The 46,431-nt window shown below is 63.8% G+C and carries 55 protein-coding genes, 1 tRNA gene and 1 pseudogene (1 of these 57 only partly in view); 39 read left to right on the top strand and 18 right to left on the bottom strand.

Annotated elements, in window-relative coordinates; genetic code table 11:
• From H0241_RS21980 to hrcA, 3 genes are all read right to left on the bottom strand, one after another.
• Positions 1-518: the 5' portion of a PQQ-dependent sugar dehydrogenase gene (locus H0241_RS21980; protein ID WP_181059936.1), read on the bottom strand. Its footprint begins 826 nt before the window's first position; only the first 518 of its 1,344 coding nucleotides appear in the window; its start codon is at positions 516-518; its stop codon lies off the left edge, out of view.
• Positions 519-624: 106 nt separating this feature from the next.
• A complete protein-coding gene (locus tag H0241_RS21985) occupies positions 625-825 on the bottom strand; it encodes a hypothetical protein (protein WP_181059937.1) in 201 nt (66 codons plus the stop codon).
• 36 nt (positions 826-861) lie between these two features.
• Positions 862-1,947 carry a heat-inducible transcriptional repressor HrcA gene (hrcA, locus tag H0241_RS21990; RefSeq protein WP_181059938.1) on the bottom strand — a complete coding sequence of 362 codons (1,086 nt, stop codon included), beginning with the start codon at positions 1,945-1,947 and terminating at the stop codon, positions 862-864.
• Between the two features lie 219 nt (positions 1,948-2,166).
• Here hrcA and rph point away from each other — a divergent pair, with 219 nt between their 5' ends.
• The 8 genes and pseudogenes from rph (at position 2,167) to H0241_RS22035 (ending at position 7,604) form a co-directional block, all read left to right on the top strand.
• A complete protein-coding gene (gene rph, locus H0241_RS21995) occupies positions 2,167-2,883 on the top strand; it encodes a ribonuclease PH (protein ID WP_023672052.1) in 717 nt (238 codons plus the stop codon).
• Between the two features lie 193 nt (positions 2,884-3,076).
• Positions 3,077-3,487, top strand: coding sequence for a VOC family protein (locus tag H0241_RS22000; RefSeq protein ID WP_181059939.1), 411 nt, complete (start codon positions 3,077-3,079; stop codon positions 3,485-3,487).
• Positions 3,487-4,134 (top strand): RdgB/HAM1 family non-canonical purine NTP pyrophosphatase, encoded by a 648-nt coding sequence (gene rdgB, locus H0241_RS22005; RefSeq protein ID WP_181059940.1) that lies wholly within the window; start codon positions 3,487-3,489, stop codon positions 4,132-4,134. Before H0241_RS22000 ends, rdgB begins: the two co-directional genes overlap by 1 nt.
• Before the next feature lies 1 nt (position 4,135).
• Positions 4,136-5,293: a radical SAM family heme chaperone HemW gene (hemW, locus tag H0241_RS22010; protein WP_181059941.1), complete on the top strand. Its 1,158-nt coding sequence runs from the start codon at positions 4,136-4,138 to the stop codon at positions 5,291-5,293.
• A 62-nt stretch (positions 5,294-5,355) separates the two neighbouring features.
• Complete coding sequence (locus tag H0241_RS22015; protein WP_181059942.1) at positions 5,356-5,679, top strand: low molecular weight protein tyrosine phosphatase family protein; 324 nt, start codon at positions 5,356-5,358, stop codon at positions 5,677-5,679.
• A 60-nt stretch (positions 5,680-5,739) separates the two neighbouring features.
• Positions 5,740-5,853 (top strand): annotated as a pseudogene (locus H0241_RS36460) (EamA family transporter); the annotation flags it as partial.
• A 472-nt stretch (positions 5,854-6,325) separates the two neighbouring features.
• Positions 6,326-7,234 (top strand): 16S rRNA (cytidine(1402)-2'-O)-methyltransferase, encoded by a 909-nt coding sequence (rsmI, locus tag H0241_RS22030; protein WP_181059944.1) that lies wholly within the window; start codon positions 6,326-6,328, stop codon positions 7,232-7,234.
• Complete coding sequence (locus H0241_RS22035) at positions 7,227-7,604, top strand: YraN family protein (protein WP_181059945.1); 378 nt, start codon at positions 7,227-7,229, stop codon at positions 7,602-7,604. Before rsmI ends, H0241_RS22035 begins: the two co-directional genes overlap by 8 nt.
• 229 nt (positions 7,605-7,833) lie before the next feature.
• Here H0241_RS22035 and H0241_RS22040 read toward each other — a convergent pair whose 3' ends face one another.
• Positions 7,834-8,640 carry an undecaprenyl-diphosphate phosphatase gene (locus tag H0241_RS22040; protein WP_181059946.1) on the bottom strand — a complete coding sequence of 269 codons (807 nt, stop codon included), beginning with the start codon at positions 8,638-8,640 and terminating at the stop codon, positions 7,834-7,836.
• A gap of 168 nt (positions 8,641-8,808) precedes the next feature.
• Between H0241_RS22040 and H0241_RS22045 the strand changes: the two genes are divergently transcribed.
• From H0241_RS22045 to H0241_RS22085, 9 genes are all read left to right on the top strand, one after another.
• Positions 8,809-9,501 (top strand): glutathione S-transferase family protein, encoded by a 693-nt coding sequence (locus H0241_RS22045; RefSeq protein WP_181059947.1) that lies wholly within the window; start codon positions 8,809-8,811, stop codon positions 9,499-9,501.
• On the top strand, positions 9,482-10,636 hold the full coding sequence (queG, locus tag H0241_RS22050) for a tRNA epoxyqueuosine(34) reductase QueG (RefSeq protein WP_181059948.1): 1,155 nt from the start codon (positions 9,482-9,484) through the stop codon (positions 10,634-10,636). The genes H0241_RS22045 and queG overlap by 20 nt, the downstream gene beginning before the upstream one ends.
• On the top strand, positions 10,633-11,535 hold the full coding sequence (locus tag H0241_RS22055) for an SDR family oxidoreductase (protein ID WP_181059949.1): 903 nt from the start codon (positions 10,633-10,635) through the stop codon (positions 11,533-11,535). Before queG ends, H0241_RS22055 begins: the two co-directional genes overlap by 4 nt.
• A 67-nt stretch (positions 11,536-11,602) precedes the next feature.
• Positions 11,603-12,700: a penicillin-insensitive murein endopeptidase gene (gene mepA, locus H0241_RS22060; protein WP_181059950.1), complete on the top strand. Its 1,098-nt coding sequence runs from the start codon at positions 11,603-11,605 to the stop codon at positions 12,698-12,700.
• A 90-nt stretch (positions 12,701-12,790) separates the two neighbouring features.
• Positions 12,791-13,810, top strand: a complete 1,020-nt coding sequence (locus tag H0241_RS22065; RefSeq protein ID WP_181059951.1) for a glucokinase — start codon at positions 12,791-12,793, stop codon at positions 13,808-13,810.
• 156 nt (positions 13,811-13,966) lie between these two features.
• Entirely contained in the window at positions 13,967-15,826 is a 1,860-nt protein-coding gene (locus H0241_RS22070) for an ABC transporter ATP-binding protein (RefSeq protein ID WP_181059952.1), read from the top strand.
• Complete coding sequence (gene dapB, locus H0241_RS22075) at positions 15,823-16,644, top strand: 4-hydroxy-tetrahydrodipicolinate reductase (protein ID WP_181059953.1); 822 nt, start codon at positions 15,823-15,825, stop codon at positions 16,642-16,644. The genes H0241_RS22070 and dapB overlap by 4 nt, the downstream gene beginning before the upstream one ends.
• A gap of 27 nt (positions 16,645-16,671) precedes the next feature.
• Complete coding sequence (locus H0241_RS22080; protein ID WP_181059954.1) at positions 16,672-17,292, top strand: 2,3-bisphosphoglycerate-dependent phosphoglycerate mutase; 621 nt, start codon at positions 16,672-16,674, stop codon at positions 17,290-17,292.
• A 130-nt stretch (positions 17,293-17,422) separates the two neighbouring features.
• Positions 17,423-17,507, top strand: a tRNA-Leu gene (locus H0241_RS22085).
• 132 nt (positions 17,508-17,639) lie between these two features.
• Here H0241_RS22085 and H0241_RS22090 read toward each other — a convergent pair.
• Positions 17,640-18,383, bottom strand: coding sequence for a cation transporter (locus H0241_RS22090; RefSeq protein ID WP_181059955.1), 744 nt, complete (start codon positions 18,381-18,383; stop codon positions 17,640-17,642).
• A gap of 64 nt (positions 18,384-18,447) precedes the next feature.
• Between H0241_RS22090 and H0241_RS22095 the strand changes: the two genes are divergently transcribed.
• The 8 genes from H0241_RS22095 (at position 18,448) to H0241_RS22130 (ending at position 24,049) form a co-directional block, all read left to right on the top strand.
• Positions 18,448-18,873, top strand: a complete 426-nt coding sequence (locus tag H0241_RS22095) for a MerR family transcriptional regulator (RefSeq protein ID WP_181059956.1) — start codon at positions 18,448-18,450, stop codon at positions 18,871-18,873.
• A 303-nt stretch (positions 18,874-19,176) separates the two neighbouring features.
• Complete coding sequence (locus tag H0241_RS22100) at positions 19,177-19,509, top strand: ArsR/SmtB family transcription factor (RefSeq protein ID WP_181059957.1); 333 nt, start codon at positions 19,177-19,179, stop codon at positions 19,507-19,509.
• A gap of 26 nt (positions 19,510-19,535) precedes the next feature.
• The gene (locus H0241_RS22105) at positions 19,536-20,045 is read left to right on the top strand and encodes an arsenate reductase ArsC (protein ID WP_181059958.1); all 510 of its coding nucleotides are present in this window, start codon (positions 19,536-19,538) and stop codon (positions 20,043-20,045) included.
• Positions 20,046-20,050: 5 nt separating this feature from the next.
• Positions 20,051-20,740, top strand: coding sequence for an aquaporin (locus H0241_RS22110; protein ID WP_181059959.1), 690 nt, complete (start codon positions 20,051-20,053; stop codon positions 20,738-20,740).
• On the top strand, positions 20,737-21,159 hold the full coding sequence (gene arsC / locus H0241_RS22115) for an arsenate reductase (glutaredoxin) (RefSeq protein ID WP_181059960.1): 423 nt from the start codon (positions 20,737-20,739) through the stop codon (positions 21,157-21,159). Before H0241_RS22110 ends, arsC begins: the two co-directional genes overlap by 4 nt.
• A gap of 166 nt (positions 21,160-21,325) precedes the next feature.
• A complete protein-coding gene (locus tag H0241_RS22120; RefSeq protein ID WP_181059961.1) occupies positions 21,326-22,225 on the top strand; it encodes a DMT family transporter in 900 nt (299 codons plus the stop codon).
• 58 nt (positions 22,226-22,283) lie between these two features.
• Positions 22,284-22,604: an ArsR/SmtB family transcription factor gene (locus H0241_RS22125; RefSeq protein ID WP_181059962.1), complete on the top strand. Its 321-nt coding sequence runs from the start codon at positions 22,284-22,286 to the stop codon at positions 22,602-22,604.
• Between the two features lie 50 nt (positions 22,605-22,654).
• Entirely contained in the window at positions 22,655-24,049 is a 1,395-nt protein-coding gene (locus H0241_RS22130) for an NAD(P)/FAD-dependent oxidoreductase (RefSeq protein WP_181059963.1), read from the top strand.
• 87 nt (positions 24,050-24,136) lie between these two features.
• Here the strand turns inward: H0241_RS22130 and H0241_RS22135 are convergent, their stop codons facing one another.
• Positions 24,137-24,655, bottom strand: a complete 519-nt coding sequence (locus H0241_RS22135) for a GNAT family N-acetyltransferase (protein WP_181059964.1) — start codon at positions 24,653-24,655, stop codon at positions 24,137-24,139.
• A 162-nt stretch (positions 24,656-24,817) separates the two neighbouring features.
• Between H0241_RS22135 and H0241_RS22140 the strand changes: the two genes are divergently transcribed.
• Entirely contained in the window at positions 24,818-25,957 is a 1,140-nt protein-coding gene (locus H0241_RS22140) for an MFS transporter (RefSeq protein ID WP_181059997.1), read from the top strand.
• Positions 25,958-26,041: 84 nt separating this feature from the next.
• On the opposite strand, the gene H0241_RS22145 is transcribed toward H0241_RS22140, so the two are convergent.
• On the bottom strand, positions 26,042-26,524 hold the full coding sequence (locus H0241_RS22145; RefSeq protein ID WP_181059965.1) for a DUF2127 domain-containing protein: 483 nt from the start codon (positions 26,522-26,524) through the stop codon (positions 26,042-26,044).
• A 39-nt stretch (positions 26,525-26,563) separates the two neighbouring features.
• Between H0241_RS22145 and H0241_RS22150 the strand changes: the two genes are divergently transcribed.
• Complete coding sequence (locus H0241_RS22150; protein ID WP_181059966.1) at positions 26,564-27,106, top strand: phosphatase PAP2 family protein; 543 nt, start codon at positions 26,564-26,566, stop codon at positions 27,104-27,106.
• A 317-nt stretch (positions 27,107-27,423) separates the two neighbouring features.
• Here the strand turns inward: H0241_RS22150 and H0241_RS22155 are convergent, their stop codons facing one another.
• Complete coding sequence (locus H0241_RS22155; protein WP_181059967.1) at positions 27,424-27,654, bottom strand: hypothetical protein; 231 nt, start codon at positions 27,652-27,654, stop codon at positions 27,424-27,426.
• A gap of 265 nt (positions 27,655-27,919) precedes the next feature.
• On the opposite strand from H0241_RS22155, the gene H0241_RS22160 reads away from it, so the two are divergent.
• Together H0241_RS22160 and H0241_RS22165 are read left to right on the top strand one after the other, a co-directional pair.
• Positions 27,920-29,587, top strand: coding sequence for an FAD-dependent oxidoreductase (locus H0241_RS22160; protein WP_181059968.1), 1,668 nt, complete (start codon positions 27,920-27,922; stop codon positions 29,585-29,587).
• Positions 29,584-29,892 (top strand): UBP-type zinc finger domain-containing protein, encoded by a 309-nt coding sequence (locus tag H0241_RS22165; RefSeq protein WP_181059969.1) that lies wholly within the window; start codon positions 29,584-29,586, stop codon positions 29,890-29,892. The genes H0241_RS22160 and H0241_RS22165 overlap by 4 nt, the downstream gene beginning before the upstream one ends.
• Before the next feature lie 30 nt (positions 29,893-29,922).
• Here the strand turns inward: H0241_RS22165 and H0241_RS22170 are convergent, their stop codons facing one another.
• The 4 genes from H0241_RS22170 to H0241_RS22185 all read right to left on the bottom strand — a co-directional run bounded on the left by H0241_RS22170 (position 29,923) and on the right by H0241_RS22185 (position 33,378).
• Positions 29,923-30,114: a hypothetical protein gene (locus tag H0241_RS22170; RefSeq protein WP_181060000.1), complete on the bottom strand. Its 192-nt coding sequence runs from the start codon at positions 30,112-30,114 to the stop codon at positions 29,923-29,925.
• 216 nt (positions 30,115-30,330) lie between these two features.
• Positions 30,331-32,583, bottom strand: coding sequence for a bifunctional organomercurial lyase/mercury(II) reductase MerBA (merBA, locus tag H0241_RS22175; RefSeq protein WP_181059970.1), 2,253 nt, complete (start codon positions 32,581-32,583; stop codon positions 30,331-30,333).
• A 71-nt stretch (positions 32,584-32,654) separates the two neighbouring features.
• Positions 32,655-32,945, bottom strand: coding sequence for a heavy-metal-associated domain-containing protein (locus tag H0241_RS22180; RefSeq protein WP_328824784.1), 291 nt, complete (start codon positions 32,943-32,945; stop codon positions 32,655-32,657).
• Positions 32,946-32,961: 16 nt separating this feature from the next.
• Positions 32,962-33,378: a mercuric transporter MerT family protein gene (locus H0241_RS22185; protein ID WP_181059971.1), complete on the bottom strand. Its 417-nt coding sequence runs from the start codon at positions 33,376-33,378 to the stop codon at positions 32,962-32,964.
• Between the two features lie 83 nt (positions 33,379-33,461).
• Here H0241_RS22185 and H0241_RS22190 point away from each other — a divergent pair, with 83 nt between their 5' ends.
• The 4 genes from H0241_RS22190 to H0241_RS22205 all read left to right on the top strand — a co-directional run bounded on the left by H0241_RS22190 (position 33,462) and on the right by H0241_RS22205 (position 35,278).
• Positions 33,462-33,890, top strand: a complete 429-nt coding sequence (locus tag H0241_RS22190) for a MerR family transcriptional regulator (protein ID WP_181059972.1) — start codon at positions 33,462-33,464, stop codon at positions 33,888-33,890.
• 234 nt (positions 33,891-34,124) lie between these two features.
• Entirely contained in the window at positions 34,125-34,322 is a 198-nt protein-coding gene (locus H0241_RS22195) for a VOC family protein (protein ID WP_181059973.1), read from the top strand.
• Positions 34,323-34,434: 112 nt separating this feature from the next.
• A complete protein-coding gene (locus tag H0241_RS22200) occupies positions 34,435-34,731 on the top strand; it encodes a type II toxin-antitoxin system TacA family antitoxin (RefSeq protein WP_181059974.1) in 297 nt (98 codons plus the stop codon).
• Between the two features lie 43 nt (positions 34,732-34,774).
• A complete protein-coding gene (locus tag H0241_RS22205; protein WP_181059999.1) occupies positions 34,775-35,278 on the top strand; it encodes a GNAT family N-acetyltransferase in 504 nt (167 codons plus the stop codon).
• 43 nt (positions 35,279-35,321) lie between these two features.
• On the opposite strand, the gene H0241_RS22210 is transcribed toward H0241_RS22205, so the two are convergent.
• Both H0241_RS22210 and H0241_RS22215 read right to left on the bottom strand, forming a co-directional pair.
• Positions 35,322-36,500 carry a trans-sulfuration enzyme family protein gene (locus tag H0241_RS22210; RefSeq protein ID WP_181059975.1) on the bottom strand — a complete coding sequence of 393 codons (1,179 nt, stop codon included), beginning with the start codon at positions 36,498-36,500 and terminating at the stop codon, positions 35,322-35,324.
• The gene (locus H0241_RS22215; protein WP_181059976.1) at positions 36,497-37,930 is read right to left on the bottom strand and encodes a pyridoxal-phosphate dependent enzyme; all 1,434 of its coding nucleotides are present in this window, start codon (positions 37,928-37,930) and stop codon (positions 36,497-36,499) included. Before H0241_RS22215 ends, H0241_RS22210 begins: the two co-directional genes overlap by 4 nt.
• Positions 37,931-38,395: 465 nt before the next feature.
• Here H0241_RS22215 and H0241_RS22220 point away from each other — a divergent pair, with 465 nt between their 5' ends.
• Together H0241_RS22220 and H0241_RS22225 are read left to right on the top strand one after the other, a co-directional pair.
• Positions 38,396-38,728, top strand: coding sequence for a hypothetical protein (locus tag H0241_RS22220; protein ID WP_181059977.1), 333 nt, complete (start codon positions 38,396-38,398; stop codon positions 38,726-38,728).
• Positions 38,725-39,369 (top strand): cysteine hydrolase, encoded by a 645-nt coding sequence (locus H0241_RS22225; RefSeq protein ID WP_181059978.1) that lies wholly within the window; start codon positions 38,725-38,727, stop codon positions 39,367-39,369. The genes H0241_RS22220 and H0241_RS22225 overlap by 4 nt, the downstream gene beginning before the upstream one ends.
• An 8-nt stretch (positions 39,370-39,377) precedes the next feature.
• Here H0241_RS22225 and H0241_RS22230 read toward each other — a convergent pair whose 3' ends face one another.
• From H0241_RS22230 to H0241_RS22245, 4 genes are all read right to left on the bottom strand, one after another.
• A complete protein-coding gene (locus H0241_RS22230) occupies positions 39,378-39,731 on the bottom strand; it encodes a winged helix-turn-helix transcriptional regulator (protein WP_181059979.1) in 354 nt (117 codons plus the stop codon).
• A 341-nt stretch (positions 39,732-40,072) separates the two neighbouring features.
• Complete coding sequence (locus H0241_RS22235) at positions 40,073-41,425, bottom strand: FAD/NAD(P)-binding protein (RefSeq protein WP_181059980.1); 1,353 nt, start codon at positions 41,423-41,425, stop codon at positions 40,073-40,075.
• Positions 41,426-41,441: 16 nt separating this feature from the next.
• Complete coding sequence (locus tag H0241_RS22240) at positions 41,442-41,912, bottom strand: RrF2 family transcriptional regulator (protein ID WP_181059981.1); 471 nt, start codon at positions 41,910-41,912, stop codon at positions 41,442-41,444.
• A 413-nt stretch (positions 41,913-42,325) separates the two neighbouring features.
• Positions 42,326-42,928: a histidine phosphatase family protein gene (locus H0241_RS22245; RefSeq protein ID WP_181059982.1), complete on the bottom strand. Its 603-nt coding sequence runs from the start codon at positions 42,926-42,928 to the stop codon at positions 42,326-42,328.
• Positions 42,929-43,262: 334 nt separating this feature from the next.
• Between H0241_RS22245 and tauA the strand changes: the two genes are divergently transcribed.
• The 4 genes from tauA (at position 43,263) to H0241_RS22265 (ending at position 46,357) form a co-directional block, all read left to right on the top strand.
• Positions 43,263-44,276: a taurine ABC transporter substrate-binding protein gene (tauA, locus tag H0241_RS22250; protein WP_181059983.1), complete on the top strand. Its 1,014-nt coding sequence runs from the start codon at positions 43,263-43,265 to the stop codon at positions 44,274-44,276.
• Positions 44,277-44,465: 189 nt separating this feature from the next.
• Positions 44,466-45,257, top strand: coding sequence for a taurine ABC transporter ATP-binding protein (locus H0241_RS22255; protein ID WP_181059984.1), 792 nt, complete (start codon positions 44,466-44,468; stop codon positions 45,255-45,257).
• Complete coding sequence (locus tag H0241_RS22260; protein ID WP_181059985.1) at positions 45,254-46,114, top strand: ABC transporter permease subunit; 861 nt, start codon at positions 45,254-45,256, stop codon at positions 46,112-46,114. Before H0241_RS22255 ends, H0241_RS22260 begins: the two co-directional genes overlap by 4 nt.
• 60 nt (positions 46,115-46,174) lie before the next feature.
• Positions 46,175-46,357, top strand: a complete 183-nt coding sequence (locus H0241_RS22265) for a hypothetical protein (RefSeq protein ID WP_181059986.1) — start codon at positions 46,175-46,177, stop codon at positions 46,355-46,357.
• Positions 46,358-46,431: the final 74 nt, after the last annotated feature.

Consider the following 46,431-nt stretch of genomic DNA (forward strand, 5'->3'; position numbering starts at 1 on the left):
TTCAGGTCGCCGTCGCGATAGGCGAAGCGGACCACGCTGTCGTTGTTGGCGACATAGATCCATTGCGGCTTGTCGCCCGGCGGGTAGAACGCGATCCCATAGGGCTGGTTGAGATCGCCGGCGAAAATGCCGTCCTCGGCGGGCTTGGCGCTGTCCTTGGCCAGTCGATAGACGCGGATCTGGTTGGCATCGCTGTCGGCGACGAACAGATCGCCGTTCGGCGCCACGCGCACGACGCGCGGATTGGCGATGCCGGACGCGATCAATTCGGCCGTGAAGCCTGGCGGTAGAACGGGCTTGGCGCTTTCGGGCCGATCGCCGAGGCCGGCGCCGTTGGATGCGGATTCGGTGAGATAGGGCTTTTGCAGATCATCCGGCTTGATCAGCCGGCGCACGCCCGGTCTGTCGGCGTTCCAATCGCCGAAGGCGGCTTTGCCGGTCAGTAACGGCTGGTCCTGCGCAAAGGCACTGGTGGCCAGAAGCAGGGCAAGGCCCGCCAAGCCGGCAATCCGGATCATGTTGTTCTCCTCGAATTCACGCCGGTCGGCGCGTCATGCACAGAGGAGATATTGTGCGTGTGCCGCAAAAGAGAAGCGTACGGGCACAGATTCAAGGTAGAACCGCTTAACTTTCCTCTTCGACGTCCAAATCGTCATCGAGACGCTTTTCCAGCTTCACGAGATCGTCCGGCAGCGGCAGGCCCATGGCGCGCATTTCGCGGAGTTTTTCGCGCAGCTGCTCCTGGATTTCGTGCTCGTCCTCGGGCTGGTTGACCATTTCCTCGAGCAGCATACTGATCTGGGCCTTGAACGATTCAAGCGCCATTCTGCGCCCTCCTTTGCGGTGATCCCGGCTTTGGAATTATCTCAGCATCCGGGTGATCAATTGGGCAGTGTAGTCGACCATCGGCACGATGCGGGCATAATTCAGCCTGGTCGGGCCGATGACGCCGAGCGCGCCGACGACGCGGGCGTCCTTGTCGCGGTAGGGCGCCACCACCAGCGACGAGCCGGAAAGCGAAAACAGCTTGTTTTCCGAGCCGATGAAGATGCGCACGCCGGGGCCGTCCTCGGCGAGATCGAGCAGCTGGATCAGCCCGTCCTGCGTCTCCAGATCCTCGAACAGGTGCCGCAGCAGTTCGATATCGGCCTGGGCGGTGACGTTTTCGAGCAGGTTGGCGCGGCCGCGCACGATAAGGCGCGCCGGCAGGCCGCTGTCGGCGCCGGCCCACACCGCCAGACCTTTCTCGACCAGATCCTGCGACAGCGTGTCGAGGGCGGCCCTGGTCTCGTCCTTGATGCGGGCGATCTCGATGCGCGCCTCGGCCAGCGTGCGGCCGCGGATATGGGCGTTGAGGAAGTTGGAGGCTTCGTGCAGCTGCGAGACGGTGATGCCGGCCGGCAGGTCGACGACGCGGTTCTCTACATCGCCGTTCTGCGACACCATCACGGCCAGCGCCTTGGTCGGCTCGAGCTGGATGAACTCGATGTGCTTCAGCGCCACCTCGTTCTTGGTGGCGAGCACCAGGCCGGCGCCGCGCGACATGCCTGACAACATCTGGCTGGCCTCGGTCAGCATGTGTTCCAGCGTCGCGCCCGAGCCGGAGGCGCGCACCTGCGCCTCGATGACGCGGCGCTCCTCGTCGGAGAGATCGCCGAGCTCCATGAAGGCATCGACGAAGAAGCGCAGGCCGGTCTGCGTCGGCAGGCGCCCGGCGGAGATATGCGGGGCATAGATCAGGCCGAGATGCTCGAGGTCGCTCATCACATTGCGGATGGTGGCCGGCGACAGCGACGACGGCAGGATGCGCGACAGGCTGCGCGACCCCACAGGCTCGCCGTCCTTCAGATAGGAATCGACGATGCGCCGAAAAATGTCGCGCGAGCGCATGTCGAGCGACTGCAGCGCGGGCGCCAGCATACTGGGTTCGGTGACTGCCTTGGTCATTCGAGCCAAAAACCTCCGCCACAAGGATATAGACTTCCATCGCCCCCGCGCAACCCGGCGTCGCTCTTGCGATCGCCAGGTGCCGCTCTTGCGGTCACTGGTGCCGTGTTTGCGGTCACTGTGCCGCGCATGCACTCCGGGCCATTTTCCTTTGCGCCATGGCCTGCATGCGTCTACAAGCCGCCGACGCAACCGCAAAAAGAACAGAAAGAGGCCTCGATGCGCCCTTCCAAACGCCAAGCCGACGAAATGCGCGCCATCTCCTTCGAGCGCGGCGTGTCGAAGCACGCCGAAGGCTCATGCCTGGTGAAATTCGGCGACACGCATGTCCTTTGCACGGCGAGCCTGGAGGAAAAGGTGCCGGGCTGGATGCGCAATTCCGGCAAGGGCTGGGTGACGGCCGAATACGGCATGCTGCCGCGCTCGACCGGCGAACGCATGCGCCGCGAAGCCTCGGCCGGCAAGCAAGGTGGCCGCACGCTGGAAATCCAGCGCCTGATCGGCCGCAGCTTGCGCGCCGTTGTCGACCTGCAGGCGCTGGGCGAACAGCAGATCACCGTCGACTGCGACGTCATCCAGGCCGATGGCGGCACCCGCACGGCCTCGATCACCGGCGGCTGGGTGGCGCTCTACGACTGCCTGCGCTGGATGGAAGCACGGCAGATGGCCAGCGTTGCCAAGGTGCTGAAGGATCATGTCGCGGCGATTTCCTGCGGCATCCATGACGGCCAGCCGGTCATCGACCTCGACTATATCGAGGATTCGTCCGCCGGCACCGACGCCAATTTCGTCATGACCGGCAAGGGCGGCATCGTCGAAATCCAGGGCACCGCCGAGGGCGAGCCGTTTTCGGAAGGGCAGTTCGCGGAGCTGATGGGCCTGGCCAAGAAGGGCATCCAGAGGCTGGTGAGTTTGCAGCAGATGGCTGTGGCCTGATTGAATTTACTGCGATGACGTCGGCGCGATACACCCCCCTCTGCCCTGCCGGGCATCTCCCCCTCAAGGGGGGAGATTGGATGTCATCTCGGCCTTCGCCAATCTCCAACGTTGCAGAATGGGCGGCCGCGACGAAGCTGCTAATCTCCCCCCTTGAGGGGGAGATGTCCGGCAGGACAGAGGGGGGGGCCTCGTGACGCCCTCTGCTATCCTTGAGTCGGCCCTCTACGTCACAGACCTCGCGGCCGCCGAAGCCTTCTACCGGGACGCCCTCGGCCTCGACCTCCTCGGCAAGGTCGACGGCCGCCATCTCTTCTTCCGCTGCGGACCCGGCGTGCTGCTGATCTTCAACGCCGAGGCGACCAAGGTGCCGCCGTCGCCGGATGCGCGGCTGAAGGTGCCGCCGCACGGCACGGTCGGCGAGGGCCATCTCTGCTTTGCCGCGAGTGCGGATGACCTCCCGCGCTGGAAGGCACAGCTTGAGGCGAAGAACATCGCTGTCGAAAGCGAATTCGAATGGCCGCAGGGCGGACGCTCGATCTACATACGCGACCCCTCGGGCAATTCGATCGAATTCGCCGAGCCACGGATCTGGGGCCTTTGATGCATTCTCTCGATGGAAAGAAGATCGTCGTCGCCAGCCACAATGCGGGCAAGCTACGCGAATTCGCCGATTTGATGGGTCCGTTCGGCTTCGAGGCGAAGTCGGCCAAGGAATACGGCCTGCAGGAGCCGGACGAGACCGGCACCACTTTCGAGGAAAACGCCTACATCAAGGCCTTTGCCGCGGCCCAAGCGACCGGCCTGCCGGCGCTGTCGGACGATTCCGGCCTGTGTGTCGATGCGCTCGACGGCGCGCCCGGCGTCTATACCGCCAACTGGGCCGAAACCCCGGAAGGCGCTCGCGATTTCGGCATGGCCATGCAGCGCACCGAAGTGGCCTTGCAGGAAGTCGGCGCCGCCCAACCTCAGCAGCGCAAGGGTCGCTTCGTCGCCGTCATTTGCCTGGCCTTCCCCGATGGCGAGGCCGAATATTATCGCGGCGAGGCCGAGGGAACGCTGGTGTGGCCGCCGCGCGGCGAGCTCGGCTTCGGCTACGACCCGGTGTTCCTGCCAGACGGTTTCGACAAGACTTTTGGCGAGATGAGCGCCGAGGAAAAGCATGGCTGGAAGCCCGGCCAGGCAATCGCGCTGTCGCACCGCGCCCGCGCTTTCCAGAAATTCGCCCGCGCCAGACTTGGTTCGGCCTGAGATGTTGGCCGACCGCACCCCTGGCTTCGGCGTCTACATCCATTGGCCGTTCTGCGTGGCCAAATGCCCGTATTGCGACTTCAACAGCCATGTCCGCCACCAGCCGGTCGACCAAGAACGCTTTGCCCGCGCCTTCGAGACCGAGCTGAAGACGATGCGCGAGCGCACCGGGCCACGCGAGGTGACCAGCATCTTTCTCGGCGGCGGCACACCGTCGCTGATGCAGCCGCAGACGGTGGCGGCGGTGCTGGACGCCGTGGCGAAGAACTGGACGGTGCCCGATGGCATCGAGGTGACGCTCGAAGCCAACCCGTCCTCGGTCGAGGCCGAGCGTTTTCGCGGTTATCGCGCCGCCGGTGTCAACCGGGTGTCGCTCGGCGTGCAGGCGCTGAACGACAAGGATTTGCGCTTTCTCGGCCGGCTGCACAATGTCGACGAGGCGCTGCATGCGATCGGGCTCGCCCGCGAAATCTTTCCGCGCCTCTCCTTCGACCTGATCTACGCCCGTCCCGGCCAGACGCTGGACGCATGGCAGGCGGAGCTTGAACAGGCGATCGGTCACGCCGCCGACCATCTGTCGCTCTACCAGCTGACCATCGAGGAAGGCACGCCGTTCTATCAGCTGCACGCGGCGCACAAATTCACCATTCCCGACAATGACCAGGCGGCCGATCTCTATGCGCTGACGCAGGAGGTCACCGCAGCGCATGGTCTGCCGGCCTACGAGATCTCCAACCATGCCAGGCCGGGCGCCGAGAGCCGGCATAATCTGACCTATTGGCGCTATGGCGAATATGTCGGCGTCGGGCCGGGCGCGCATGGCCGCTTCATCGAGAACGGCCATCGCACGGTCACCATCGCCGAGCGAATGCCGGAGACCTGGGCCAATCTGGTCGAGGCCAAGGGCCATGGCGTCACCGGCGGCGAGGTTTTGACGCGCTCGGAAGAGGCCGACGAGTTCCTGCTGATGGGGCTGCGGCTGGCCGAAGGCATCGACCTTTCCCGCTACGAGGCGTTTTCCGGGCGCGGCCTGTCGAGCGCGCGACTGACCGTGCTGCAAGACGAGGGGCTGGTGGCGCCGATCGGTAATGCCAGGCTGCGCGCCACGCCGGCCGGCATGATCGTGCTCGACGCCGTGGTCGCGGATTTGGCGAGATAGCTAAGCATGATCCCGAAAAGTGGAAGCCGGTTTTCGGATAAGATCATGCTCGAGCAAAAGTCTTGAAGAATGTGCTGTTCGTCTGCAGCCAGAACCGCTTGCGCAGCCCGACCGCCGAGCAGGTGTTTTCCAAACGCAGGGATATCGAGGTGGCCTCGGCCGGCACCAACCACGATGCCGACACGCCGTTGACGCATGAGCTGGTGACGTGGGCCGATATCATATTCGTCATGGAAAAGGCGCACCGCGCCAAGCTGCAGAAGAAATTCAAGGCAAGCCTGAAGAAGGCGCGGGTGATCTGCCTCGACATCCCGGATGATTACGAATTCATGGATCCGGTGCTGGTGCGAGTGCTGGAAGTGAACGTGTCGCGATATCTGGGCTGAGAGGCGCCGCGAATGGGTGCCCCGCCTTCGAGGATTGTTCTCGCCAATTGCGAAAGGTCAGGCGTCGTGCTTGTGGCGGTGTTTGGCGCGATCTTTCTCGGCGAGCGGCTGACCGGCGTGAACCGGCTTGGCATCGGCCTTGTCGCGGCGGACGCTGTGCTGGTCGTTCATCGGATGTGGCGGAGCGCCCTCGCGAGCGCTTTTGGTTTCAAGACGGGTGATGAAGATATCGAAGCGGTTGGGCATCGTCCGGTCAGTGCTCCGTCGTGCTTTCGGTGTCGATCTCGATTTCGGTGCGGGCCTCGGCGAGCACACGGCGCAGAAGCCGCTTTCCAGCTTCCCTGCGGATAGCCTCGTCCCGGGCTTCAGCGGATTGGCTTTGTCGCGCGGCGCGGCAAAGCGCTTGTGGCCGGCATAATAGGGCTCGAAAACGTCCTGCAGTTTCAGGCTTTCCATCCTGTCCTCCTCCTCAAGAGACTCAGGCATTCAATCCGCTGGCCACGGTTTCGTTCCCTACTATGGCAAAGACATGGCGGCCGGATTACATCCGCGTGAGATTTGGGGACGTGAGGTTCGGGCCCGGACGCCAGGCGTTTTGCAACCACGCCTGCGCCGTGCCAAACAGGGCTGAACGGAGATGTGAGCGGTGACCGGCGAAAAACGCAGCTATGTGATCGGCCAGACCGAGATGCCTGCGCGGCCGCTCGAGCCGGCGCTGTATCTGGTGGCGACGCCGATCGGCAATCTCTCCGACATCACGCTGCGCGCGCTGGAAACGTTGGCCGCCGCCGACATCGTCGCCTGCGAGGACACCCGCGTCTCGCGCGTGCTGCTCGACCGCTACGGCATCCGCCGCCGCACCACCGCCTATCACGAACACAATGCCGGCGAGGCCGGGCCGAAGCTGATCGCAGCGCTCGAAGCCGGGCAGAGTGTGGCGCTGATTTCGGACGCCGGCACGCCGCTGATCTCCGATCCCGGCTACCGGCTGGTCGGTGAGGCGCAGGAGCGCGGCCTGCGCGTGGTGCCGATCCCCGGACCGTCGGCGCCGCTGGCGGCGCTGACGGCGTCCGGCCTGCCGTCCGACGCCTTCCTGTTCGCCGGATTTTTGCCGGTGAAATCAGGGCAGCGGCTGACCAAGCTGGAGACGTTCAGGGCGGTTCCCGCAACGCTGATCTTCTTCGAATCGCCGCGCCGGCTGGCCGAGACGCTGGTCGCCATGGTCGAGAAGCTGGGCGGTGAGCGGAAAGCCGCCGTCGGCCGCGAGTTGACCAAGACCTTTGAGGAAATGCGCACCGGAACGTTGCAGGGGCTGGCCGATCACTATGCGGCGGCCGACACGCCGAAGGGCGAGATCGTCATCTGCGTCGGGCCGGCCCAGGCCAGAGCGGACGAACCCGCCGACATCGACCGACTGCTTTTGTCGCTGGCCGCCGAAATGCCGGCGTCGAAGGCGGCGGCGGAAGCGGCGAAAATGACTGGCGGGCAGAAACAAGCCCTCTACCGACGGTTGCTTGAACTCAGGGATGCCGTTGGAGAAGGCGAAGGTGGCTGAGCGCCCAAGCGCCAGCCGCCAAAAGGCCTATCGGCGCGGCCATCGCGGCGAATGGCTGGCGGCAGCGGCGCTGATGCTGAAGGGCTATCGGATACTCGCGCGCCGCCATCGCACACGCTTCGGCGAGATCGACCTCATCGCCAGGCGCGGGGATCTGGTGCTGTTCGTCGAGGTCAAGGCGCGGCGCACGCTGATGGAGGCCATGGAGGCGATCGGTCATGAATCGGAGCGGCGCATCGAGGGCGCGGCCGACCTCTGGCTGTCGCGGCAGCCGGATTACGGAAAACTGTCGATGCGTTTCGACATGGTGGCGGTGCTGCCCTGGCGCTGGCCGGTGCATGTCGAGAATGCATTTTATGGGAGAAATTAGCGGGATCGCTGAGCGATCCCGGCGAGACGACAGCGGGACAGCGCCCCCCTCTGGCCTGCCGGCCATCTCCCCCACTTGGGGGGAGATCAGCTGTCGCCTCGGCTTTCGTCAATCACCGACGTTGCAGGAAAAGCGCCGCCAGCCGGGCCGCTAATCTCCCCCCTCGTGGGGGAGATGTCCGGCAGGACAGAGGGGGGCGCGAAGGAACTCGACGAACCGAGTAGGGGGCTCACCCCCAAACCATCAACGCCACCAGCCCGACGCCACCCACCACCAGGCGCCACCAGCCGAACAGCGAGTAGCCGTTGCGCGAGACGTAATCGAGCAGGAGGCGGACGACGAACAGCGCGGTGACGAAGGCGGCGACGAAGCCGATGGCGATGATCGGCAGGTCGGCGGTGGTCAGCACGTTGCGGTTCTTGAACAGGTCGAAGGCGAAGGCGCCGACCATGGTCGGGATGGCGAGGAAGAAGGAGAATTCCGCCGCCGCGCGCTTGTCGACGCCCAGAAGCAGCGCACCGACGATGGTCGAACCGGAGCGCGACGTGCCGGGGATCAACGACAGGCACTGGAACAGGCCGATCTGCAGATAGAGCCGGGTCGGGAAGCGCTCGACGTCGCGGTAGACCGGCTGCAGCTTCATGCGGTCGACGACCAGCAGCACGACGCCGCCGATGATCAGCATGATGCAGATCAGCCTTGGCGATTCGAACAGCACCGTCTTGATGAAATCATGCGCCAGCGCGCCGATGACGGCCGCCGGCAGGAAGGCGATCAGGATGCCGAGGACGAAATGCCGCGTCAGCCGGTCGTGCGGCAGATCGAGCAGCATCTGCCACAAGCGGCGGAAATAGACGCTGAGGATCGCCAGGATGGCGCCGAGCTGGATCAGGATCTCGAAGGCCTTGCCGGTGGAATGGAAGCCAAGAAAATGGCCGGCGAGCAGGATATGGCCGGTGGAGGACACCGGGATGAACTCTGTCAGCCCCTCGAGCAGGCCGAGCAGCAGGGCTTCGACAATGGTGTGGCTATCCATGGCAACCTCGGCATTCAAGTGACGGAAGGAAGCGGCTTGCAAATGGCTTGCTTGTCACGGCGTGGAAGTCCCCCTATAGGTCGCAACACCGTGACGGCCGCATGACGGGCCGCCAAGACTTACCGGTGCGCCCTGCGATTCGCCAGTGCGCTGAATTATCGCGGAACCATGCTGACGCTTTTCCATCACCCGATGTTCGCCACTTGCCGCTTCGTTCGCCTCGCCTTCGGCGAGTATGGCGAGGAGCTGGCGCTGATCGAGGAAAAGCCGTGGACGCGGCGCAAGGAGTTTCTGGCGCTGAACCCGGCCGGCACCTTGCCGATCCTGCTCGCCGAGGGCGACGTGCCGATCGTCGGCGCCATGGTCATTGCCGAATATCTCGACGAGACGCGCGGTGTCTTGAAGCGCGACAAGAGGCTGTTTGCCGAAGACCCGATGCAGCGCGCCGAAATCCGCCGGCTGACCGACTGGTATCTCAACAAGGCCGAAGGCGAAGTGACCAGGCATCTGGTGCGCGAGCGCGTGCTGAAGCCGGTGATGCCGGAAACGGCGGGCGGCGGTTCGCCCGATTCGGCGGCGATCCGCGCGGCGCGCGCCAACATCCGCCAGCATATGAAATACACCAATTGGCTGGCCGGCACCCGCCACTGGCTGGCCGGCAGCAAGGTGACCTATGCCGACCTCGCGGCGGCGGCGGCGCTGTCGGTGCTGGATTATCTCGGCGAGATCGACTGGCGCGAGCATGCCGCCGCGCGCGAGTGGTACACGCGGGTGAAGTCCAGGCCCTCGTTTAGGCCGCTGCTCTCCGACCGGGTGCGCGGCCTGTCGCCGGTATCGCATTATGCGGACCTCGACTTCTAAAAGCCAAACCTTGCGCGCGCTGGTCGACGCCGAGGCGCGGCGCGCCGGCTTCGATGCTGTCGCCGTCACCACACCCGATGCCATCCCGCTGGCGCCGGCCAGATTGGCCGAATTCGTCGCCGACGGGTTTCACGGCTCGATGGCCTGGATTGCCGAAACGCTCGAACGCCGCAGCGAACCCTCGACGCTGTGGCCGGACGTGCACTCGATCATCGTGCTGGCGATGAATTACGGACCGGACCACGATCCGCGTGCGCTGCAGGCAAGGCGCGATCGCGGCGCGATCTCGGTCTATGCGCAAAACCGCGACTATCACGAGGTGATGAAAGGCCGGCTGAAGGAGATCGCCGGCAAGATCGTGGCGCGGGCCGGCGGCGACGTGAAGGTTTTTGTCGATACGGCGCCGGTGATGGAAAAGCCGCTGGCTGAGGCCGCCGGGCTCGGCTGGCAAGGCAAGCACACCAATCTGGTCAGCCGCGAGCACGGCTCCTGGCTGTTTCTCGGCACCATCTTCACCACGGCGGAACTGACGCCGGACAAAGCGGACGAGGACCATTGCGGCTCCTGCCGCGCCTGTCTCGATGCCTGCCCGACCGATGCCTTTCCGGCGCCCTACCGGCTTGATGCCAGGCGCTGCATCTCCTATCTCACCATCGAGAGCAAGGGGCCGATCCCGCGCGAATTCCGCGAAAAGATCGGCAACCGCATCTATGGCTGCGACGATTGCCTCGCCGCCTGCCCGTGGAACAAGTTCGCACGCGCCGCCTCGGAGGCGAAGCTTGCAGCCCGCGCGGATTTGCGCGAGCCGCCGTTGGCCGAGCTGTTGCAACTGGACGACGCGGCGTTCCGGTCTTTCTTCTCGGGCTCGCCGATCAAGCGCATCGGCCGCGACCGTTTTGTCCGCAACGTGCTGACCGCCGCCGGCAATTCCGGTGATTTCTCGCTGGCTGGCCCGGTTCGCGCCTTGCTGAGCGATCCGTCGCCGCTGGTGCGCGGCGCGGCGGTGTGGGCGCTGGCGCGGCTGGTGCCGGAAGCTGAATTCAGCGAACGGGCCGCGATTTGCTTGAAAACCGAAATCGACGCGACGGTGCGCGACGAATGGCTGTCCGCATTGCCTATCGAGGCACATGCATGAACGAAAAGCAGATTTTCATCTTCGGCGCCGGCTATTCGGGCAAAGCGTTTGCCCGAGCGAACACAGATGCCGTGCCGATTTTCGGCACCACGCGCTCGGCCGAGAAATTCGAAGCGCTGCGCCAGGCAGGCATCGCGCCGCTGCTGTTCGACGGCGCGCTGACGGGCGAAATCGGCGATGCGCTGGAGAAAACCACCCACCTCGTTATCTCGGTGGCCCCGGAGGAAGCCGGTGACCCCGTGCGGAATGCGGCGCGCCAGGCGATTGCGGCGATGCCGGCGCTTGAATGGATCGGCTATCTCTCGACCGTTGGTGTCTACGGCAATTATGATGGTGCCTGGGTCGACGAGACGGCCGCATGCCGGCCCGTGTCGAAGCGCTCGGCCATGCGGGTGGCGGCCGAACAGGACTGGCTGGAGCTTGGCCGCGAGATCGGCAAGCCGGTGGCGATCCTGCGGCTTTCCGGGATTTACGGGCCAGGCCGCAACGCGCTGGTCAATCTGGAAAACGGCACCGCAAGGCGGCTGGTCAAGCCCGACCAGGTGTTCAACCGCATCCATTGCGACGATATCGCCGGCGCGCTCTGGCATCTCATTGGCGGCAATACAGGCGGCATTTTCAACGTTACCGATGACGAACCGGCGCCACCGCAGGATGTCGTCACTTATGCCGCTTCGCTGATGGGCGTTGAGCCCCCGCCCGAAATTCCTTTCGAGACCGCCCAACTTTCGCCCATGGCGCGGTCCTTCTATGGCGAGAACAAGCGCGTCGCCAACAAAGCGATCAAGGCGGCCGGATATCGTTTCCGCTTTCCGGATTACCGCAGGGCATTCGACCGGATGTGGGCCGACGGCAGCTGGCGTGACGGCGAGCCGCGCAGCCCGATGAAGGGTGGATAATCGAAACGCGGCGCCAAGCGTGGTATGATTCGGTGGGACCAGCGGCCTGCTGCAGAGAGGGGGGCTCATGACGATTTCAATGCGATCCTTGCCCGGCAGACGACCGTTCCTGACGGCGGCGCTGGCGATCGTGGCGCTGGCCGGACTGGCCGCGGGCGCAATCACGGCCGAGCCGCGGGCAAAAGACCTGTTCGGCGCCAAGAAGCTGCCGGCGGTGGCGGCGGCGCAGTCCTTCGGCTTCTATTCCAAGGGCTGCTTCACCGGCGGCGTCGCGCTGCCCATGGATGGCATGAACTGGGAGGTGATGCGTCCGTCGCGCAACCGGCGCTGGGGCCATCCGACGATGATCGCGCTGATCGAGAAACTGTCGCGCGATGCGGCGGCCGACGGCTGGCCGGGGCTTTTGATCGGCGATATCTCGCAGCCACGCGGCGGGCCGATGCTGACCGGCCATGCCTCGCACCAGATCGGCCTCGATGCCGACATCTGGCTGACGCCGATGCCCGACCGCAAGCTTACGACCCAGGAGCGCGAAAACGTCAGCGCCACGCTGATGGTCGACGACAAGACGCATCTGGTGAAGGACCGGCTGTGGAAGCCTATGCACACGCAACTGTTGAAGCGGGCGGCGAGCTACCCGGAAGTCGAGCGCATCCTGGTCAATCCCGGCATAAAGAAGAAACTGTGCGACACCGTCACCGGCGACCGGACCTGGCTGCGCAAGATCCGGCCGTTCTGGGGCCATGACTATCATTTCCATATCCGCATCGGCTGCCAGCCGGGCTCGCCGAACTGCAAGGGACAGGAAGCGACGCCTGACGATGACGGCTGCGGCAAGCCGCTGGCCTGGTGGTTCACCGAGGAGCCGTGGCGGCCCAACAAGAACCCGGACGCGCCCAAGGCGCGCGACCTGATGACGATGGCGAACCTGCCGAAACAATGCCGGTTCGTGCTCGACCAGCCCGACGCCGACTCGGCAGAAGCCGTCACCTATCGCGGCGGCGGCGTGCCGATCGCTGCCAGGGCGCCGGAACCCGACGCGCCTTTGCCGCCCGTCACCGGCAACGCGGCCGGACTGCCAAACGCAGTCAACGCCTTCACCGCCACGCCGGAGATCGGCATTCCCCTGCCGAGGCGACGACCGCCGGCAAACGTCGGACAGTAAAGGCGAACTGACGCTTCCCCTTTCCCGGGTCATGCGCTAGTCAATCGATTGAAACGGGCGCAACGTCGCCACAAAGGGGACGACCAAGGCATGTCAGGCGACGACGACGCAGCGTTGCGGTTTCCAGTGTTGATCGGCGACATCGGCGGCACCAACGCGCGCTTTTCGATCGTGCTCGACGCGAATTCGGACGGCGGCGAGCCGCATATCGTGCAGACGGCCAATTTCAACACCATCGACGAGGCGATCCAGGCGGCGGTGCTCGACCGGTCGTCCATCCGGCCGAATTCGGCGGTGCTGGCGATCGCCGGGCCGGTCGATGGCGACGAGATTCCGCTCACCAATTGTCCCTGGGTGGTGAAGCCGAAGCAGATGTTTTCCAACCTGGGCCTGAGCGATATCGTCGTGCTCAACGATTTCGAGGCGCAGGCGCTGGCCGTTGTTGCGCTCGGCGAAGAGCATATGGAAAAGATCGGCGGCGGCACGCCGGAGGAGAATGCCGGCCGCGTCGTGCTTGGCCCCGGCACCGGACTCGGCGTTGCCGGGCTGGTCCATGCCCTCAACCATTGGATACCGGTGCCAGGCGAAGGCGGCCATATGGACATCGGCCCGCGAACGCCGCGCGATTTCGAGGTTTTCCCACATATCGAAAAGCTCGAAGGCCGCATTTCGGGCGAACAGATCCTGTGCGGGCGCGGCCTGGTCAATGTCTACCGTGCCGTGGCCAAGGCCGACGGCAAGCCGGCGCCGTTCACCACGCCGGCCGAAATCACCGGGGCGGCGTTGGCCAAGACCGATACGGTCGCCGAGGAAGCGCTGGCGCTGTTCGTCACCTGTCTTGGCCGCACCGCCGGGGACCTGGCGCTGGTGTTCATGAGCCGCGGCGGCGTGTTTTTGACCGGCGGCATTGCGCAAAAGATCGTGCCGGCGCTGAAGGAGGGCAATTTCCGCGCTGCCTTCGAGGACAAGGCGCCGCACAGCGCGCTGATGGCCTCGATGCCGGTCTATGTCATCACCCACCCGCTAGCGGCCCTTTCCGGCCTTGCCGCCTATGCCCGCAACCCCTCGCTGTTCGGCGTCCAGACCGAGGGGCGGCGCTGGCGGGCGTGATCGGCACCCGCAAAAGTGGCGACCAACTCCAAATCGTGAACTGAGCCGCGACGAAGTTTCGCCGCCTTGGCCATAGGCAAGCCACGGCCGGAGCGCTAAGAGGGGGGCCGAATTCCAGCCCGCTTACGATGCGGAAACCGACGAAGCGCAGCCGATTTGACACTCCAAAGTCCAAACAAAGCGAAGGCCACACCGAGCGAAGTCACGGCGGTCCTTCGTCGCATCCTCGCTGAAAATGGCGATGAGTATCGCTGGACCTATGTCGTTGCCATCATCTGCCTGCTGCTGGTTTCGGGCACGACGGCCTTCACGGCCTGGATCATGGCGCCGATCGTCGACGAGATATTCTACGAGCGGCGTGGCGATGCGATCGTTTGGATCTGCGCCGGCTTCATGGCAGCCTACGTGGTGCGCGGCTTTGCGGGTTACGGCCAGGCGGTGGCGCTGGCCAGGATAGGCAACAATCTGGTGGCGCGCTACCAGAAGCGCATCTTCGATCATCTGATGAAGCTTGGCGTCGATTTCTTCAATGACACGCGCTCGGGCCGGCTGGCCGCACAGGTCAACGAGAATGTCGGCGGCATTCGTGACCTGTTGTCCCTGACATTGACGTCGATCTCCCGCGACGCGGTAACCCTGATCGCCCTTCTCGGCGTCATGATATACCAGGATCCGGTGCTGTCGCTGAGCTCGCTGCTGATCGGGCCGCCGCTGATCTGGGCCGTCGTGTACCTCACCCGTCGCGTGCGTCGGATCACGCGCGAATCCGTGCTGATCAATTCTCGGCTGACCGGAGCCATCCAGGAAGCCACGCAAGGTATCGCCATCGTCAAGGCCTTCACCATGGAGGATGCGCTCGCCGCTCACATCGGCGCCATGGCCGACACGGCCGAGCAGCGCAACAACAAGATTGCCCGCGTCTCGGAGCGGCTGTCGCCGATTTCCGACATGCTCGCCGGCCTCGCCGTCACCGCCGTCATCGCCTATTCCGGTTACCGGGCGATCGTTCTCGGGCAGCCGCCCGGCTCGGTGCTGTCATTCATCACCGCGCTGATCCTTGCCTACGATCCAGCCAGGAAGCTGGCGCGAACGCAGATTGGCATGGAGCGCGCGCTGGTCAATGCGCGCATGATCTACGAGCTGCTCGACCGCGAACCGAAGCAAAGCGACGCGCCGGGCGCCGCCGAGGCGCATTTCACCACCGGCGCGGTACGCTTCGACAACGTGTCCTTCCGCTATGTCGAGGAAGTGCCGGTGCTGCAGGATCTGAGCTTTACCGCCGCCGCCGGCAAGATGACCGCAATCGTCGGCGCCTCGGGCGCCGGCAAGACGACGTTGGTGGCGCTGCTGCAGCGTTTCTACGACGTGGAGTCCGGCACGATCGATATCGACGGCCAGGACATTTCCAAGGTCACCAAACACTCGCTGCGAAGCTCGATCGCCTATGTCTCGCAGTCACCCTATCTGTTCGAAGGCACCATCCGCGACAACATCCGCTATGGCCGGCTTTCGGCCACCGACGCCGAGATCGAACAGGCGGCACACCAAGCCGCGGCCGACGACTTCATTCGCCAGCAGCCGCAGGGCTATGACACGCCGGTCGGCGAAAGCGGCGCGACGTTGTCGGGCGGCCAGCGCCAGCGCGTCTCGATCGCTCGCGCCATCGTGCGTAATGCGCCGATCCTGTTGCTCGACGAAGCAACCTCGGCGCTCGACAACGAAGCCGAGGCCCGGGTCCAGGAAGCGCTCACCCAAATCATGGCCGGCCGCACCACCATCGTCATCGCGCACCGTCTGTCGACCGTGGTCAATGCCGACCACATCATCGTCATGGAGCAGGGCCGGCTGGTCGAGGAAGGCACGCATGCGTCGCTGATGGCCGATCCGCACAGTGTCTATGCCCGCTTCCACCGGGTGCAGGGCAAGAAGGGGCTGGGGCTTGTCGACGACGCCAAGCCAATCCAAACTCCGCTGCCGCGTTCGCGTGGAAAGAAGGTGGTTGGGAGGACCGTATGAGCGAAACCGGCGATATGGGCCTGGTGGTGGTGGGGGCGGCCGGCCGCATGGGCCAGACGCTGATCCGCGCCATCCATTCGATCCCCGGCGCGCGCGTAGTCGGCGCGGTCGAGCGGACCGGATCGCCCTATCTCGGCAAGGATGCGGGCGAACTTGCCGGCATCGGCATCATCAATGTGACGATCGGCGACGACCCGCTGCCGGTGTTCGCCAAGGCCGACGGCGTGCTCGATTTCACCGTGCCGGCGGCGACTGTGGAATTCGCCGGCTATGCCGCGCAGGCGCGCATTGCCCATATCATCGGCACCACCGGTTGTTCGGCGGAAGACAACGCCAGGATCGAGGCCGCGGCGCGCCATGCGACGATCGTCAAATCCGGCAATATGAGCCTCGGCGTCAATTTGCTGGCGGTGCTGGTGGAACAGGCGGCGCGGGCGCTCGACGCCGACGATTTCGACATCGAGATCCTCGAAATGCACCACAAGCACAAGGTCGACGCGCCGTCGGGCACCGCACTTCTGCTCGGCGAAGCGGCGGCGGCGGGACGCGGCATTTCGCTTGCCGGCAACGATGTGCGGTCACGCGACGGCCATACGGGCGTGCGCAAGCCCGGTACGATCGGCTTTGCCTCGCTACGCGGCGGCTCGGTGGTCGGCGACCACAGCGTCATCCTGGCCGGAACCGGCGAGCGCATCACGCTTTCCCATCATGCCGAGGACCGCGCGATCTTCGCCCGCGGTGCGGTCAAGGCGGCACTCTGGGCGCGCGCGAAGAAGCCTGGACTGTATTCGATGCGGGACGTGCTGGGCTTAGCCTGAGATATCCATAATTTTGAAGGAGCAAACATGTCGGGAACACTCGTGCTCGTGCGCCACGGCCAGAGCGAATGGAACCTGAAGAACCTGTTCACCGGCTGGCGCGATGTCGACCTGACCGAACTGGGCCACAACGAGGCCAAGGAAGCCGGCCAGAAGCTCAAGGCGCGCGGGCTGAAATTCGACATCGCCTTCACCTCGGCGCTGATCCGGGCGCAAAAGACCTGCCAGCACATTCTCGACGCCGTCGGCCAGAGCGACCTGAAGACGATCCGCGACCAGGCGTTGAACGAGCGCGACTATGGCGACCTCTCCGGCCTCAACAAGGATGACGCGCGCAAGAAGTGGGGCGAGGACCAGGTGCACATCTGGCGCCGCTCCTACGACGTGCCGCCGCCCGGCGGCGAAAGCCTGAAGGACACCGGCGCCCGCGTCTGGCCCTACTATCTCCACGACATGCAGTCGCATGTCCTGAGGGGCGGCACCGTGCTCGTCGCCGCGCACGGCAATTCGCTGCGCGCTCTGATCATGGCGCTGGACGGCAAGAGCGGCGAGGAGATCGTCAAGCTCGAACTCGGCACCGGCGTGCCGGTGATCTACAAGCTCAACGCCGATTCCACCGTGGCGTCGAAGGACGTGCTGGAAAACTGAGCCGGCGCCCCAAAGCGGGCGTTTCTTGATTGAGCATGATCTTTTCCGAAAACCGGTTCCCACTTTTCGGGATCATGCTCTAAAAGCGCGTTGACACCCGTCGCTTGCCCGCTTACATGAGCCCGCACCAGCCCAGATGGCGGAATTGGTAGACGCGCACGGTTCAGGTCCGTGTTCCGCAAGGAGTGGAGGTTCGAGTCCTCTTCTGGGCACCACCCTTCGCTCTTCGAGCTTCGGGTGGCAGGCCACCCGAAGTCGTTAGACGAAGGAGTGTCCTCCGAAGCCTTGGCGAAGGAGGACTGGTGATGGTTTCTCAGAAAAAAGCCCGGTTCGTCCGGGCTTTTTTGTTATTCCGCGGCAGCAAGCTGTCGGCCCAGGCTGTACTCAACCCAGGCCTGCCGCAGGATCTGGACGGATGAGGTCAGGAATATTCCAGCCATCAGCGCGGCGACGACCAGATCCGGCCAGGCGGTGGATGTGCCCCAAACCCCTATTGCGGCAGCCATCACCACGACATTGCCAATGGCGTCGTTGCGCGAGCAAAGCCAGACCGAGCGGACATTTGCATCCCCGTCCTTATAGGGGCGCAGCAGCAGCACGGAGCCGAGGTTTGCCGCCAGCGCCATGAAGCCGATGACCCCCATGACCTCCGCGCTTGGGACATCGTGGATCAAGGTCTGGTAGACCGTCGAGCCGAACACAAACAGCGCCATGACGAACAGCGACAGCCCCTTGAACAGGGCCGCGGTCGCGCGTGTTTGCAGGGTTGCACCGATCACGGCGAGGCTCAGGCCGTAGGTGACGGTGTCGGCCAGGAAGTCCAGGGCATCGGCCTTGAGGGCCTGCGATCCGGCGAGCTGTCCAGCGACCATCTCGGTAAGGAACATCGCCCCGTTGATCGCAATGACAGCCCAAAGCACGCGTTTGTAACGAACGTCCATGCCATCGAAGACGGCCACACCACCAGAGCAGCACGAGGCATTCGGCGCGCCATGACTTGCCGTCTCCGCCTTGTCGATCCTGGCCGGCAGCACCAGAGGCGGCGGGCCTGCACAGGCCGTTGTTTCGTGAGCGCAGCAATCTTTCGCCATTGAAAATCTCCATGTTTGCGGCCACCCTAGGTCCTCTAGCCACTAGAGGTTCAAGAGGTTTTTCATGGATTTCTCAATCGGCGAACTTTCGCGGCGAACGGCGGTGAAAGTCGCCACCATCCGCTACTATGAGCAGATCGGCCTGCTGCCGGCGCCACCGCGTACCGAAGGACAGCAAAGACGCTACGCCAAGGGCGCCGTTTCGAGACTGGCTTTCATCAGGCACTCCCGCGAGCTGGGCTTCGAGGTCGACGCCATCCGGGCGCTGCTGTCGCTTCAAGACAACCCGGACCAATCCTGTGCGACAGCTGATGCGATCGCCAAGGCCCGGCTGGCAGAAGTCGAGAGCAGGATCGCGAGCCTGAACGCCCTGCGACTGGAACTGACACGCATGGTCGATGAGTGCGCTTGCGGGCGAGTGGCGGAATGCCGGGTCATCGAGACTTTGGCGGACAGGAGCCATGGGCATGGCCGTTTGGCTCAGGGATGAGCGGTCCAACACGCTTGGCTCGGCTTCGCGGCCTGCCGTATGCTAGTCGCAGCATGGCTCTTCTGGGCACCAAATTCCCGTCTCGAGCCGCTTAGCGTGGTTGAGACGCCTGACAAAAAAGCCCGGTTCGTCCGGGCTTTTTCGTTGCTTTGGTGATCCAGCTTGCAGGCGCATCTCTTGCCGTCGCAGATGTAGTCTGTGCTCGCCAAGCGCTGTCCAGCCAGCCATCGATCCGGTTTCCTGAATGTCATCTAGATGTCATACGCCTTGGCTATACGGCGATACATCTGGATTTATGGATACGTGGACAAACAGACCGCCCTTCTCGCGCTTGCGGCGCTCGGCCAAGATACAAGGCTGGAGGTTTTCCGGCTGCTGGTTCGGGCCGGCGCTGAAGGCGTGCCCGCCGGCGAAGTCGCATCGCGCTTAAGCATCGTCCAGAACACCATGTCGGCGCATCTGAAAATACTCGGCCATGCCGGGCTGGTCCGCGCCGAGCGCGAGGGGCGCACCATTCGCTATGTCGCCGACATGACCGGATTTCGCGACTTGCTCGCTTACCTCATGGAGGATTGCTGCAACGGTGCGCCGGAGCTTTGCCAGCCGGTAATCCAGGCGGTGACTTGCAAGTGTTAAGCCGGTAAATGCCAGGGGAGGAAGCAATGGGCGATCAGACTTACAACGTATTGTTTCTGTGCACCGGTAATTCGGCGCGGTCGATCCTCGCGGAGGCGATCCTGAACCGTGTCGGCGCCGGCAGGTTCAAGGCCTTTTCTGCCGGTTCCCATCCCAAGGGTGCGGTCCATCCCTATACGTTGCAGCTTCTAAAGACCGTCAACCACGATATCTCCTTTGCCCGTTCGAAGGACTGGGCGGAATTTGCGGTGCCGGGCGCACCTGAGATGAATTTCGTTTTCACTGTCTGCGACAACGCAGCCAATGAATCCTGTCCCGTATGGCCCGGTCAGCCGATCACGGCGCATTGGGGGGTGCCCGATCCCGCAGCCGTCGAGGGCACGGATGCTGAAAAGCACCTGGCATTCGCCGATGCCTACCGCATGCTCAATAACAGGATTTCAATCTTCGTAAGCCTGCCGATGAATACACTCGACAAGCTTGCCTTGCAGAAGCGCCTGGATGAGATCGGTCGCAATCACCCCAATGCAGGCTGAACAGCATGGCCACTGATTTGTCACGACGCCTTGTCGCCGAAGCGCTCGGCACCGCCATGCTGGTTACCGCCGTTATCGGTTCGGGCATCATGGCCGATCGCTTGACCGACGACGTGGCGCTTTCGCTCCTCGGCAATACGATCCCGACCGGCGCTATGCTGGTGGTGCTGATCACCATTCTTGGGCCGATTTCCGGGGCGCATTTCAATCCAGCGGTGACGCTGGTGTTCGCGCTTCGACGTGAGATCGAAGCCAGCACAGGGTTGGCTTACGTCTTCGCCCAAATTCTGGGTGGCCTTGCCGGAACGTTCCTGGCGCATGCGATGTTCGAACTGCCGATCCTGCAGGTCTCCGAAACCGTACGAACCGGAAGCGGCCAATGGATCGCAGAGTTGGTGGCCGCCTTCGGCCTGGTGTTCACCATCCTTGCTGGCTTGCGCTTTCGCAGTGACGCAATTCCCTGGCTGGTCGGGCTCTACATCACCGGCGCTTACTGGTTCACAGCCTCGACTTCGTTTGCCAATCCGGCCGTCGCCATTGCGCGCGCGTTTTCCAACACGTTCGCCGGGATCCGGCCGCTCGATGTCCCGGCCTTCATCGTCGCCGAACTGCTGGGCGCGCTGCTCGCCATGGCACTGGCCGGCTGGCTACTTTCCGAATCGAAACCCGTGCCAGAGATGAAAGCTGCCGAATGACCATCACCATCTATCACAACCCCGATTGCGGTACCTCGCGCAACACGCTGGCCATCATCCGCCAATCCGGCGAGGAGCCGGAGGTGATCGAGTATCTGAAGACGCCTCCGTCGCGCGAAAAGCTGATCGAACTGATCGCGGCAATGGGGATGAGGCCGCGCGACTTGTTGCGCGAAAAGGGCACGCCATATGCCGAACTTAATCTCGGCGATCCCAAATGGAGCGACGACGAGATCCTCGATTTCATGCTGGCGCATCCGATCCTGATCAACCGACCAATAGTGGTGACGCCACTCGGCGTGCTTTTGGCGCGGCCGTCGGAAGCGGTGCTGGACATCTTGCCCAATCCCGATATCGGCCCCTTCACCAAGGAAGACGGTGAAGTCGTCGTCGATGCTGACGGCAAGCGCGTTGCGTGATCAGAACTGCCGGTTGAAAGCGCGGAGGAGGTCGCCAAGCAGTCAAATCAGCGGTCGATTTGAGACGAGTGGCTGGCGCAAACGGGACGGCGACTGCACCAGAGCAGGCAGACAATCAGCATCCTGAAATGCGACAGTATCAACATGCCAGCGGCGGGATCGACGAATGAGACCACGCGACGCTCTCATTGCGACCATGCCTCCGGTCTTGTGGGCAATCGCCTATACGATGGCGAAGCCGGCTATGGACCGCTTTCCGCCACTGTTTCTCATGAGCATTGTCTATGCCGTCACGGCATTGGCATTGTATCGGCCGTGGCAGCCGCGGCAAACACCGCTATGGGCTGTGATCGCCGCAGCGACACTCGGCGCCAGCTTGCAAAGCGCGCTTATTTTCAGCGGGATCTCCCGCGTCCCTGCCACCATGGCGATTCTCACTGTTCAATCCCAAGTGCCGTTTGCGGTTCTCGCTGCTTGGCTCGTCGGCCAGGAACAGACAAGTGGTCGCCGTTTGGCCGGTGTCATAATTGCCTTGGCAGGCGTGGCGCTGGTCGTCGGGCTGCCTAACTCCGTCGGAGAATCCAGTGGCCTCCTGCTGATCGTGCTCGGCACGCTCTGCTGGGGTGTCGCCCAAGCAATCATCCGTACCAAGTCCCAGGATTCGGGCGCGCGCCTGATGGGCATGATGGCGGCAATTGCCGCCCCGCAACTGCTGATCATGTCGCTTGTTCTGGAGAGCGGGCAGCAGGCGGCTATGCTCCAGGCCACGCTATCTCAATGGGGTGCGGTGGCGGTCTTGGCGCTGGGAGGTTTCGTCGCCGCATATTCGATCTGGTATGGCCTGCTTCGCCGGCACCGCGTTGATCAAATTGCCCCGTTCATCCTCTTGATGCCGATTTTCGGCATGCTGACGGCACATGTGCTCCTTGGCGAAGCGCTCACGCCGCTCGTCGTAGTTGGAGGCATGATCATCCTGATTGGTCTCATACTCGTCGTTTGGGGACCGACTGTGGAAGAGGCCGTGGCCACCAAGCCGTTGCCGCTTGATGTTGGCGGTGTCGGGTAATTCGACATTATTCGAAATAGAATTGACACCACGAAGCCTTGGGTCTAATGGTATTTCCATGAAACTCGAACAAGCAGCAAAGCAGCTCGAAGCTCTCGGTAATCCGACGAGGCTGAACCTCTATCGCACGCTGGTTCGGGCCGGCGCTGCGGGGAGGCCGGTTGGCTATCTGCAGGAAAGTCTCGGCATCGCCGCCTCGACGCTGTCGCATCATCTACACCGGCTGATCCTGACCGGCCTGGTGACTCAGGAACGACAGGCGACGACGCTGATCTGCCGCGCCAACTATCCTATCATGCAGGATTTGATCGGTTTCCTCGCCGACGAATGCTGTGCCGATGCAACCTGCAATTCCGCCACCGGAGAAGCGGCGGCGTAATTTTTTTGATTGATATTTCGGTAATCCCGGAAGGATGGAAGGTATAGAAAATGACCCCTCAAAGCGATCTACCCATCGCCGTCATCGGCGCCGGTCCGGTTGGGTTGGCGGCAGCCGTCCATCTGCTGGAGCAGGGCCTGCCAGTGAAGCTCTATGAGTCCGGCAGCGGCGTTGCGTCCAACCTGCGGGATTGGGGCCATGTCAGGGTGTTCACGCCCTGGCGCTACTGCATCGACCAGGCAGGGAGAAAATTGCTCGAAGCCCATGACTGGCGCATGCCGGCGCCAGAGGCATTCCCCACCGCCGGCGAGCTTGTCGAGCACTACCTGGAACCACTTGCCAGGCTGCCGGAACTGGCGCCGGCAATCGAAACCGGCGCCCGCGTCGTTGGCATCTCGCGCTGGGGCGCCGACAAGGTGCTGAGCAAGGCACGCGGGACGCGGCCCTTCATGCTGGTGGTCGAAACGGCCAATGGCACAAGGCGAGACAGCGCCCGCGCCGTGATCGATGCATCCGGCACCTGGCAGATGCCAAATCCGCTCGGCGCTGGCGGAATCGCGGCCGAGGGCGAGGGCGAGGCAGAGAATGCCGGCCGTATCGCCTATGGAATCCCCGATATTCTCGGCCGTGACCGCGCTCTTTATTCCGGCCGCACGACGCTGGTTGCCGGTTCGGGGCACTCGGCTGCCAATGCCTTGCTCGACCTCGCCAGACTGGCAGATGCCGAGCTCGGCACGGCGTTCATCTGGGTGACGCGGGGCACCGACCTCGTGCGCATCTATGGCGGCGGCGATGCCGATGCTTTGCCGGCGCGCGGCGAGCTTGGCGCCGATGTTCGCGAACTGGCGGAAAGCGGCCGCGTCTCACTGGTGACAGGATTTGCGACCGTCGCCATCCGCGCGCATGAAAATCGCCTGATCGTCGAAGGCGAGACCGCAGACGGCTTGCGCCAGGTCGGCCCTGTCGACCGCATCATCGCCGCAACCGGGCAGCGGCCCGACCTCTCGCTGACCAGGGAGCTTCGCCTCGATCTCGATCCGTGGCTTGAAGGCGTCAAGGCGCTGGGGCCGCTCATCGATCCCAACGAGCATTCCTGCGGTGATGTGCCGCCGCATGGCCACCGCGAGCTCAGCCATCCCGAGCCCGATTTCTATACGGTCGGCATCAAGAGCTATGGCAGGGCGCCGACCTTCCTGCTGCTGACGGGCTATGAGCAGGTCCGCTCCGTCGCCGCCGCTCTTGCCGGCGACATGGTTTCCGCCGATGCAGTGCAACTCGTGCTGCCGGAAACCGGCGTCTGTACGGTGCCGTCTTCTGCACTTGGCGCTGCGTCCAAAGGCTGTTGCGGCGGTCCGGCCGCAAAGGAGGCGGATGGCTGCTGCGTCGCCGATGTCGAAGCAAAAGCCGTCGGTAGGGGTGGGTGCGGTTGCGGCGTTGCCGCGTGAGCTCGCTGCCCGAAGCCGTGCTGCCTCTCCTCGACAATCCTGTTCGGGACTTCGTGAAAGAAGACGGCGAGAAGGTCGCCTACCGGCCTAAAGCGACAGATGCTTCATGAAATAGATAGAGACTTTCGGCTGGCCATGCGGGTCGACAAAGTGATGCGGGACAGAGCCGACCTCATGCCAGTTGAGCCGCCTGTAGAGTCGCTCGCTTGCCCCGCCCTCGACCGTATCGAGGAGGAGCAAGGACCGTTTTCTAGCCATGGCCTCACGCTCGACAGCCTGCATGAGAGCGAGACCGATGCCTTGCCGCTGGAAGTCGCGATGAACGAGGAGTTTGTAGACTTCGGCCCGGTGTGGTGCGTTCGGCTCCGGCGAGAGATAGAGTTGGACCGTGCCGACGACACGGCCGTCGATATCAGCGCAGATGAGGAGCCGTTCGCCTTCCCTCACCGAACGGAAAACATCCTCCCAATGTGTCAGCGCCTGAGGCTCATCAAAAGGGAGCACGAAGCCAATGAGCGCGCCGTCTTCGACGCTCTGGGTCAGCATCTCGGCCAGGGCCCGCACATGAAGCCTTGCCTCATTCTCATCAAACACGGCGATGCGCATCAGGTCTTTCCTTTTGAGGGGTCAGAAGTAACCGGCTTTGACGGGCGCGTGAAGTCACCGACGATGGCCGCTCCACTCACTTTTCGGGAGCATACCTGAGTGGAACCGCCTGTGATCCCACGTCGACGTGTTATCGTTTCGGCGCTCGGCCTCACGCAAATCATGGCGTGGGGCTCTTCCTACTATCTGCCCGCGGTCATTGCGCCTGCGGTGTCGGCTCAGACCGGCTGGCCATTTCCCTGGGTGATCGGCAGCCTGTCGCTCGGGCTTCTGGTCGCGGGCCTGATATCGCCGCATGTCGGTGCCGCGATCGAGCGCCACGGTGGCCGCATGACGCTCGCCTTCAGCGCCGTTTGCCTCGGCATTGGCCAGGCGGTGGTGGCCGCGTCGCCGACCCTTTCCGTCTTCGTCGCCGGCTGGCTGATCATGGGCTTCGGCATGGGCGCCGGCCTTTATGATGCCGCCTTCAGCACGCTCGGGAGACTGTATGGGCGCAGCGCCCGCTCGACCATCACCAGCCTCACGCTGTTCGGCGGTTTCGCCAGCACGGTGTGCTGGCCGATTTCGGCGTTTCTGCTCGACGCGTTCGGCTGGCGTGGCGTGTGCCTGGTCTACGCGGCAATCCAGCTCCTTGTGGCATTGCCCGTCTATCTGCTTGTCCTGCCGCGCGGCGTTCCCGCCGAAGCGTCTGCCCAGACGGCTGCCGCACCGGAAACCGGTCTGGCGCCGCGCAGCCTGCCCCTGATGGCCACGCTGGCGGCAAGCATCACGCTGTCGGCCGTCATATCGTCGACCCTTTCGGTGCATCTGCTGACCGTGCTGCAATCCACCGGCCTGGCGCTCGGCGCGGCGGTCGGCCTCGGCGCGCTGGTCGGCCCTTCCCAGGTCGGCGCCCGCGCCATCGAGATGGCCATCGCCCGCTATCACCATCCGATCTGGACCAAACTCGCCTCGGTGACGTTTGTCGTCATAGGTGTGACGACGCTCTGGACCGGCCTGCCGGTTCTGCCGGTCGCCCTGATTTTCTACGGCGCCGGCATCGGCCTGGAATCGATCGCGCGCGGCACGCTGCCGCTCGCCCTGTTTGGCGCCACCGGCTATGCGAAGCTGATGGGCCGGCTCGCCATGCCGAGCCTAATCGCCCAAGCCGCGGCGCCGTCCGCCGGCGCGCTGCTCCTGCAACATACCGGCGAGCGCGGATTGCTGACCGTACTGCTCGGGCTCGCCCTGACAAACGTCGCGCTGGTCGCGGCGCTGTTTGCCCTTCAGCGCGGGGCTTTGCGACGCATCCGCATCAGCTAGCGGCCGTTGGTGTGTCGGCTCCGCTTGGGCCATTCTGGTCTGCGGTCCAGCGCATTGAACAGAGCCGAGGCTGATACTCCGTCGCTATGCTGGCTCGTGCCGCCGCATTGCGCCCCATTCGTGCCAGATCAGCACCATGACGACCGCATCGAAGACGGTCAGTGCGAGCAGGCCCGGTGAGTGGGTGTAGGAATAGCGGTAGACTTGGTAGACCATGAATGCGCCTAGCGCGACGAGGGAGGCCGGATACGCCCACAGCTTGCCTCGCAAAAGGCCTATAACCAAGAGCAGCTTTATCAGGCCGTGGCTGAGCAGGTAGAAGGCGTAGAACTCCTTGCTGGCGATCGAAAAATGGCTTGCCATCTGCGACAGATAGCCAGCTATGAAATCGTTCGGATCTTCGGTCAACTCCTCTTGGGTGAAAGCATTGACCCACGAGGCAATGGTGTCCGTGGTGACGAGATAAAGCAGGACACCGCCAACGCATTCGATCAGGGCGTGCGCACCCTTCAGCCAGACGCTGACTTCAAAAATCTGATGGATGCGGCGTTCGTCGACTGCCTTCACAATTCACCTCGCGATCGACAACAACGGAAGCAACAAAGAATGGATGCAACTCTCACCCACTGGATCAACGCCGCAGCCGGGCTTCACCCGGTTCTGGATAAAGCAATGACTGGCGCCTCACAAATCGGCGTTCCGCTCATGGTGTTGGCTGTGGTTGTGCAATGGTGGGCGAAGGCCGACCGTTACCATCTTCGTCACGCGGCCCTGTCGGCCGGTCTGGCGTTCTTGCTCGGACTGGCGATCAACCAACTCGTCCTTCTGTTCGTGCACAGGATCCGGCCCTACGATGCCGGCGTGACGCATCTGTTGATCGCGCCCAGCGCCGACTGGTCGTTCCCGTCCGATCACGCGACGGCATCTGTTGCGATCGTTGCGGCCTTTGCGATGCAAGCTCTGCCGCGCCGGACGCTGGCATTCATGATCATGGCATTCCTGATTTGCTGGTCGAGAATTTACATCGGCACCCACTACGTGACCGACGTAATCGGCGGCACCACTACCGGGGTCTTGGGGGCCGCTGTGGTGCGATTGGCTTACCGCGAGAACTCCAGGCTGGACAATCTGGTGACCAAAATTCTTTGAAGCTGACGGCCGGCTCGCCAAGCGCGCCAATCAGCGTTGAAAAGGTGTTTCAGGTCAGTATCAGGCCGGCCAACAAGACCGCAAAGATCACCGACGCCGGAACGGCAAGAAGCCACCGAGCTTCCGATACGCTGTTGTGTGGGTCATCCATTGTCTTGTTCCCTAGAGCGTTTCACCGTTTCACGGAAACGGCGAACCGCTCTATCTCTTTGTTTTCACGCAATTCCGGACGGAAAACCGCACGCACTTTTCCTGGAATTGCTCTAGTGAAAGCTGGCTCCAGCGCTCCTCCCGCGCTGGAGCCGCAGCCGATCGGCTCAACCGCCGTTGGCGGGAGCCGGGGCTGGAGCCGCCGGCTTTGGCGTTGAGGCAGGCGCCTCAATCTTGGGCACGTCGACTTTCACGTCGATGTCTTTTCCGTCGCCGCCATTGAGATTGATGACGCCGGTGACGAAAAGCAGGGCAAGGATTGCGACGATCGCAACAACAATCGCTATTGCCGTTCCTGCGCCCCCTCCTGCATTCACAACAGTTGGTCCGTCAGCCATTTCTTCCTCCCTGAGGTCTCTGGGAAGGCAACGGCAGCTGTAAGCCTTTGTTCCTGCTCAGGGGCTTCAGTCGTATTGGCGTAGGACTTCGGTCTGACGATCAGTGGCCGACGTTGCGATGGTTCTGCTCCGTTGGTTCTTCGTCGGCAGCGGATGCTCGCCCGAAGACGACGAATGCCAAGCTGAAGGCGGACAACCTCCCCTCCTGGTCAGGCATTCAACAAACCGCTTCAAACCCGGCGGCCGTGGCGTTACGCTCGCAGCCATGGCCCCATCCACCCAGCCGATCGCCGTCACCCGCCGCGACCAGATGTTTCCCATCCTGGGCGACGCCGATATCGAGCGCATGCGCCGGTTCGGCGAGGCCACTTCCTATGAAGCGGGCGAGCACATCGTCACCGCCGGCGCTGTGGCGCCGGGGCTGATCGTCATCCTGTCGGGCACGGTCGACATCACCCAGGATGTTGGGCTCGGCCGGCGCGAGACCATCGTCACCCACGGTCCGGGCAACTTCATCGGCGAACTGGCGCAGCTTTCCAGCCGGCCGTCGCTGGTCAATGCCGAGGCGATCGAGCCGGTCGAGGCTTTCGTCATTCCCTCGCAGCGGCTGCGCGACCTGATGGTGCAGGAGGCAAGCCTTGGCGAGCGGGTCATGCGGGCGCTGATCCTGCGCCGCGTCGGTCTCCTGGAAAGCGGCAGCAGCGGGCCGGTCGTCATCGGTCCCGCCGGCAATGGCGACACGCTGCGGCTGCAGGGGTTTCTCCGCCGCAGCGGCCAGCCGCACCGGGCGCTCGATTCCGACAGCGATCCGTGCGCGAAAACCCTGATCGAGCATTTTCATGTCGACCCGCACCATCTGCCGATCGTGCTGTGTCCCAACGGCAAACTGATGCACAATCCCGGCGAGACCGAACTCGCCCGCTGCATCGGCCTGCTGCGGCCGATCGACCCAGACATAGTCTATGACGTCGCCATTGTCGGCGCCGGGCCGGCGGGGCTGGCGGCGGCGGTCTACGCGGCGTCGGAAGGGCTTTCGACCATCGTGCTCGACTGCCGCGCCTTCGGCGGCCAGGCCGGCGCTTCCGCGCGCATCGAGAACTATCTCGGTTTCCCCACAGGCATCACCGGCATGGCGCTGATGGCGCGCGCCTACAACCAGGCGCAGAAATTCGGCGTCGAAATGGTGATCCCCGACGAGGCGAAGCTGCTCGGCGCGGCGAGCGAGGGCTACACGCTTGCCGTCGGGGACGGCGAGAGCGTCAACGCGCGCACGGTGGTGATCGCCAGCGGGGCGCGCTATCGCCGCCTCGACATCGCCAATCTGGCCGAGTTCGAGGGAACGTCGGTGCATTACTGGGCCTCGCCGATCGAGGCGCGGCTGTGCGCCGGACAGGAGGTGGCGCTGGTCGGCGCCGGCAATTCGGCGGGGCAGGCGGCGGTCTATCTCGCCAGCCAGGTGCGCAAGGTGACGATGCTGGCGCGCCGCGGCGGCCTCAGGGAAACCATGTCGCGCTATCTGGTCGAGCGCATCGAGGCGCAGCCCAACATCGAGGTGCTGGCGGAGACCGAGATCGAGGCGCTGGAAGGCGAAGGCGGCAATCTTGCCCGATTGCGCTGGCGCAACCGCGACGGCGTCGAGACGCGGCCGATCCAGCATCTCTTCCTGTTCATCGGCGCCGACCCCAACACTGACTGGCTGGCTGAGTGCAATGTCGCGCTCGACGCCAAGGGGTTCGTGCGCACCGGCGCCGACGTCGCAGCGGGGCTGATGGAAACCAGCCGCAGCGGCGTGTTCGCGATCGGCGATGTGCGCTCCGGCTCGGTCAAACGGGTCGCCGCTGCCGTCGGCGAGGGCGCCCAGGTGGTGGCGGCCTTGCACGCCTATCTCGCGCGACCCAACGCAGCAGGGCCCGAATTGGCCAGGAGAGCATGATGGATGAATGCAAACACACGCGCGACATCAAGACGGTGACGCCGAGCGCGCTGGGCTGCGAGGAATGCCTGAAGAGCGGCTCGATGTGGGTGCATCTCAGGCTCTGCCGCACCTGCGGCCATGTCGGCTGCTGCAACGACTCGCCCAACCGCCACGCCACCAAGCATTTTCACGCCACCAAGCACCCGATCATCGAAGGCTACGACCCGCCGGAAGGCTGGGCCTGGTGCTTTGTCGACGAGGTGTTCATCGACATCGACGGCGACGTGACGCCGCAGAACGGCCCGATCCCGAAGTTTTTCTGAGGCGGCGCCAGCTGTCAGCCGGCTGCTTCGCTACTTCACCGAGCCGGTGACGGTGCGGTCGACGACATCGGGGTTGCGCTCATTGCCGGCAAGTGCGGCAATGATCAGAAGGCTGGCGACGACCGGGACGAACAGGATGGCCACGCGGGCCTGCACATAAAAAATGGCGCGCCATTCGCTGCGCTTTTCCGGGCTGTTGTCCATCACACTCACTCTCGCCATGCCTCCCCGGGCGGGACATAGCGGCGAAGGGTTAAGCAAAGGCTTCCGATTGTGTTAACGGGCGGATCGAGCGTCTGTTCAGCCGGCTTGCATGCCCTGGGGGCTACGCTTCGCCTGAGCGACAGATACACGGGGTTCAGTGGATCCTCAACTTCGTCGGCTTACAGGCCATTGCGTGGTTGCTGGGTGACCGGTATGCGCCGGCTCGATGGAACCTCAGCCCGCGCAGCAGGACAATCTCGCCACGTCCTTGTCGAACGACAGAGCGGCGAGCTTCAAACCTTCAACCGTGGTCAGGTAAGGAAAGATCGTGTCAGCGACCTGCCGGACCGTAAGGCGGCAGGCAATCGCCAAGGCTGCGGTCTGAATGCTGTCAGCGCCCTCGGGTGCCAGTATGTGAGCCCCGAGCAGCCGACCCGTCGCGGCCTCGGCGACCAGCTTGATGAGCCCTCGGGTATCCCGTGCGGCCAACGCACGCGGCACTTGGTCGAGGGCAATGGTCGAGACCCGGACATGATGTCCTGCGGCACGCGCGGCGGCTTCGGTTAGGCCGACGCTGGCGACTTGCGGATCGCTGAACACGACAGCCGGCATCGCTGCATTGTCGTACCGCAAGCTGTCGCCGTTGAGAGCGTTCTTGGCAGCGAGCTTGGCGCCATAGGCTGCCATGTAGACGAACTGATCGTGGCCCGTCACGTCGCCAGCGGCATAGATGCCGGGGCGGGTGGTCCGCATGCGGTCATCAACGGCAATGCCACCGTTTGCCATGATAGCGACACCGTTCCCAGTGAGGTCGAGCGCCTCAGTGTTGGGTGTGCGCCCAGTGGTGACGAGAACTTGCTCGGCGTCGAGTGTCACAATCTGCCCATCGCGCTCGACCGACAGTGCAACACCGGCCTCTGTCGTGCGGATCGAACGGTAGGCGACGGCCGAGACGATGTTGATCCCCTCGTCTTCAAGGTATCCCGTCAGTGCCCGGCTGATCTCAGGCTCGGCCTCGGGCAACAGTCGTGAGCGAAAGACGAGCGTCATCTTGACACCGGCCCGCGCGAACAACTGAGCCAGTTCGGCACCGATGTAGCCCCCGCCGACGACGAGCAGCGTTCTCGGCAGCTCCTGAAGCTCCAAAGCCGACGTGCTGGTGAGATGGGGCACAGCTTCAATCCCTGGGATGCTCGGGACTCTGGGCCGCGCTCCGGTCGCGATGATGATCCGGTCGGCCGCGACCCTCGTGCCGCCAACATCCACTCCGCCGAGGACGAGGCGCGCCGACCCCTCGCGATAGGCGATGCCGTTGTAGGCCGGAAGCAGGTCTACGTACTTCGTTTGTCGCAAGTGTCCGACCAGATCGTCCTTTTGACGGACGGTCGCCCTCCAGTCGGTGACCTCAGCGTCAGCAGCGACGCCTGCAAATCGCGCGGCGGCGCGTGCGTTGTGAAGGGTCTCCGCAGCCCGGATAAGGGTCTTTGATGGAACGCAGCCGGCGTTGACGCACGTACCTCCGATGATCCCACTGCCGATCAGCGCCACCTGCGCTCCTTGATCAGCGGCGGTGATGGCAGCCGAGAAGCCGGCCGAGCCGGCCCCGATGACGGCAAGGTCATAGACATTGCTCTTCGGGGTGCGACGGCCGAAAGTGGCGAGTTTCGAGGCACCATTTTTGGCTGCACTGGAGACAGCATCGCCTTGCGAACGCAGCCCGGTCAGGCTCGGCCCGAAGATCGCCCGACCAGCCTCTAGCGCCTCTTCGATGGAAAGCCGAAATCCCGGTTCATCGGCGGGTCGTTTGCTTCGCCAAGCCGCGAGATGGTCGTCGCTGCAAAAGAAGGCTGTCATCGAACAGAGCGAATTTGCAGCACAGCCGCCCTCGTAGCGCACGCTCAGCCAAACGACCGCTGACTGAGGGCTGACCTCGTCGAGTGCCCGGCCACGGTCTCGCGTGGAGACCTTTATTGGCGAACCGCAGTGCCAGCAACGGGAAGTGATCTCAACGTCTCGATCAAGCATTGCACCGACGCCGAGCGCATCGACTGCGCGCATCGCGTTGACGGAGTTACCATCCAACCTGATCTGGTGGCCGGTATCTCGGCTAGCGAATGGATAGGCGCCGATGATCAGGCCGCCTTCGAGAACCGCAAGATCGCGTTCGCTGAGATCATCGAGGAGCGGTTGCAACGCCATTTCGGTCAACCCGACTTCCGCCGCAAGCGCGAACAGTGTCGGCGCCCGGCCATTGTCGGCATAGAACTGGATCAGCGCGGCGCGTACCCGATCCACGGCGGCTGAGTAGCCGCTCCAGCGGTGCAGGACGTGATCCGAACCGATCATAGCAAGCAGCGCGCTCCGGACCACAGGGGACGCCACAACCGACCAATCGGGAAACATCACGCCGGGTCGTACAGCAAACTCGGGCAGACCAGCTGCTGAACCAACATTGGGGGCGGGTTTAGGTGCACAGCAGTCGCTCATCAGTTCAAACCTTCATTGAAGTGCAGCAGGTTCGGGGAAGTGCAGCAGGTTCGGGAGGTCGCGGAAGGCCGTCAACTTCCCTGTTGGAGATGAGCCGGGTAACCTGCATTTGTGCTGGCGGCGCCTATGGCCTCGGCTGTCGTCCTCGTGTCGTCAAAGGTCACGGTCACGGTCTTCGCCTCTAATGAGATGGCGACATCGTGGACGCCACCTACGGACGTCATGGAGGCCTTCACGATGTAGGGGCAAGAGCCGCAGGTCATGTTATCGACGCCAAAGGTGACGATGCGCTCGGCAGCGGATGCGGCGGAGGCCGTCATGGTTATTCCGCCGATCAACAGGGCGCTCAAAAGGTTCTGCACGGGACAAATCTCCTTGTTAGGCGCCGAGAAGAATGGGCGCGACGTAGTCGAAGGCAAAAGCGGCGGTGACAAGCGCCGTCGCTGACCAGAGCGCGAGTTTGACGAACCGGCTGGGTATTGGGCGAGCGCAGGCGGCACCATCTGCGCAGGCTCGCGCGGGAGCCCAGTAAACGAGGTAGAAGCCATAGCCGAGGACGCCAACCGTTGCCGTCACGAATAGCGGTTTGTATGGCGCGAGCGCGGTGAGGTTGCCGATCCAGGCGCCACCGACCCCAAGACTGAACAGGACCAGTGGCACGATGCAGCACGAAGACGCGGCGAGTGCGCCGAGTATGCCGCCTACGATGACAAGGCGTTGCCGTGCAACTTGGCTGCCGCCCGAGAGCTCATCGACGGACGCCGACCGTGTCTTCCCAAGCGCTGAAGTGTCCATGGCGTCCTTCGCTGATTGCCGAAATCCAGTGTCCACAATAATGTGCAGTCTGTAGCGGCTACAGGCTCAAGAGGAATTTCGAGATGCGCAATCACGCCTTGGTGAAGGGTATGCAAAGGGCCGAAGTGGCCCGGCGAACAGGAACCAATCTGGAGACGGTGCGGTACTACGAGAAGGTCGGCCTTCTTCCAGAGCCGCCGCGCACGCAAAGCGGCTATCGAAACTACGACACGACACACGAGCGACGCATTCGCTTTGTTCTGAGGGCGCGCGAACTGGGCTTCTCACTTGACGAAATCCGCGCGCTGCTCCGGCTTGTGGACGAACGGGACCAACCCTGCGCGGACGCTCGCGTGGTTGCTGCGACCCACCTTGAGGACGTGCGCGCGAAGATTGCCGATCTGAGGCGCATGGAACTTGTCCTCAAAGATGTCGTCAAGCAGTGCGGGGATGGCACGTTGCCGGCGTGCCCATTGATTGAGACGCTGTTCAGGGAGAATGCCGTGACTTAGGCCGATCCCCTCGGGTCGGAAATGCAATGACGTCGGCACGATGACGCGCATGACACTTCCGGACATCACAAACGAAGCACCAAGCTCGCCGCCGAAAGAACGCTGCCTCGAGCTGATGCTCAACGCTTATCCGGATGAAACCGGCCAGCCGTCCAAATCGCCTGACGCGCCGGTGATGCATTCCCAGCTTTCACGACAGGGCATGCCGATGCTTGGCGTCCGACACGCCTTCGCGTGCCGGCTATATCCAGGGGCAACGGATTTTCCGTTTCCATCGATTGCGAAAGCCTGGACGAGATCGAGCGTCTGTTCAGCCGGCTCGCCGAAGGCAGCCGCCTACGGGCGCCCCTTGCAACCATGCCCTGGGGCACACGCTTTGGTCTTCTGACCGACAGATACGGTGTTCAGTGGATCCTGAATTTCGTCGGCTGACGAGCCCGGGCGGGACATGGCGGTGAAGGGATAAGCAAAGACTTCCGATGGTGTTGACGGGCAGAGTTGAAACTATAATGACAACGTCATTACAGTGTGCTACTCTGAAACGATGAAGCACGAATCTCCAACCGAAGCTTCCAAGCGAAGCACGCTGAACATTCGCATCAAGCCCGAAGAGCGTGGCCTGATCGACGAGGCTGCGCGCGCGCTTGGAAAAACGCGAACGGATTTCATCCTCGATGCAGCACGCCGCATGGCCGAGGATACGCTGCTCGACCGCACCCTCATCAAAGTCTCGCCGGAAGCCTATGCGGAATTCCTCGCTTTGCTCGATGCACCGGCCAAGCCTGACAAGCGCCTGTCCAGGCTGATGAACGCGCGCTTGCCTTGGGAGACGGGCGAATGAGTCGGATTGATTTTCGAACAATTAAGGAATGCGCGACGCCGAAATGACGCTGCGACCGCCAGAGCCCCTGGACCGCATCCATGACCTGTCCTCGTTTTCGTCCGGTGTGCCGGTTCTGGACGACTGGCTAAAACGCCGAGCTCTGGCTAATCAGGACAGCGGCGCGACACGTACGTTCGTCGCCTGCCGAGACGGAAATACAGTTGTTGCCTACTATGCACTGGCGTCGGGCGGCGTTGCCGCCAGCTACGCGTCTGGTCGTTTCCGGCGCAACATGCCGGACCCGATCCCTGTGGCCATTCTTGCTCGCCTTGCCATCGATGCCTCACATCAGCGTCAAGGATTGGGCATGGCGCTCATGCAGGACGCTGCGCGCCGGGTGATGAATGCAGCAAACACCCTTGGTATACGAGGCATCCTGGTCCACGCGATTTCCGAGGACGCGCGGGCCTTTTACACAAAGCTCGGCTTCAATCCCTCGCCGCTTGACCCGATGACGCTGATGATCTCACTGGCGGACTTGCGTCTGGCTACGGACGACGCCTAAACAACGGCTTCAACGGGTTCTCAGCGACCAAACAGACAGCTGCCTACCCCCTCAGCGCCTGCTCCAGATCCGCAATCAGATCATCACCATCCTCGATGCCTGCGGACAGCCGCACTAGCGAATCCGATATGCCGATCTCCCCGCGCTTTTCCGCCGGGATGGAGCCATGCGTCATCAGGGCCGGGTGTTCGATCAGGCTTTCGACGCCGCCGAGGCTTTCGGCCAGCGTGAACAATTGCGTGCGTTCGAGGAAGCGTTTGGTGCCGGCGAGGTCGCGGTCGAGGTCGACCGAGATCATGCCGCCGTACGCGTGCATCTGCTTTTTGGCGATCGCATGCTGCGGATGGCTGGGCAGGCCGGGATAGACGACGCGGCGCACATCCTTGCGCGCTTCCAGCCATGTCGCGATCTTCAGGCCGTTGGCGGAATGACGCTCCATCCTGAGCGCCAGGGTCTTGATGCCACGCAGCGCCAGAAAGCTGTCGAAGGGGCCCGAGATGGCGCCAATGGCGTTCTGCAGGAATTTCAGCTGGGCGGCGAGATCCTTGTTGTCGCCGACGATGGCGACGCCGCCGACCATGTCGGAATGGCCGTTCAGATACTTTGTCGTCGAGTGGACGACGATGTCGATGCCGAGCTCCAGCGGCCGCTGGATGTACGGGCTGCAGAAAGTGTTGTCGGCGACCGTCAGAACGCCCTTGCGTTTGGCCAGCGAAGCGACGCCTTCGAGGTCGACGATGCGCAGCAGCGGGTTGGTGGGGGTTTCGACCCAGAGCAGTTTGGTCTCCGGGCGGATCGCGGCTTCGACGGCGGCTAGGTCGGTGAAGTCAACGAAGCTCACCTGCAGATTGGCCGAGCGCTTGCGCACCCGCTCCATCAGCCGGAACGAGCCGCCATAGATGTCGTCAGTGGCGACGATATGGGCGCCGCTGTCGAGCAGCTCCAGCACGGTCGAAATCGCCGCCAGGCCGGACGCGAAAGCAAACGCATTGGTGCCGCTTTCGAGATCGGCGACCGCGCGCTCGAAGGCAAAGCGCGTCGGGTTCTGGCTGCGGGCATATTCAAAGCCCTTGTGCACGCCGGGCGACTGCTGGCCATAGGTCGAGGTCGCGTAGATCGGCACCATGACGGCGCCGGTCAGCGGGTCGTGGCTCTGGCCGCCATGGATGGTGCGGGTCGAAAAGGCCAGGCGGTTTTTGCCCGTCGGGGTGTGTGCGGTCATCGTGCACGCCTCAAATGGTTGATCAGGTCGATACGGGTTATCAGGCCGACGAACTCGTCGCCATCGAAGATGATGGCGACCTCGTTGCGGTCGAACACCGGCAGCAGCGCATCCAGCGTCTGGCTGGCCTGCAGCGTGTGCAGATTGGAGGTCATGGCGGTGCGCACCGGGCCGTTGAAGCGGTCCCACCTGCCGTCATAGGGGCCGTCGACCTTGGCCAGGATGTCGCTTTCGTCGACGATGCCGACCAGCTTGCCTTCGTCCAGCACCGGCAGCTGCGAGACATCGGAGCGGCGCATGCGGCCATAGGCGTTGAGCAGGCTTTCGTCGGGGCCGACATAGACGGTGTCGCCGGTGCGGTGCGAGCGCATGACGAGGTCGCGCAGATCGCCATGCTGCTCCTGCTCGGCGAGACCCTGTTCGGCCAGCCAGAAATCGTCGAACACTTTTGACAGATATTTGTTGCCGCTGTCGCAGACGAAGGTGACGACACGTTTTGCAACAGTCTGCTCGCGGCAATAGCGCAGCGCTGCCGATAGCAACGTGCCCGAGGAGGAGCCGGCCAAAATGCCTTCCTTGGACAAGAGGTCGCGCACGGCCAGCATGCTTTGCTTGTCGGGAATGGAATAGGCCTTCTTGACCAGCGACAGATCGGCATTGGGCGGCACGAAATCCTCGCCGATGCCTTCGACGGTCCAGCTGCCCGCCTCTTCCATCTTGCCGGTCTTGATCAGCGGCGCCAGCACCGAGCCCACAGGATCGGCCAGCACCATCTCGGTCTTCGGCGACACCTTGGCGAAGTAGCGGCCAAGCCCGGTCAGCGTGCCGCCGGAGCCGACGCCGACGACCACCGCGTCAAGATTGCCTTCGAGTTGCGAAAAGATTTCCGGCCCGGTGGTGGTCTCATGCGCGAGTGGATTGGCCGGGTTGGCGAACTGGTTGGCGTAGAAAGCGCCGGGCGTTTCCGCAACGATCTTCTCGGCCATGTCCTGATAGTATTCGGGATGGCCCTTGCCGACGTCGGAGCGCGTCATGCGCACTTCGGCGCCGAGCGCGCGCAGATGCTGGATTTTTTCGCGCGACATCTTGTCGGGCACGACGAGGATGATGCGGTAGCCCTTGGGGATGCCGACCTGGGCGAGCCCGAGACCGGTATTGCCGGCGGTCGCCTCGACAATGGTGCCGCCACGCTTCAGCTTACCCTCTTTCTCGGCCGCCGCGATCATCGACAGCGCGATGCGGTCCTTGATCGAGCCGCCGGGATTCTGGCTTTCAAGCTTGATGAACAGCCGGCATTTTCCGGTGTCGAATTTGGTCAGCTCGACCACCGGCGTCTGGCCGATGAGGTCGAGCACCGAGGCGTAGGGCGGACGCAGGCGCGATAACGCGCCGTCCGGACTGCCTGGCGCAGCTTTTCTGTGCTCGCTCATGTCGATGTGCTCCCTTGATCAAGCGACCGCCAAGAGCATGATGCCGAAAAGTGCGGAGCGGTTTTCGGACGACATCATGCTCTACTTCTTTGATTCAGCCGGCAGAGCGGCAGCGTAGCTTCTTTTCCAGCCGTTTGCAGGCGGAAAGAAGATAGATCGTGCCAATCAACTGGCGAGATGCGGAATGGAATTCCAAGCAGCTGATCTCCCCCCTCGAGGGGAAGATGTCGCCGAAGGCGACAGAGGGGGTCGCTTCGCGTGGAGCGCTAACCTCCTTCTGCAGCAGGTAGGCCGAGTCCGGTCGAACCGACCCCCTCTGCCTGCCGGCCATCTCCCCCTCGAGGGGGGAGATTACGCCTCAATCGCGGCCTGGGCCTCGATCTCAACGCACCATCTCGTTCGTTGCCGCCGGCATTTTCACCGTGCTAGCCGAAAGGCTGCGGGGCCAATGCAAGGACATGTTCGATGAAGATCATCGCCTATGACAATTTCAAGCCCGGCGTCACGCTTGACGATCTAAAGCCCTATCTGCGTGACGAGGTCTCCAATGTCTGGCGGCTGTGGAAGGCAGGTATCGTGCGCGAGAATTATGCGCGCGCCGATGTCGGCGGCGTCATCATCGTGTTCGAGCTCGACAGCGTCGAGGAAGCCAGGCGCTACACCGACGACTTTCCGCTGTCCAAGGCCGGGCTGCTGGAATGGGTTTTCCTGGCCTTTGACTCTGCGCCGTTGCCGCTCGAATATCTGTTCGATCCGACAGTCGACGTGACGCAACCCTGGGACCGGACGGCCGCATGATTCGCTCAAACGAAGGCATCGACATCCCGACCAGCCTGGCGGAATGGTGCGACCCCAGCCGCATGGCGCTGGTGGTCTACGACATGCAGGTCGGCATCTGCCGCCAGGTGCCCGGCGCGGCCGATATCGTCGAGCGCACCGGCATCGTGCTTGAGGCGGCACGCTCGGCCGGCATGCGGGTGGCATTCACCCGCCATCTGTCGCTGCCGCTGAAATGGATGGGCGCCACGCAATTGCGCACCGCCATGGCCTGGCAGCGGCGCGACAGCCCCGACACCGTCGAGCCCTGGTTTCTGCGCGATGCCGAAGCGACCCAGATTGTTCCCGAACTCGCGCCCCGCACTGATGAGGCGGTGTTCGACAAGCTGACCATGTCGGCCTTCGATTCCACTTCGCTGAGTTTTTCCTTGCGCGATTGCGGGGTGCGCGCGGTGGCGCTTGCCGGCATCGCCATGGAGATCGGCATCGAGCCGACCGTGCGCCAGGCGACCGACAATGGTTTTGTCGCTGTGGTGATCGAGGATGCCTGCGGCTTCGGCAATCGGGAAGCCAGCGACCGTTCGATGGCGACGCTGCGTTTCCTCGGCGAAGCCGTCATCACCGACGTCGCCGGCTTTTGCGGCGCGCTCGGCGGGCGATAAGGCTGATGTCAGGCGGCGGCGTCGATGTCGGTGCGGAAGCGCACGCCCTCGGCGCGGCCATGCACGCTGCCCCAGTCATAGAGCGCCTGCAGGGCTCCAGCGAGATCGTGACCGCGCCCGGTCAAGACGTAGCGCGCCTTGCCGTCGGGCGACGTCTTGAGCACGACGAAGCCGATCTCGACGAGATCGGCCAGGCGCTGCGTCAGCATCTTGTCGGAGAGCGAGGGGATCAGCCGGCGCAGTTCGGAATAGCGCAGCGGCCCTTGCTTGATCCGCGCGATGATCACCGTCTTCCATTTGCCGCCGAGCGCGTCGAGCGCGAACTCGACCGGGCAGCCATAGAGTCTTCCGCGTTGGGTCATGCGCCGATTTTAGGCAAGGCCTTGCGGCGGCGAAAGCGGAATTTGCCCGGCCAGATGGCTGGGTTGCGGCGCGGAATGGTGTCCAGGCGTTCCCCAACGGCAGGGACTTCAGTCCTAATTGAGCTATGGCTAATATGTATGTAACTTGGCCAGTAGCGGGGGGACGATCCCAAATCCAAGCCTAATCCCGCGATGGCCGGTGCGGTGCGCTTCCAACCCAAGCATCCCCCGCACCGGCCATTCTTTTGCCTGCCGCCGGATAGCCCATGGTGCGATCGTGGAAGGCGCTCTCGGGTCGAGCCGAATACGTCTGTCAGATTTATAGTCTTTCCGGAATCGCTCTAGCCCAGCAATTGCTTGCTCAGCCGCGCGCACTGGACGCGAATATCGGGAATGGCATCGATCTCGAAGAAGGTGCCGCGGGTCAGCGGGCCGACGGCGAGGATCTTGGCTGAAGCGGTGCCGTCGCCGGCGATGATCTCGCATTTGGCCGAGACATCGAGACCAAGCCGCAGCGGGTCGGGCCGCGCCAGGCCGCGATCGACCAGCGAGCGCACGACGCTGTTCGAGGTAGTCGAAATGTCCCGAGCGATGCCGGTGCAATCGTAGATGCGGGCGACCTCCAGCGTCTCCAGCGCCTTTGTGTGGCGGGTCTGGATGTCGATGGTGAAGCCATCGCCGGCCTCGATGCCGACGACGCGGCCGGCAACGGGACGGATACGGCCGGTGCGCACCGCCTCGGTGACGCGGGCATGCACCTCCGGCGCCAGCCGATGGCGGTGAATGTCCCACCAGGCCTTGGTGTGCTCGACGAAGCGGCGTTTGGCCGAGGACGGCCAGTTCTGCCAGATCTTCTGGTTGAAGGGCCGCAGACCGTCGACGACGTCGCGCCAGTCGATGCCGGCTCTCTGGTTTTCGCGGATCAGGTCGCGGAACCAGCCAACGAAATAGGACAGTTGGGTGCCGAGCGGGATATCGGCGACGTCGAGCTTTATCGGGTTGCCCTTGCGGTGCGGCGACGGCAGCAGGCCACGCCTGGACACGGCGACGATCTCTCCTTTGTGGCCACGCTGTTCGAGCGACAGGAAGGCGTCGACCATGCTCAGCCCAGTGCCCAGCACCAGCACGCGGGCTTCGGGATCGAGCGCAGTGTCGGCCTCGGTTCCCATGCGGATGGCATGGCCCTGGCCGGCGCCGGGCTGTTCGTCATGGCCGGTGGCGAGCACGGCCAGGTGCGCGACGACGCTGGTGCCGTTGGCCAGCACCACTTCGACGCCGGAGGATGTCGGCGAGATCGACAGGCTTTCCTCGCGGATCAGCCGCAGCCGGCCGGTCTCCTTTTCCCGGGCTTCGAGCTCGTCCAAAAGTTCCTTGAGGTAGCGGGCATAGACGCTGCGCGGCGCGTAGAATGGTGTCTGCGGCGTCTGTCCCTGGCTCACCAGGCCGCCGGCCTGCAGCCAGCGCCAGAAATTGCCGGGATCGTCGGCATAGGCGCTCATCCCGGCGGCGCTGACATTCAGCACATGCGCCGACAGCAGCGTCGAATAGGCGATGCCCTGGCCGAAATGCGGACGCTTTTCGATCAGCGTGACGCGCAAATCCGGATTGGCCGATTTCAGGAGATGCGCGGCAAGCACGACGCCGCTGGCGCCGCCACCCACGATGATGATCGAATTGGTGCGCGCGACGCTCATGCGAGCACGCTGAGGATCAGGCGAGGACCTTTTGCGTCGACGGAAGGTCGTCCCTCGCGACCGTAAGGTCTTCGATGACGATGTCGCGCATCTCGGCCAGCGAGCGCTGGTCGAGCACCTCGGCGATGGCCTGCCGGACCTCGAGCATCAGATGTCGGACTTGGCATGTCGCCTCATTGCAGTCTTCGCAGCGCTGATACTGGGTGCGGCTGGCGCAAGGGATGGGCGCGAGCGGTCCGTCAAGCACCCGCACGACATGGCCGACCTTAATCTCGTCGGCCGGGCGCGCCAGGCGATAGCCGCCTTCCTTGCCCTTGCGGCTCTGGACGAAACCGGCATTGCGCAATTCGCCCAGAATGGCGTCGAGGAATTTCTTCGGGATGTTGTTGGCGCTGGCGATGTCGCCGACGAAGGCGAGCTGGCCGACCGGCAATTGCGCGAGATGGACCAGCGCCTTGAGGCCGTACTTGCCTTTTTTGGTGAGCATAGAGCGAACGTTTCCCTGTCAGGCGATGGTTCAAAACCATCGGTTGCGAAACGCCTGACGTGCCTCCCCGCCGCGTGCAAGCTGCCTTGAGACATAAATTCTAGTGACATGATGTACAAGCCGAGAAACCTTGATTTTGCTGCGTTTTCACGCTGCGGAGGCCACTTTAGCGAGGCTTTGTGCCGTTAGGTCACAGCCAGCAGCAAGCGATTGTCGCGACCGTTGGCTGCTCCAGTTCCTAATGTCGATAAGATTACTATACTTACCTCTGAACACGCGGAACGCGTTTTCAGATCACCTGCCATTTGCAGTATGGATTTGCGGCATTCGGGGTTTTGCCGGGAATTTTCGGTCGCAGCCGGCGGATCGACGGAAACACCAGCTGCCGACAACCGGCTCGCCACCCTCCAATGTCAGGACGCCACCTTGCCGCTCCGTGACCGGACGACCTTGGCGGCCACCGGCACGCCGGTCGAGCGCAACATCCAGCGGCTTCCGTCGCTGCGGAAATCGGTGAGGCTCAGCGGCTCGACATCGATCCTGCGGCAGGCCGAAAGCGGCGCTCCGAGGACGTGGACGATTGCCCCGCGGATGACGCTGGCATGCGTCACCGCGATGGTGTGGCCGCTCGTCTGGATCAGGCCATCCATGAGGCGCGTGGTGCGCCGCGCCACATCGGCCAGCGACTCGCCGCCATGCGGGGCGGCCTCAGTGTCGCCGAGCCAGGCCGCGATGCCTGCCGGTTCGAGCGCCTGGATTTCCTCGAAACTCTTGCCGGCCCAGTGGCGAAAATCCTGCTCGGCCAGCAGCGCCTCGACTGACGGTTTGAGCGCCATGGCTTCGGCGGTCTGGCGGGCACGCAGCGCCGGGCTCGTCCAGACCCGGTCGGCACGGCGCAGGGTCATCGTTGCGGCAAGCGCCAGGGATTGCGGCTCCAGCGCCTCGTCGACGGGGAACGACCCCTTGCGCGTGGCGGGCGTCGCCCCGCTGCAGATCATGGTCAGGCGTACGAGCATGAAAAGGCTGCCTCTTGGCGGCCGGCCGAAACGACCGGCTTTGTGGTTTGGCCGCATTTACACGATCGCGCGTGGAGAATCACAATGCGTTGGCGGCTGTCGGTCCGCAACATCACGCCGCGGAACGATGCCGATTGGAAGCCGGTGAAAATCCGGCACTGTCCCCGCCATCGCTCAACGTGGCCTGCCGACCATCAATGTCTCCCTGGCCGCATCAGCCGGTGACTTTTTTCTAACAAGCCCGCCTTGCTTGGAAGGATTTAACTCTACAAGAACGATAGAATTAGCTGACTATGGACAGGCATCCGGTTTTTCTCATTTCATGGAGCCTTTCATGTCCAGCATTTCGCGACGCATCGTTCTCCTGTCGTCGGCAGCCCTGGCGGGTGCGGCCTTCCTTGGCCCGGCCCAGGCGCAGGACCTCAAGATCACCATCGGCTACCAGACGGTGGTCGAACCTTCGAAAGTAGCGCAGGCCGACGGCGCCTATGAAAAGGCCACCAAGGCCACGATCGACTGGCGCAAGTTCGATTCCGGCGCCGACGTCATCGCCGCTGTCGCTTCCGGTTCCGTCGATATCGGCTATGTCGGCTCGAGCCCGCTGGCGGCGGCCGCCAGCCGCGAACTGCCGATCCAGACCATCTTCGTCGTCGGCCTGATTGGCGAATCCGAAGCGCTGGTTGCCCGCAACGGCGCCGGCATCGAGAAGATCGCCGACCTCGCCGGCAAGAAGGTGGCGGTGCCGTTCGTGTCGACCACGCATTACAGCCTGCTCGCCGCGCTGAAGCACGAAAATGTCGATCCGAAGTCGGTCGAGATCCTCAATCTCAGGCCGCCGGAAATCGCCGCCGCTTTCGCCCGCGGCGACATCGACGCGGCCTATGTCTGGGATCCGGCGCTCGGCCAGATCAAGACCACCGGCAAGGTGGTGCTGGACTCTTCGCAGGTTGCCGCCTGGGGCACGCCGACCTTCGACGCCTGGATCGTGCGCACCGACTTTGCCGAGAAGAACCCGGAAGCCGTGCGCGACTTCGTCAAGGTGACCGGCGAGTCCTACGCCCAGTTCCTGGCCAAGCCCGACGCCTGGTCGGTGTCGTCGCCGGAAGCGGCCAAGATCGCCAAGATCACCGGCGCCAAGCTGGAAGAGGTGCCGCAGTTGTTGAAGGGCTACGTCTTCCCAACGCTGGAAGAGCAGGCTTCCGATAAGTTCCTCGGCAGCGGCACGGTCAAGGCGATCGAGGCGGCTTCGGCTTTCCTCAAGGAGCAGGGCAAGATCGACGCCGTGCTGCCTGACTATTCGAAATATGTGTCGTCGAAATACGTGACCGAAGCCCTGGCTTCGAACTGATCTTCGTTTTCACGCAATTCCCCTAGGGAAAACGCTACGCGTTTTTCCCGGGAAAACCGCTTCACACTTTTCCTGGAATTGCTCTGAACACGCGCGGTTTCTTCTTCCCTGACGCCGCGTGTTGCCTGTCCCGGAACCGCCAAACGAGGAGCGGTTTCGGGGCAGGCGGATTTCTTCCGGAGCTATCCCATGCCTCATCTCGTTCTGGACCCCCATCTCATCCTGGACAAGGTCTCGGTTCACTATGACGGCCAGGCAGCGCCGGCGGTCGAACGCGTGTCGATCGATGTCGCCAAGGGCGATTTCGTCGTGCTGGTCGGCCGCTCCGGCTGCGGCAAGACCTCGCTGCTCAATGTCGCCGCCGGCCTGGTCGAACCGGTGCGCGGCAACGCCCGCATCGGCGGCACACCGATCACCGACCCAGGCCCCGATCGCGCCGTGGTGTTCCAGAACGATGCTTTGTTTCCCTGGCTGACGGCGCGCGAGAATGTCGCCTTCGCGCTGCGGCTGCGCGGCGTGCCGCAGGCCGAACGGGCGCGCCGCGCCGACGAATTGCTGGCGCTGGTGAAACTTGGCGGCGCCGGCGACAAGCGCATCTGGGAATTGTCCGGCGGCATGCGCCAGCGCGGCGGCCTCGCCCGCGCGCTCGCCGCCGAACCGGAATTTTTGCTGCTCGACGAACCGCTCGGCGCGCTCGATGCGCTGACGCGCGAGCGCATGCAGACGACGCTGCTCGATTTGTGGACGGCAGCCCAGGTTGGCGTGCTGATGGTCACGCACGGCATCGAGGAGGCGTTGGTGCTGGCCACACGCATCGTCGTGCTGGCGCCGGGGCCGGGCCGCGTGGTGCGGACGTTCGAGACCGGCTTCAGCCGGCGCTATGCCTCTGGCGAGCCGATCCGGGGCATCAAGGCTGATCCGGCGTTTGCAGCTGCGCGCGGCGAGCTGACGGACGCGATCTTCGAAGGAGAGGCGGCATGAGCGTCACCTCCTACAGCGAGCGGCCGGCCACTGGAACCGACGAGAGCGATGCCATCTCGGTGCCGTGGTCGCGGCCGGCGCGGAAGCGGCGCGCGGTTTCATCGCGCGTGGTCAGCGCCGTTACCATTCTGGTCGTGCTGGCGGCATGGGCCCTGTCCGCCCGCCTGCAACTCGTGTCGCCGGTGTTCCTGCCGTCGCCCGCCGCCGTGTGGACCAAGTTCATCGTCGTTATCAATGACGGCTTCGTCGACGCCACACTGCTTCAGCACATCATCGCCAGCCTTGGTCGTGTGTTCGCAGCGCTGCTCGCGGCCATCGTCATTGGCGTGCCGGTCGGGCTGGCCATCGGCATCTCGACGGTCGGTCGCGGCATCTTCGACCCGCTGCTCGAATTCCTGCGGCCGATCCCGCCACTCGCCTATCTGCCGCTGGTCATCATCTGGTTCGGCATCGGCGAGCCGTCAAAAATCCTGGTGATCGCCATCGCCATGCTGGCGCCGGTGGCGCTGTCGACGGCTTCGGGCGTGCGCGGCGTCTCAAGGGAGCGCATCAATGCGGCGCGCTCACTCGGCGCGACGCGGGCGCAAGTGGTGCGCCACGTCATCCTGCCCAGCGCGCTGCCGTCGATCCTGACCGGCCTGCGCATCGCGCTCGGCGCCGGCTGGTCGACGCTGGTCGCGGCCGAGCTGGTGGCGGCGACACGCGGCCTCGGCTTCATGATCCAGTCGGCGGCGCAGTTCCTGGTCACCGATGTCGTGGTGATGGGCATTCTGGTGATCGCGACAATAGCCTTCGTGCTGGAATTCATCATCCGCCGGATCGAGCGTCAGCTGGTTCCGTGGGCGGGACGCGAATGACTACAGAGCCCGCCAGTTTGACTGGCCGCTTTCGCTTCGCAGGACAGAAGGAGTGATGTCATGACCCAATCCACCGCCGTGCTGTTCGCCCATCTCGGCAACTGGCTGCTTGCCTGGAGGGAGAACCCTCGGCTTGAGCCGCAGCCGAAATCGCCGGCGCCAGTGCCGCTCGACGCCGAGCGCGACCGCCTGCCGCCGCGCGACGAAGGGTTATACTGGGCCTGGCAGTACTGGTCGCAGTGAAGGGTGGTGATTAGCACACGAACGCAGCGAGGCTGATCGAGCATCGCGTTCCTTCGCGCCCCCTCTGTCCTGCC

Origin of the sequence: Mesorhizobium neociceri, from assembly GCF_013520985.1 — a bacterium.
Classification (GTDB): domain Bacteria; phylum Pseudomonadota; class Alphaproteobacteria; order Rhizobiales; family Rhizobiaceae; genus Mesorhizobium; species Mesorhizobium neociceri.

Bases quoted from the DNA above. Each gene is read 5' to 3' on its own strand.
- H0241_RS21985 (WP_181059937.1), bottom strand. From the start codon at position 825: ATGGCGCTTGAATCGTTCAAGGCCCAGATCAGTATGCTGCTCGAGGAA.
- hrcA (WP_181059938.1), bottom strand. From the start codon at position 1,947: ATGACCAAGGCAGTCACCGAACCCAGTATGCTGGCGCCCGCGCTGCAG.
- rph (WP_023672052.1), top strand. From the start codon at position 2,167: ATGCGCCCTTCCAAACGCCAAGCCGACGAAATGCGCGCCATCTCCTTC.
- rdgB (WP_181059940.1), top strand. From the start codon at position 3,487: ATGCATTCTCTCGATGGAAAGAAGATCGTCGTCGCCAGCCACAATGCG.
- hemW (WP_181059941.1), top strand. From the start codon at position 4,136: ATGTTGGCCGACCGCACCCCTGGCTTCGGCGTCTACATCCATTGGCCG.
- H0241_RS22040 (WP_181059946.1), bottom strand. From the start codon at position 8,640: ATGGATAGCCACACCATTGTCGAAGCCCTGCTGCTCGGCCTGCTCGAG.
- H0241_RS22045 (WP_181059947.1), top strand. From the start codon at position 8,809: ATGCTGACGCTTTTCCATCACCCGATGTTCGCCACTTGCCGCTTCGTT.
- queG (WP_181059948.1), top strand. From the start codon at position 9,482: ATGCGGACCTCGACTTCTAAAAGCCAAACCTTGCGCGCGCTGGTCGAC.
- H0241_RS22055 (WP_181059949.1), top strand. From the start codon at position 10,633: ATGAACGAAAAGCAGATTTTCATCTTCGGCGCCGGCTATTCGGGCAAA.
- mepA (WP_181059950.1), top strand. From the start codon at position 11,603: ATGACGATTTCAATGCGATCCTTGCCCGGCAGACGACCGTTCCTGACG.
- H0241_RS22065 (WP_181059951.1), top strand. From the start codon at position 12,791: ATGTCAGGCGACGACGACGCAGCGTTGCGGTTTCCAGTGTTGATCGGC.
- dapB (WP_181059953.1), top strand. From the start codon at position 15,823: ATGAGCGAAACCGGCGATATGGGCCTGGTGGTGGTGGGGGCGGCCGGC.
- H0241_RS22080 (WP_181059954.1), top strand. From the start codon at position 16,672: ATGTCGGGAACACTCGTGCTCGTGCGCCACGGCCAGAGCGAATGGAAC.
- H0241_RS22090 (WP_181059955.1), bottom strand. From the start codon at position 18,383: ATGGCGAAAGATTGCTGCGCTCACGAAACAACGGCCTGTGCAGGCCCG.
- H0241_RS22095 (WP_181059956.1), top strand. From the start codon at position 18,448: ATGGATTTCTCAATCGGCGAACTTTCGCGGCGAACGGCGGTGAAAGTC.
- H0241_RS22105 (WP_181059958.1), top strand. From the start codon at position 19,536: ATGGGCGATCAGACTTACAACGTATTGTTTCTGTGCACCGGTAATTCG.
- H0241_RS22110 (WP_181059959.1), top strand. From the start codon at position 20,051: ATGGCCACTGATTTGTCACGACGCCTTGTCGCCGAAGCGCTCGGCACC.
- arsC (WP_181059960.1), top strand. From the start codon at position 20,737: ATGACCATCACCATCTATCACAACCCCGATTGCGGTACCTCGCGCAAC.
- H0241_RS22120 (WP_181059961.1), top strand. From the start codon at position 21,326: ATGAGACCACGCGACGCTCTCATTGCGACCATGCCTCCGGTCTTGTGG.
- H0241_RS22125 (WP_181059962.1), top strand. From the start codon at position 22,284: ATGAAACTCGAACAAGCAGCAAAGCAGCTCGAAGCTCTCGGTAATCCG.
- H0241_RS22130 (WP_181059963.1), top strand. From the start codon at position 22,655: ATGACCCCTCAAAGCGATCTACCCATCGCCGTCATCGGCGCCGGTCCG.
- H0241_RS22135 (WP_181059964.1), bottom strand. From the start codon at position 24,655: ATGCGCATCGCCGTGTTTGATGAGAATGAGGCAAGGCTTCATGTGCGG.
- H0241_RS22140 (WP_181059997.1), top strand. From the start codon at position 24,818: ATGGCGTGGGGCTCTTCCTACTATCTGCCCGCGGTCATTGCGCCTGCG.
- H0241_RS22150 (WP_181059966.1), top strand. From the start codon at position 26,564: ATGGATGCAACTCTCACCCACTGGATCAACGCCGCAGCCGGGCTTCAC.
- H0241_RS22155 (WP_181059967.1), bottom strand. From the start codon at position 27,654: ATGGCTGACGGACCAACTGTTGTGAATGCAGGAGGGGGCGCAGGAACG.
- H0241_RS22160 (WP_181059968.1), top strand. From the start codon at position 27,920: ATGGCCCCATCCACCCAGCCGATCGCCGTCACCCGCCGCGACCAGATG.
- H0241_RS22165 (WP_181059969.1), top strand. From the start codon at position 29,584: ATGATGGATGAATGCAAACACACGCGCGACATCAAGACGGTGACGCCG.
- H0241_RS22170 (WP_181060000.1), bottom strand. From the start codon at position 30,114: ATGGCGAGAGTGAGTGTGATGGACAACAGCCCGGAAAAGCGCAGCGAA.
- merBA (WP_181059970.1), bottom strand. From the start codon at position 32,583: ATGAGCGACTGCTGTGCACCTAAACCCGCCCCCAATGTTGGTTCAGCA.
- H0241_RS22185 (WP_181059971.1), bottom strand. From the start codon at position 33,378: ATGGACACTTCAGCGCTTGGGAAGACACGGTCGGCGTCCGTCGATGAG.
- H0241_RS22190 (WP_181059972.1), top strand. From the start codon at position 33,462: ATGCGCAATCACGCCTTGGTGAAGGGTATGCAAAGGGCCGAAGTGGCC.
- H0241_RS22200 (WP_181059974.1), top strand. From the start codon at position 34,435: ATGAAGCACGAATCTCCAACCGAAGCTTCCAAGCGAAGCACGCTGAAC.
- H0241_RS22205 (WP_181059999.1), top strand. From the start codon at position 34,775: ATGACGCTGCGACCGCCAGAGCCCCTGGACCGCATCCATGACCTGTCC.
- H0241_RS22210 (WP_181059975.1), bottom strand. From the start codon at position 36,500: ATGACCGCACACACCCCGACGGGCAAAAACCGCCTGGCCTTTTCGACC.
- H0241_RS22215 (WP_181059976.1), bottom strand. From the start codon at position 37,930: ATGAGCGAGCACAGAAAAGCTGCGCCAGGCAGTCCGGACGGCGCGTTA.
- H0241_RS22220 (WP_181059977.1), top strand. From the start codon at position 38,396: ATGAAGATCATCGCCTATGACAATTTCAAGCCCGGCGTCACGCTTGAC.
- H0241_RS22225 (WP_181059978.1), top strand. From the start codon at position 38,725: ATGATTCGCTCAAACGAAGGCATCGACATCCCGACCAGCCTGGCGGAA.
- H0241_RS22230 (WP_181059979.1), bottom strand. From the start codon at position 39,731: ATGACCCAACGCGGAAGACTCTATGGCTGCCCGGTCGAGTTCGCGCTC.
- H0241_RS22235 (WP_181059980.1), bottom strand. From the start codon at position 41,425: ATGAGCGTCGCGCGCACCAATTCGATCATCATCGTGGGTGGCGGCGCC.
- H0241_RS22240 (WP_181059981.1), bottom strand. From the start codon at position 41,912: ATGCTCACCAAAAAAGGCAAGTACGGCCTCAAGGCGCTGGTCCATCTC.
- H0241_RS22245 (WP_181059982.1), bottom strand. From the start codon at position 42,928: ATGCTCGTACGCCTGACCATGATCTGCAGCGGGGCGACGCCCGCCACG.
- tauA (WP_181059983.1), top strand. From the start codon at position 43,263: ATGTCCAGCATTTCGCGACGCATCGTTCTCCTGTCGTCGGCAGCCCTG.
- H0241_RS22255 (WP_181059984.1), top strand. From the start codon at position 44,466: ATGCCTCATCTCGTTCTGGACCCCCATCTCATCCTGGACAAGGTCTCG.
- H0241_RS22260 (WP_181059985.1), top strand. From the start codon at position 45,254: ATGAGCGTCACCTCCTACAGCGAGCGGCCGGCCACTGGAACCGACGAG.
- H0241_RS22265 (WP_181059986.1), top strand. From the start codon at position 46,175: ATGACCCAATCCACCGCCGTGCTGTTCGCCCATCTCGGCAACTGGCTG.